The organism is Acinetobacter towneri DSM 14962 = CIP 107472 (assembly GCF_000368785.1).
In the GTDB taxonomy this organism is placed as follows: Bacteria; Pseudomonadota; Gammaproteobacteria; order Pseudomonadales; family Moraxellaceae; genus Acinetobacter; species Acinetobacter towneri.
In genome coordinates this window covers 489,452-547,122 of the sequence record NZ_KB849690.1, presented here as the reverse complement: position 1 = coordinate 547,122, position 57,671 = coordinate 489,452, and the positions used below count along the sequence as shown (strand labels likewise).

The following is a 57,671-nucleotide window of genomic DNA, read 5'->3' as shown; positions in this document are numbered from 1 at the left end:
AAAACATGGGCGTGCATTTATCGACAGAAGATGTCGCCCAGGTGGTGTATCAACAAGCGACGGTTAAAGATTCGATTCTGACCAATACGCATCGTGCGGTCGGTTTAAAAGCCAAAACCCTAATGCAACTTTCGAGTATTAGCCCACAATGGTTAAATCGTCTGTCGAATAGCTTGTTGGCGAAGCGTCATTAATTCTACATCTATCTATATTTAAATTAAGTTGCTCAAAAAAAATCCCGAATTCACATTCGGGATTTTTTAATCAAACGCGTCAAAATTTAAGCCTTAGCCTCGCTTAAACTTCTTCTCGGCTTTCTTAAACTTCTGCACATAACGACGACGACGTGCCGCAGTACGCTCATCCACTTGTGACTTACGCCCTTCAAATGGGTTTTCAGAGGTTTTAAATTCAATTTTTACAGGTGTACCTTCTAGCTTATAGACTTTACGGAACACGTTTTCTAAATAACGACGGTAATCTGCAGGAGTTTTATCGACCTTATTACCATGAATCACGATGGTTGGCGGGTTCTGTCCACCCATGTGTGCATAACGCATTTTAATAGCGCGACCTTGCACTTTAGGTGGATGGTGTGCATCTGTTGCGTCATTCAAAATTTGCGTCAATTTGGCAGGTGACACTTTTAAGTGCGATGACTCATACGCACGGTGGATAGATGGATATAAGTCACCCACGCCTGTACCATGCAAGGCAGAAATCAGGTGGATTTTTGCCCATGGAATAAAGTCAAAACGACGCTCAACATCTAACTTACATTGTTTGCGATCATATTCGGACATATTGTCCCATTTGTTAATCGCAATCACCATGGCACGCCCTGCTTCAAGTGCGTAACCAATTAAGTGCAAATCTTGCTCGACAATACCATCACGTGCATCAACCACAATCACCACCACGTGTGCATCTTTCATGGCTTGCAAGGTTTTCACAATCGAGAATTTCTCGATCATTTCATCGACCTTACCTTTACGACGCACACCTGCAGTATCAATCAAGGTGTATTTACGTTCGTTGCGCTCAAACGGAATATAGACTGAGTCACGTGTCGTACCTGGCTGATCGTATGCCACTACACGTTCTTCACCCAATAAACGGTTAACCAGTGTCGATTTACCCACGTTTGGACGTCCAATAATGGCTAAACGCAAACCTGTGTCTTGATCATGTGCATCTGGGTTTTCATCTTCAGGAACATCTGCCAAAACGTCTTCCAGCATTTGCTGAACGCCTCGACCATGGCTAGCAGCCACTTGCAATGGCTCGCCCATACCCAGTTTAAAGAACTCAACCAAAGCGGCTTCGGCATGTACGCCATCTACTTTGTTCGCCACCAAGAATACTTTTTTGCCCAAAGTACGCAATTCACGCGCAATTTGCTCATCCGATGCCAACAAGCCTGCACGTGCATCGACCACAAAAATGATCATATCGGCTTCATGGATGGCTGTTTTAGATTGTTCAGCCATGTAAGAGTCGATGCCACCTTCACTTTCGCCAATACCGCCAGTATCGACCACAATGAAAGATTTATTTTGATAGGTTGCATCACCATATTTGCGGTCACGTGTCAGACCTGCAAAGTCAGCAACAAGTGCATCACGGCTCTTGGTAATCTGGTTAAACAGCGTTGATTTTCCGACGTTCGGACGACCAATGAGCGCAATTACGGGTTTCATAGATTAACCTTTATTCAAGATCAGTCAGTTTCAATGGTCTGTACATCCGAAACTGTGGAAGAAAGAACAGAGTATGGATGTTGGGTTCAGCGTTGCGACCACGCAAACGACAGAGAGAACATCGACCACTCTATTAAATAAAAACACGGGGCATTGATGATTCAATTACCCCGCGTAAAAATACGGACAACTATTTTAGCATAAAAGTCAGAACAAAATTAGCGGTTCTGCCAAACGCTTAATGCGCCCTTTTGCGTTGCGACATAGAGTTGATTGTCAATTACACGCAATGAACGGACTTCGCCATTGGTTTTTGAACGTCCAACCAGTTGCCCTGAGCTTGGATCAATGAGGTGTAAAACACCATCTAAATCACCAACCACTAAATATTGTCCAAACAACACAGGATTAGATAAACGACGGTTGAGCAAACTGTCATTTTCCCAAAGTGCTTGTCCTGATGTGATTTCGTAAGCTGCAATTTTACCATCTGCAGTGCTGACAAATACACCATTCCCCGCAACTTCTGGACGTTTGGTACTGCTTGCATCTTCACTCCAAATCACTTGTTGTGAAGCCAAGTCCAATACGGTGACCTGACCTTGGTAGCTTGTGGTCACCAAGAATTGACCAGCAACCACTGGGTCGCCATCAATGTCATTTAAGCGTTGAATGTCTGAACGGCCTTCACTAATGGCAACGCGGCGCTGCATACGTGGTACGCCTGTAACAATATCCAGTGCATAGACATAGGCATTTGCAGAAGCAATCAGTACAGTACGTGAATCGAGCGCCACAGGTGCAGCCATACCACGCAAACTAAATTGCACGTTTGGCAAGTTGTAAGTCCACACCAACTGACCTGTTTCGGCATTGTGTGCATATACCGTGCCGTCATTACTTACAGTCACCACACGACCCGCCTGAATTAACGATGGCGCAAGAATTGCACCTGTTAACTGTGCAACCCACTTTTGCTCACCTGTTTGCTGATCTAAAGCAAACAATTGACCTTTGGCATTTCCTGCAACCACAATGCCTTCAGCAGCATTGACACCTGCCGTTAAGCCTTGCTTAGACACTTGTTTTTGCCAAAGACGTTGTTTGCCTTGATAGGCAGCCATCTCACCTTTAGGATCAACAGTATAAATTACCCCGTTTTCGGCATCTAATTGCAGGCGCAATGGATCGGCTGCTGTAGTCGATGCAACGCTTTGTGAAAATACAGGAACTAGACTTTGAGCTTGCTCAAGTTTTGGCAGTGGATTTGGCTTAACTTCTGCAACTTTAATTTTATTGGTGGAACACCCCGCCAAAGCAAGGGTTAAAACGGTCAGTGCAAACGGTATTTTATACTTTCTATTCATTAGCTCTCATCCACTTGTGTGTCTAATACTGGGCGTTCAATTTCAGGATCATCCACCAAAACACCAACACTTTCGAGTTTTATTTGTAAAATTTGACGTTCTTGTTTACGTTCCACCAAAGTATCCCATGCACTTTGATACGCTTTTTGGGCATTTTCACGGTCATTTTTCGCGACATAAACATCGCCACGCGCTTCATCTGCAGTCGCTTTAAATGCAGGATCAGTCACCGCGGCCAAACTTTGAATAGCTTCATCGTATTTCTTTTGCGCCAACTGTGCATAAGCCAAACGCAACTTAACCAATTGCACTAAGCCTTGGTCTTTTACTTTAGAGTTTTCAACTTTCTTTAAGGCTTTTTCTGCGGCAGCAAAATCTTGCTGATCGTAAGCGAGTTTAGCCATTAAGAATTGAGTTTGAATAGCTTGCGCAGAATCAGGGGCTTCTTTCACAATTTTATCGGCAGTTGCAGACAATTGACTGAAGGCATCTGGATTGCCTTCTGCTGTACGTGCATCATCCATCAGTTGTTGCACTTTAGCAGTATTCATTTGCTGCTCTGCCAAGGTTTTTTTCTGCCAATATTGCCATCCGAAAAAGGCAATCAACGCAATTAAAATCCCGCTAATCATGGCTGAACCATATTTTTTCGCAAACGATTTTAAACTATCAAGTTGTTCGTCATCACTCAATGCGCTCATTGGATTACCCTTTTCCTTATGTTATTTGGCTTATTGTGAAGAAAATTTTTCAATGATGAAAGGCACAATTTTGGTCACTGCAACAGTCGTTTGCTCAGCAGTTGCCAAGGTTTTCACTGCCAATTGCTGTGCTTCCGCTTCGCGCTCACCAAAAATCAAGGCATAGATTGCACCTGATTGATCGGCTTTTTTCATTTGGCTTTTCATTGAGCCTTGTGAACCAACTTTTAAGCGAATCTGGCTGCCCGCTTGTTCGAATTGGTCACGAATTTGCTCAGCTAAAACCAACGCCTTGCCTTGAGTTGTTGGATCTGCCAACAAGAATACTTCACAATCACGTACAGGCGTATTGTCTTCGACTTGCTCAAGCAACAACAATAAACGCTCAATGCCCATGGCGAAGCCCACGGCAGGTACGGACTGATCTGCCTTACCCTTCAACTGCCCAACCAAACCATCATAGCGCCCGCCTGCACAAACTGTGCCTTGCGAACCTAAATGCGTGGTTGTCCATTCAAAAACGGTTTTATTGTAATAATCTAAACCGCGTACCAGTTTTTGATTAATCACAAACTCAATGCCTGCATCGGTTAAATACTGCTGTAATTGGGCAAAGTGATTCAGCGTATCTTCACCCATAAAATCATGCAATTTTGGAGCATTTTCTAGGATGCTTTGCGTTTTAGCATCTTTCGAGTCCAAAATACGCAGTGGGTTAGTACTTAAACGACGCTGTGAATCTTCATCTAAATCGGCTTTGTGCGCTTCCAAAAACTCAACCAAAGCGGCACGATACGCTGCGCGCTCATCCGACTCACCCAGCGTATTCAACTCTAAGCGAACTTTATCGGCAACGCCCATACGTTTCCATAAACGCGCAGTCATTAAAATAAGTTCGGCATCCATATCTGGTGTTGCAACGCCAAAAGTTTCTACACCAAATTGGTGGAATTGACGATAACGACCTTTTTGCGGTTTTTCATAACGAAACATTGGGCCGATATACCACACGCGCGGTGTCGCACCACGTAGCAAATTGTGCTCTAACATGGCACGTACACAACCCGCAGTTCCTTCAGGACGCAAAGTCAAAGACTCAGGCGGATTACCCTTGTCTAAGAATGTGTACATTTCTTTTTCAACAATATCGGTCGCATCACCAATTGAACGCTTAAACAAATTGGTTTGCTCAACCATTGGCAAACGAATTTGTTGATAACCATAAGCATCCATTAAAGATGCTAAATGTTGCTCTAGACGTCTCCACGCAGGTGTTTGCGTTGGAAGAATGTCATTAAAACCTTTAATTGCAACAATTGAACTCATGACTTACTCAGAAAAATTTGTACGAATAATCTCTTTAGATTTAGCTTGTTCAAGCTCTGTAACACGCTGACGAACCATGCTTTCGATTTCATCAACGAGTTGATTGGTATCAATTAAATGGCTCTTTTCACCATTACGATAAACCAATGAACGCGGACTTGCGCCCACCACACCAATATCAGCTTCTTTAGCTTCGCCCGGGCCATTCACTTTACAACCAATGACCGATACATCCATTGGAGTACGAATATCTTCTAAACGCTCCTCCAATGCCTGCATTACAGAAATGACGTTAAATTCCTGACGTGAACAGCTTGGGCAGGCAATAAAGTTAATCCCGTTAGAGCGTAAACCTAAAGATTTTAGAATATCAAAACCGATTTTGACTTCATCTTCAGGTTCTGCCGCAAGCGAAATACGCATAGTATCGCCAATACCTTCCATGAGCAGACCGCCCAAGGCAATTGCAGATTTTACGGTGCCTGTACGGTAAATACCTGCTTCAGTTACGCCTAAATGTAATGGATTATCAATTTGTTGTGATAACAAACGATAAGCATCCATGGTTAAAAACACATTCGATGCTTTGACTGAAACTTTAAATTCCTGAAAATCTAAACGGTCTAAAATATCAATATGACGCATAGCAGATTCCAGCAATGCTGCACCTGTCGGCTCGCCATATTTTTTCTGAATATCTTTTTCCAGCGATCCCGCATTCACACCAATCCGCATAGAAATATCATGATGTTTGGCAGCAGCTACGACTTCACGAATTTTAGCTTCCGAACCAATATTACCCGGGTTAATCCGCAAACAGTCTGCACCCGCATCAGCAACTGCCAACGCAATTTTATAGTCAAAGTGAATGTCTGCCACCAACGGCACAGATACTTGCTTTCGAATTTCACCAAATGCAGCTGCGGCTTCCATGGTCGGTACAGAAACACGCATGATGTCTACGCCCGCATCTACACAACGCTGAATTTGCGCCACGGTTGCAGCAACATCGCAGGTTTCCGTATTGGTCATACTTTGGATGCTAATGGGCGCATCACCACCCACATAGACAGAACCCACACGAATTTTACGGGTCGGACGGCGTTGAATTGGATTTACAATCATGATATCGCTCTACCTTGCTGCATTATCGAGATAAACGGAATTCTGCTTTTCCGTTCACAGTATATGGCGATAATGAAATCGACTCATTGTTCAAACTTAATGACACAGCAGTCGCATCATCTAAGCGAATTTGAAATGGGGCTTCGCCTTGTAAATTTAAAGTAGAGGCTTGACGTCCTGTCGCTAAAACATTGCCAGCAGAGTCAACAATATGCACTGAAGTTGGACGAGCAAATTGCAAATTCAGCTGATCGCCCGAAGCAAGTGCAGGCGTGCTGCCTGTCGCATTGTCAGAAATGATTTGCACATCGGATTGCAGTACTGCAATTTCAGGTTCTGCACCCTCTTGACCAGACGACATCCAGTTTTGAATTAGCGCGACCAATGCCCACAACAACAGCAATACCGCCACAATCACAGCGATACGTGTGAGCCACTTTTTATTGCGATCGCGGTTAGAGCCTGGCAGTTTTCCCATAATTTTGATGGGTGAATTGTTCAAGGCGTGATTTGGCAACAACCCTGTATCGTTGGCATAAATTTCATCAAAACGCTGAATAATGGCTGAAGCATCGACCTGTAAATATTTGGCATAGGTACGATAATAACCTTTAATAAAGGTCGCTTCAGGCAAAGCGGTATATTCGTCTTGCTCTAGCGCCATCAGCGTTTTTAATGGAATTTTCAAATCTTTTGAAACATCATCCAGTTCGCGTTTTTGATTGACGCGAATTTGACGAAGGTACTCACCTGGACGTTGAACATTTCCTAATGCATGGGGTACAGGCGTTGTCCCCTGTGTGGGTTGCGGTGAATTAGGATTTACTTCCATACGGCCTCAGTACTGTACTGTAATTGCAAATAACGTTGGTATTCTTGGCTATTGGGAAATAATGCACGCAGCTGGTTCACTAAAACCTGAGTTCCCAATTGATCGCCATTGGCACGTGCTAAACGAATCCCAATCCATAAGGCACGCGCACCCTGATTTTTTTGCCCCACAGCACGTACAAATTGTTCATACAATTGTCGCGCGGGTGCAAATTGTTGTCTTAAATATAAAATTTCCGACAACTCTAACATTGAAACATAAGAATCGCGATTGGCTTGCAAGGCTTGTTTGAATGACTTTTCGGCATTCTCTATATCGCCTAATTTCAAGTAAATACGACCTACATTTTCCAATGCTCTAAAGCGTTGATCATAACCCAGTGTTGCACCTGCAATACTGAGCTGCTCAATCGCATCATTATAGCGTTCTACTTGATATAAATACGTACCATAGTTGTTACGCGCTTGTGCATTTTTTGGGTCAGCGGCAATGGCACGCTTAAAATACGCATCGGCTTTTTCTAAATTCAGCTTGCTGCCTTCTTGTTGCAGCAACACGCCCATCATCATATTAGCGGTGGAATCACGTGAATCGCTTTCCAAAGCTTGATCAAGTGCGCGTTTGGCTGAGTCTAAATCGCCATTTTTTAAGTATTCTGCTGCCAACTGCGTACGTACTTGCACCGCTTTTTCAGGGTCTTTTTGCCCTAAGGTTGGAGCTGTGGTTTGACAAGCTGCAGCAAAAATTGCCGAAATACAAACAGTTGTAATTTGTGCGATTTTAAATACAGGCTTATTCAATGGACATCCCCTTTGCGTCTTCGTTCGATGCAAGTTAGTTATCTATACAAGTCATTATCCTTGCGAGCGTATGATTTCATTTTGCGCTGCAACTTTCTTTTTCCACTGTTCGGCACGGCGGGTGCGGTCTGCCACTTGTCCAACCAATTGCCCACACGCAGCATCAATATCATCACCACGTGTCTGACGAATCGTACACACAAAACCTGCATCAGACAAAGTTTTTTGGAAAGAAATAATTCGATTTCGGCTTGAACGTCCATACGGCGCGTGCGGAAATGGGTTAAATGGAATCAAATTAATCTTGCTTGGCAGGTTCTTGAGTAGCTTAATCATTTGCTGCGCATGTTCAGGATGGTCATTTACACCATCTAACATGACATATTCAATGGTCACGTGTTTACGCGCACTTTCGTTGCCATCTTTGCCAATATAACGCTGACAAGCTGCGATTAATTGTTCCAATGGATATTTTTTATTGATTGGAACAAGTTCATCACGCAGTTCGTTATTGGTGGCGTGCAAAGAAATTGCCAAAGCCACATCAATATCTTGTGCCAATTGGTCAATTTTAGGTACAACACCCGAAGTCGATAAAGTCACACGACGCTTAGACATGCCATAAGCAAAGTCATCTAGCATAATGCGCATGGCGTTCAAGACGGCATCGTAATTCAACAACGGTTCGCCCATACCCATCATCACCACGTTGGTCACAGAACGCTCACGTTCAATCACAGGCACATCTTCCATATAGGAATAGTTTGCCATCCACAACTGACCAATAATTTCGGCTTGGGTTAGGTCACGCTGAAAACCTTGTTTACCCGTAGAACAAAATGAACAGTCCAGTGCACAACCTACTTGCGATGAAATACACAGGGTTTTACGTGAGCCAGTTTTGTCTTCGGCAGGAATCAGAACGGTTTCGACCAATGAGCCTTCACCATCACCAACACGGAATACCCACTTACGAGTACCGTCTTTAGAATAATTTTTATGCACCACTTCAGGCGCTTTAATTTCACAAATCTTTTCCAGTTTTTCACGTAACTTGCCTGAAATATTGGTCATTTCAGCAAAATCTGTAACAAAAAACTGGTGAATCCATTTCATCACCTGCCCTGCACGGAATTTCTTCTCGCCTAAATCTTCAAAGAATTTTTCCATTTGTGGACGTGACATGCCAAGGAGATTCACTTTCTCTGCAGTCGCAGACTGTGCAGGAGCGGACGCAGATGCTTGCTGAACATCTGTCGCAGATGCAGCGAGGACTTCTGTACTCATGTGTGTATACCTAAACCATGTCTAAAGATGAAAGGAGAAGCTCAAGAGGTGAGCAAAGGTTTATTCAGAAAATAAAAATCGGAGAATAAAAAACCAGATAAGCATAATAACACTTATCTGGTTTGAATACTGCGTATTAACGAGTACGTGGGCAAACTTCAGTTTGAGCAAAGAAGTAGTTTACTTCACGCTCTGCAGATGCAACTGAGTCTGAACCGTGAGCAGCGTTTTCATCGATGCTTACAGCGAAATCTGCACGGATTGTACCAGGTGCAGCTTCTTTAGGGTTTGTTGCACCTAAAATTTCACGGTGAGCAAGAACTGCGTTTTCACCTTCAAGAACTGAAACAACGACTGGACCAGAAGTCATGAACGCAACTAGGTCACCAAAGAAACCACGTTCTTTGTGCTCAGCGTAGAAGCCTTCAGCTTCAGCTTGAGAAAGGTGTTTCATTTTAGTCGCAACGATTTTAAGACCAGCTTTTTCGAAACGAGCAAAGATGTCACCGATGTGGTTTTTAGCAACTGCATCTGGTTTTACGATAGATAAAGTACGTTCAATAGCCATGATTGGCTCCTTAAGTCAATGTTGACGCGAAAATTTTGCCGCATTATACCGAATAATGGGCTATTTTCTGCTTTTGATGTGTAAAAAAATTGCTTTTTTCGATATGAAGCGCATTGTGCAGGACCTTGATCGGCAAATCAATCTTGCTTCACACCGCTAGATTAACGTGCTTCGTCAATCCACGCCATTTGAATGGCTTCTAAGATGCCTTCAGTCGATTTTTCGGGATCATCTTGAAACTCTGGCAAAGCACAGACCCAAGCGTGCAAATCGGTAAAACGAATCCATTGCGGATCGACATCGGGATGCGCCTCATATAACTCAATGGCAATGTCGATGCTGTCCGTCCAACGTAAACCCATGTGTATTCCCTATTCTAGTCAAGACAGCGACTACTTTAACAAATTTCGCATGGGCTGCCTGCCATTACTGCACTGAATTTTCGATTTGGTTTTATCCAAGCTTATAAAACAATATTTACATAAGGTGCAGCCAAAATAATCGCACTCGCCACTGAACCGCCAATCATCGCCCCGACTGCCACATCACTCGGATAGTGCAAGCCTAAAATCATACGGGAAACGGCCACCAAAATCGTAAAGGGCAACATCAACATCAACAATACTGGCTGGATATAACCCAAAACCGTTGTGGTCATGACTGCATGCAAAGTGTGACCTGATGGGAAGCTAAAATGATCTAAGGGACGTTCACCCAAACGGATCACTTGGTGTACCTGATACGGACGTGGACGGACGGTTTTTTGTTTTAAATATTTATAAATACCTGTGCCGACAGATCCGCCTAACAACAGATAAATAATTTGTAAACTATAACCAATGCCCTGCATCATCCATGCACTTGCGAGCATGACATACCAGAACACACCATCGCCCAAACGGCTAATAACTTTAAAAAATTGTGCCACCCGCTGAGAGTGGGAAAAATGGTTAAGATACAAACAGCCTTTTAAGTCGAGATCCAGCATTCTTATTTTTGCATTTTTAAACTTCATCAGTTCTCTCCTCTTTGGCGTATAGCTAAGATGGCATGTGTAGCTCCTTCGCCACCAGATATAACGCCTGCTCAAATTGTTGGACTGGATACTGCCAGCCAATATTTAAAGTCGCTTTGCGGGCGTGTTCGCCCATCTGTCTAAGGGTTGTAAGATCGGGAAGTCGGTGGATATGACCGACCAAATCTTCTGGCTGACCGAGTGGACTCAACCAGCCTGTTTCATTCGGTTTTAGATGTAAACGTGCGCAAGCATAGTCATAAGCAATGACAGGCAAGCCACTGGCCATAGCTTCTAACACGACATTGCCAAAGGTTTCGACCTGACTGGCAAAAGCAAACACATCGGCACTGGCATAGGCTTGTGCAAGTGCTGTGCCACTTAAACTACCTGTAAAAATGATATCTCCCTGAGCGTTCATGGCTTCTAAACGTTCACGGTCTGGCCCATCTCCAACAATCACCAATTTCACAGGCTGTTCGGTATTTTTTGGCATACGCTGATAGGCATTAATAATAAGATTGACTTCTTTTTCAGGTGATAAACGCCCTACATACAACATCACCCGCGTATTTTCACTCGCACCCCAGCTTGCTCGCAGTTGGGTAGAATGAAAATCTGGTGAAAAATATTCAACATTGACACCACGCCCAACCACCACCAAAGGCCCTTGCACACCAAACTGACGCAATGATTTTTCAGTATGGCTACTTGGCACACACGTCAGCGAGGTATTGTTATGAAACCATTTTAGATAGTGCTGAATTGGCTTGAGTAAAAATGCCAAATCGAAAAAACGGCTAAAATCTTGAAATGCGGAGTGAAAACCACTTGATACTGGAATATTTTTTGATTTTGCAATATGTAAACTGGCAAGCCCTAAAGGGCCTTCAGTGACGATATGCACCACATCAGGTTGAAACTCATCTAAAGCCTGCGAAAGTTTAGACCACTGCGGCCAGCCAAATTGTAAATTATGATATTTAGGAATGGCTTGTGCTTTTACCAGACATTCTTGATACGGTTGGAATTGAGTGCAGGCTTGTTTTTGTTCAGGGCGAATCAATAAAATTTTGTGTCCAAGTTCCTGCAATCCTTTGCAAAGCTGCAACAGTGAACGTGCCACACCATTAATTTCAGGTGGCCAAGTTTCTGTTACAAGGGCAATTTTTAAACGTGGGCGGACAAGGTCTGAGAGTTCAGAGGTAGGCTGGCTGCTTTTTTGTTTTTGATCTTGTTTGAAATGAAATTTAAATGCATCGCTGTAACGCTCTAATTTACTGCTCTGCTTTGCCAATACATTGCTCATCGCCTTTTTGCTCAATTCTTATTTTATGCTTGCTAGCATAGAGCAGCTGCATTGCAGTAATATGATGCTTTGGTGACACATTTGTCATTTTTTTAACAACTCGATGATCGCCTATACCTAGTTTTGCACACATAGTTTTATGTATAAATTTAATGTAAATCGTTTGCTGTCATTCACCCTAAATAGATAAAAAAAGCAGATATTGGATACCTGCCTGCTGAATATCTTGTTTGCTGAATACCTGATCTGCTGCACATCGAAGCCCTCTAAAAAAGTAAATTAATATACAACTCATCGGTATAACGACCTGCTGGCGTTGTCAAACTCGGTTGTTCATCCAAGCGTACCGCGACACTGTATTTATGTCCTGTCGTAGAAACATGCCCTGCGATGGGCGTGTTCCACAGATTTGTTTTTGCTCCCATAATACTCATACTGGTGCGTAAACGGTGTGTGCCATTATTCACAAAACTGCTGCCATGTTTGTCACGTAAATTACGACTACTGAACTGAATGCTATAACCTCGATCACAGCGCACATTAAAACTGGTTGCAGTCTGGCTACGGTATTGTGAGCTCATTTGCAATAAAGATTCACTGACCGAACCAATGGTGCAAGCCTGTGCAGGAAAACAAATCCAGCATCCACACAGCACTAGACTTAATTTTTTTACCATCCCTAATTTTTTCATGTTCTCATCCTCAATCATCCTGCTGATATACTTACTGACAAATCAAATCTAACTGTCTGGTTTGTGGAACAGTGCCTGCTTTAATTTGAGGGACTTCAAGTGAACTATGGCAAACTTTTCCACCTTTGGTTTTAACCTTCAGCGTATAACTGCCTGCTTTCACACCATATAAATGTACTTTTCCATCGCTGCCCACAGGTACAAATTCGGTTGCATCATCACTTAAATACACTTCACTGCCCTGCACAAAGGTCTGCTGATCGGGCGTGAGTAAACGCAATATGATCAATCCTGTACGCTGAACAGGGAAATTCACTTTATAGCCGCGTTGATTCATACCAATCACTTTTTGGCTTGAATATTCAAAGCTGTCATACAAATCTAACTGGTCTTGATCAAAAGACACGTCGTAATTGACGTAAGGCACAATGTCGTGCACAAACACATAACCGTGTTGATTGGTTTTACCAACAGGTGTTAAGGCACGTTGTACTTCCACATTTGGAATATCACCAACATTCACCAAAGCAAAAGCATTGTCTACATATTTGGTCATGGCCCATTTACGGTCTAACCACACTACTGCACCCTGATAATTGGCTTGACTGTAGCTAAAGCGTTCACTTTCATCGTGGCTTAAATATAAATTACCCATCGGCATTTTCAGGGCGGTATAGGCATTTACCCCAATATCCCCTTCTGTTTGTTGGTGACGCACAGCAAGAGTGTAATCCACACCATTTTGCGTCAGGCTGCTCTGTGCATAACGCAACTGGGTTTGCTCATCAAAATTATGCGAAAGCTGCGCACTGCGGCGTTGGTCAAATTGATAATTCAGTGTTAAATATGCCCCGTCACTATCCTGCACTTTCAAATCTTTATAATAAGAAAACGACAGTGAAGTTTGACGCCCAAACATACGAGAAAAACCAACTGTAAGCATTTGGCTATCTGCAAAGCTATTATTTGCATTGGGATGATAACGGCGCTCTAGATAGTTCACATTTAAGGTATTAATGAAAGGAATATTGAAAATACTGACATAAGCTAAGTTGTCGTATTCCACTGTTTGTGTCATATCGCTATAACCCAAACCACGATATTCAGGACTGTAGTATTTATGACTTGCACCAAGTGCAACCCGACTTCCATTACGGCTTAACGAAGCGCCAAAGGTATAACCATCGCCCCAATCACTGTGGCTAGACGCAGCATGCGTATCTAACAAGGCATATTTGCTGAGAGATTGCGTCCATAGCAACCCGACATTCTGCACATCTTTGCTATAACTTAAATTGGTTCCTAAAGTCGTGCTGTCTGTAATTCCACGTCTGAAATAAAGGTTGCCAAAAAACTCCCGATAATCATCCGACACGTAGTCGTAGTCATAACGCAGCTTTCCTGCAGAAAAGTTGTATTCGTTCAGTCCTGGTTTGAGTAGTTGCGTGGTGACATAAACTGGAAAAGATTGCACGGTACGATTTCCCAATACATCTTCCACCACCACTTGCGCCTCGCCCGACTGCTGAATATTTGCACCCGTATTTAAGGTATAGTGCCCAGGCGTCACTTGTTGCTGATATAGATTGATGCCATTAATGTATAAATCGACGGTGGATGGCAGTACAGCACTGCCTCTTAAGGTGGGTACATTCCAATAAATAAAGTCTGGATAACTACTAAAATTTGAACCAAAAGACACACCACCAAATCTGAATGTATCTAATAAAGGATTGTAAACGCTGGTGTTATCACCCAAAGTTAAACGCTGATAACGTGATGGAAATTCAATTTCAAAACTGGTATTCAAACGCAGTAGCTTATCTTGATCCTGTTCTGCCTCTTTGCGATACATCATGCCATTTTTAAAAATCCAGTAATCTTTAAAAATACCAAGCTCCGCCAAACCATTTAATTCATTGTAATTATCATAACGTGCATACAGCACATTATAATTTAAAAAACCGCCCAACTCTGCTTTAGACGGAATCGCATGGGTTTGGCTCAGTTGTGCATCTATAAAATAGCTGGCAGGTACGGTCAATTTAATCGCTTGCAGCGCAAAGTCTTGTTCAGACTGAATTTCATTGGTGGTTACAGAACAGAACTGAGTTTGTGCACTGTGTTTTTGTAAACGGTCTTGCTGTAAACCAAGTTGCTGCAAGACCTCGCATTCCATATAGCGTTGCCCATCCTGCTGCAACACCAAACTTTCAATGACACGATCTACGCCATTCAGCCAAACACTATTCAACGCCATTTCAGCATTGGCAGCATTGGCAGGTAATGGTATCCCCCACAGGACACATTGCAGCGCAAAAAACAGTCGAGTTCTATGCATGATTTAGCCCTTCATTTTTAACTCAATGGCTTGCTCACTTTTATCTGTTTCAAGTTTGAGTATGTAATTTTTCAAATCACTAAGTTTGATTTGCCCCATATCAAAGCTGTGTTTTTGTTGATTTAACAAATATTTCATTTCACGTGTGGTTGCAATGGGTTGTTTTTGTTGATTTAAAATGCTGATTGAAGAAATTTGCACATGCGATGCAGCATGATTTTCTATCTCTAAAAATAAGTGGTCGTTCTGGTAACGCGGGGTTGCAGTCACCTGAATGGCATCTTGCTTACCAACAAACAACGGTACAGAAATCGTAAATAAAAATTGTAAGGCGTCTTCTTCCACCACAGGGGCAATTTCTTTAAAAACAATACGCCAAGTTTTTTCTTGCGCCATTTCTTCCTTAGAAAGTGGTCGGCTAAAACCTACGCGTATCACTTGTTGTGCATTCGGTTGTAAAACAAAGTTTTTAGGATTAATTAAGATGTCTTGTTCTGGTTCTAGCACATCTTCACCCTGTGCATTTTGCGACCATTTATAGGCAGACATTTCAAAGCTTTTCGGTTCAGTAAGATCGGTGGCTTCCATGACTACTGTTGCACTGCGTTGTCGTGCTTTATCGCCCAAATACATTTGCGTAGGTGAAATGACCAAGTTTGCATAAACAGCTTCTACACATAAGCAACCTGCAACCAGCATATATTTCAATAATCGTTTCATACTTCCCCCAGCAATGTCTTATTTTGTATTTCTTTAGACTAAAAAGTTGACTCCACCCTGTCGGTAAAGCCAACTGATTTAGATTGAGTTCAAGCGAATTAGAATGACACTCGAATGTTGTATTTATCGGTGTAAGTACCCGCTGGTTTAGAAATACCTACGCCCTCACTTTTAACCAAGACATTGTAAGAATTCCAGCCATTGCTACCTGGCGCAATGTTGGTTTGCTGATCATTTAACTGAATCACAGACGATGAACCCGTAAGCTTGGTTTCAACTGTTAAGCCCACTGCATGGCTACCTGATTTGGCTGCAGATTTGGTTGTTTTGCCTCCACCAACACGGTTGTCGGTATCGACCAATAAGTTGTACTTTGCATTCGCCCCAACCATAAATTGACCAGAAGCTTCTGCACCATCTTTTAATGAGATACTTGGTGTTTTCACTTTCAGCTCACAGCGCTTAGGCACAATCACTTGAATTGGAATACTTCCTGTACATGGCCCTTCGTTACATACTGGGGTTGGCTTAGGGTCTGGTTTAGGATGATGATTACCACCCGCCATTGTTACCGTTGAAAAAGCTCCGAAAACCATCAAAGCAGCAGCAGTTTTAATAAATTTAGACATGTCACTTCTCCATAACTCTTATAAAAAACCATTTTTTAATCATTCACTCACTTGAGATATCGTTAGAATTATTGAAACTCAATCCTTAGCGAGCTTCTTCATTTTAGGTATTTCTCACAAAAAGCCATCTATACGCCCTAATTCACACAATATTAAATAAACCTTGGAATTCAGCTAATTAGGAGATTAAAGTACTGTTTTAAATGACATCGCAAAAAACTAGGGAGCAGCCCACTCCCTAAAACTTGTGATACCAATTCTAGGGATACCCAAAAAATATATTTATTTACATTTAAACCAACACATTGTTTTTATTTAACTTTAACAACATTTTTATTTTAACTTTTGTTACATTTTAAGTAGGTTTATTTTTGAAAGAATGGTCAAAATTCAGTTTTCAGCCTAATTTTTACTACACTTTTCACGTATTTAATTCACTATCTCCTATCACATTCAACAGACTGAGCGTTTTTTAACATCAAATCTCACCAATTACAGGGATTGCCTCTCGCTATAAAAAAGCCATGTTTTGGGCGGCTGAATCTATCCAAAAGATCAAATTTGCACACCACCAACTCAACGAAGAAACAGTTGATCATTCATCTATATCTGTAACGTGAGAGATAAACCTCGCAAGATGTTTAGCTAACTCATAACGCAATAGCAGACAAAATAAAACCCCATTCAAACTATTGCCTGAACGGGGTCATCACACCTGAGTCAATCATGTTGACTCAGGTACACACGCGTGACTTATTTAACGTAAGTCAACCAATGTGCATATTTGTCATTCTTGCCTTGAACTGCGTCAAAGAAAGTTTTTTGAATTTCAGTGGTAATTGGGCCACGTGAACCACAGCCAATTACACGGTCATCGTATTCACGAATTGGGGTAACTTCTGCTGCTGTACCTGTAAAGAAGGCTTCATCGGCAATGTAGAATTCATCACGCGTAATACGGCGTTCAACTACCTCATAACCCAAGTCTTTAGCAATGGTGATCACCGTTTGACGCGTAATACCATCTAAAGCACCGCCTGCGATGTCTGGTGTATGTAAAACGCCATCTTTAATTAAGAATACGTTTTCGCCAGAACCTTGGCATACATAACCTTGTGGATCCATCAACATCGCTTCGTCATAGCCTGCTTGCGCTACTTCTTGGTGTGCAAGAATAGACAAAGTGTAGTTACCAGAAGCTTTAGCTTTACACATGGTCACGTTTGGATGATGATGCGTAAACGATGAAGTTTTAACGCGAATACCTTTAGCCATCGCTTCTTCACCCAAGTATGCACCCCAACCCCAAGCCGCAACAGCAGCATGAATGGTGTTATTGGTTGCAGCAATACCCAGTTTTTCAGAACCAATCCAAATTAATGGACGTAAATAGCACGATGAAAGTTTGTTTTCACGTACCACATCAATTTGCGCCTGTTCTAAAGCTGCTTGATCAAATGGTACTTTCATTTGATAGATTTTTGCAGAGTTTAACAAACGCTTAGTATGGTCCTGAAGACGGAAAATCGCAGTTCCGTTTGGCGTTTCATAAGCGCGGACACCCTCAAACACACCCATACTGTAGTGTAAGGTATGCGTTAAGACGTGAATTTTTGCATCACGCCAGTCAACCAATTGTCCATCTTGCCAAATAAAACCATCACGATCAGCCAAATTCATGGCACACACTCCAAATGTTTATACAATAGTCATTTTAATCCAACGCAGACATTGCAGTCGGATCAATTAATCTTTGCCATAACTTGCAAACGACCTCACGGGTATCGTACCAGTCCGCAGCATTGACTTGCATGGATTGATTTGCAAGGGCTAAGCGGTGGCTTTCGGCTCGTTCACGGAGATAAGCTTGAATCAATGCTGTCGCATCGTCGCTGGATAAGCAACCTGTTCTTGCGGCATCTTCAAGGATTCTTACGTTGTCGGAATAATGGGCGAGATCAGGATTCGACCCACTCCAGGCTAATACCGCATACTGTGCCATAAATTCGATATCAACGATACCACCTGCATCCTGTTTTAAATGAAAAATTCCATCTTTTTTTTGCTCTTTAGATGAACCCAAATGATCTTTCATTTTTTGACGCATTTTCAGCACTTCGCTGCGGACATAAGCTTCGTCACGCGGCTGGGTTAGAATCTGACAACGCAACACTTCAAACTTGTCACGTAAACATTGTTCGCCTGCAATACTGCGTGCACGAACCAAAGCCTGATGCTCCCACAGCCACGCACTTTTCAGTTGATATTGCTCGAAAGCGCGTAAACTGGTCACCAGTAAACCCGCATCTCCCGAAGGACGTAAACGGGTATCGACATCATAAACGCGACCATCTAAAGTTTGCGTGGTCATTAAAGATACAAATTTGCGTGCCACCCGCATGGCAAACTCAAAGCCACTGATCGGTTTAATGCCATCGGTATCGGCTTGTTCATCCATGTTGTGAATAAAAACCACGTCTAAATCTGAGCCGTAACCCAGTTCGATGCCACCCACTTTGCCATAACCAATAATGGCAAAAGCGTTATGCTCCAAACCACAGCGCTGTCCTTCACTGTCTAGCGGATAACCATGTTTTTTGACAATCATTTGATAGGCCAGTTGCAGGGCTGCATTTGCAGTCACTTCGGCAATATCAGTTAACGCATCTGACACTTTCATTAAGTGGCTTTCTGCCAGTACATCGCTGGCCGCAACTGTCAATACGTTGGATTTTTTGAATAAACGCAGCACCCGCATGAGGTCTTCAACTTCATCCAGTTCAATGCGCAGCAATTGTTGGCGTAAAGAATCTTCCAAATCACTGCGTTTTGGCAATTCAAAATCCATAGATAAAAATTCATCTAACAACACAGGATATTGCGTTAATTCTTCACAAATCCACGGGCTGACTGTGGCCATTTTTACCAAGCGTTGCAGTGCCCCCTTGCTTTCAATCAGCATGACCAAATACACGGTACGACGCAGAACAGATTCGACCAGTGGCATTAAACGCATCAATGCCATTTGTGGATTTTCTGACTGCAACACTGCTTCAATCAAGTGTGGCCAAAAGGTTTTTAAACGCTGTAAAGCTTTGGCGGTGAGTTTTTTAATGGCATGTCCATACCAGAACTCATGCACTAAATTTTTCGCTTGATCGTCTAGTACCGCATCGAGCTGTTTTTCTAGCTGACTGTAATTTTCCAGCAAAGAATCGGGTTCATTTTCTTTAATTAAATGCTCAAACTGATAAATGACTTTGACACGCTTTTCATTTAGGGTCTGCATAAAGCTGTCCCAATCGGCAAAGCCCAAAGTATCGCTAATGCGTGCGCGTAACTCAGGTTCAGTCGGTAAAGCTTGGCTTTGCTGATCATTCAAGGCTTGAATGGCATGTTCTACTCGACGCAGGAATAAATAGGCATCTTCCAAATCCAGTACGGCTTGTGGCTCTAGCAATTCAGCTTCGCCCAAATGGCGCAAACTCACCAAACACTGGCGGTCTTGTAATTCTAGTTTTGAACCACCGTAAATCAGCTGAAAAACCTGCACAATAAATTCAACTTCACGAATACCGCCCGCGCCCAATTTAATATTGTCTTCAATATTACGACGCTGCACTTCGCGCTCAATCATGGCTTTCATTTCGCGCATGGCTTCAAAGGCGGTGTAATCGACATATTTGCGGAATACGAAAGGTCGGGTCATTTCCAGCAGTTCATAACCTTCTTGCCCACCTGTGATAATACGTGCCTTAATCCAAGCATAGCGTTCCCATTCGCGTCCATGCTGGCTTAAATATTTTTCCAGTGCGACATGGCTAATCGCCAAAGCAGAACCATCGCCCCACGGGCGTAAACGCATATCGACGCGGAAAACAAAACCATCGGCGGTGATATGATCTAATAGATAGATCAGTTTTTGTCCCCATAAAATGCAGAATTGCTGCACTTCAATACACTTGCGTCCATTGGTTTCGCCTTGTTCATCAAAGGCAAAAATCAGGTCGATGTCGCTGGATAAATTCAGTTCCTGCGCACCATGTTTACCCATGGCGACCACAATCAGGTCTTGGACTTTGCCGTTATATCCCATCGGTTCGCCATGCTTGGCAACCAACGGAATCCGCGCAAAATCTTTGGCAACTTGCACACAAATATCGGCAAAGTCTGAAAGTTCCTGTGTCAACGTCACCACATCGGTGAGTTGGTTGGCATCTTGCCAAATCCAGCGGAACATTAAACGCGCGCGTAAAATTCGCAGGGTTTTCATCCACAAGGTTTCATCTTGAATGTCTTGTAAAGTCGAAATCACCAGTTGATGAATGTAGTCTGCGCTCAGCGGTTTTAGGAATTGGTCAATTGCATAATCCTGCTGTAACAGGCTTTCGTGATTTGCCAAGACTTGTTCTGCATATTGACTGGCATGTAACGTTTTTTGCAATTGTTCCGCATTCATTTTTAAGACCTAAAACCCAGTTTTATTTTGAAATATTGTCAACTCATCTATTTATAGCAGCAGATGCGCCAAAGAAGAAAATAAAATTACAGCAATCTGCAAAATACCTCTTGCTTAAAATGCAGCGATAAAAAAACCGAAGCCTAAACTTCGGTTTTATCTGCTTGATGCAATGCTTATTCAGCATCTAGCATTAATTCTGCGCTCATACCAACCGTGTTAAAACCTGCATCGACATACAGAATTTCACCAGTAATACCATTCGCCCATGGTGAGCAAAGGAATAATGCCGCATTACCAACATCTTCAATGGTCACGTTGCGTTTTAAAGGTGCAACTTTTTCATTCAGGTCTAACATTTTACGGAATGATTTAATGCCTGATGCGGCAAGCGTACGAATTGGGCCTGCAGAAATTGCATTCACGCGAATACCGTCAGCACCCAAGCTTGAAGCCAAGTAGCGTACACCTGCTTCTAAAGATGCTTTCGCCATACCCATGACGTTGTAGTTTGGCATCACACGCTCAGAACCTTGATAAGTCAAAGTCAATAAGCAACCTTGGCGTGCTTGTAATAATGGTTTTGCAGCACGTGCCATCGCAATAAAGCTATAAGCACTAATGTCATGCGCAACTTTAAAACCATCACGATCTGTAACATCGGTAAAGTCACCATCTAAAGTATGCGCAGGCGCAAAACCAATCGAGTGAACCAAACCATCCAAACCATCCCAGTGCTTTGCCAAGTCAGCAAAAGCTTGCTCAATTTCTGCATCTACGCCTACATCGCAAGGCAATACAATGCTTGAGCCAAATTGTGCAGCGAAGTCATCAACACGTTTTTTGAGTTTTTCATTCGGATAAGTAAATGCTAATTCTGCACCTTCACGATGCAATGCTTCTGCAATACCAAATGCGATAGATAATTTACTTGCAATACCAGCAATTAAAAAACGCTTACCCGCCAAAAGACCTTGTGCCATGTGAAACTCACCTTGATATATTTCGCAATATCATGCCAATTCTGAACGCATAGTGAAATTGCATAATGCGCCTTTTTTTGCCGTTTATGTAAAAACTCAATGGCGATTCAAGTGAGTGATAGATGACGTCACATGATAATCTGCAAGTGGTGACGTACAATCTTGGTTAAAAACTTGCCCTACCACTTGGCATAATGCTGTTCAAGCAAGCCGTATTCGTTTAACAAAATAATTTCGGTATCGTCTTGTTGAATAGTACCACTAATTTTAGCTTGCCATTGGCTGAACTGACTGCCGACTAGACGCAAATTCAGGTTTTCATAACGGCGCCAACCTGTGCTGACAGTTAAATTCAAACGATGATCCAGTGAGCGAATGCTCCACGAGCCATCATCCTCAGGTTGGAACAACACATCTGTTAAGGGATACAGCACGCCATTAATCCACAAACAGTTTTCGTTGCCAAAACTTTCATTCACACCAGAAGCCAGATTCAAGCCTACACGACGGTCTTCGGTATCCCAAAAGTTGCACGACAACCAAAACCATGCTGTTTCAGGGCGTAAAAAACCGCAGGTATCATCTAAAGAAGCAAAGGTGCGTTCATGGAATTGAATGGTTTGTCCTGTTTTATTAACAAAATAGCCTTCACAGCCGAGTGTGGTCAGTTTTTGGGTGTAAGTCCAACCATTAATACCTGTTGGGCTACACATACTTAGCGGGTCTGTGCCTGCACAAAATATCCGCGCACTGAGTTTAATTTCACCATATTTGGTCACGCGGATATAACGCACACCATTGGCATGTTGAATTTCAATTTGAAATGGCGATTTTTCAAAAAAACTTTGATTAAATAACGGTTGCTCATCTAAAACCGTATTACGCGATAAAAAATTAATCGCATTCCATTCCTGCACTTCGCCCGTCATGTGATTATAAATATAGACAAAACCGTGCCCTGCCCAAGCAATATCGGCAATCGCAAGCCCAATGGTATAGTGTTCGTGCTGAATACTACAAAATTTAAACTTTTTATATTTTAAGCGTTTACGCCAACCCGACAATACTTCACCATACGGTGATTTATATTGATAAGCCTGATAATCAATTTTTTTGGGAAGTTCACTAAAACGTCCATAATGCGGTTGTCCATTCGCCTGAATTAAATCCATTGAAGACATTCCCTATTGTCTAAAAACAATTCATCTTTGGTCGTATTATGCCTACAAATGCATGTACAAAAAACCCGCAGCTTATGATTTTGTTCAAAAAACTATAAAAGCATAGATTGTTTTACTATTTTAAGGCTTGAGCGTTCACTAAATATACAAAATATAAATTAATAGATATCTTCCCCTCAATATTCTGAAGGTATTTAAGCATCAGCATTCAAAGTCAGATAGGTATTTTCCCAACGATTGCCTGAAAATGAGCCTTCAACCAATTGCACATAGCGACCATGCACCTGATCTATCGCAATACAATCATCTACCTCTAAGACCCGATCGGTATGTTGTTTTTGCCAGTGCTGGGCAAAATAGGCTTTACCACGCTGTTTTGCCACCATTGGATTTTGCGCCACCACCAGTACATAACGATGTAACTCGCCAAACTCACGCGGGTCATATCCACCCAAATTAATTAAATACAGTCGGTTTTCTGCCTGATTCGGCTGTGCATCGGTAAATTTTAAAAAGTAGGATTTACCTTCAAACTCAACACCATTAATTTGCGCCCATGCGTCAATATGTAAACCTTTCGGCTCTGCAAACCAAGCCTGCTTGAGTTGCGGATAGGTCTGTTCTAAAGAATCACCTACCGCAAGTACCACATCATGCACTTCAGTATTGGCTCGCGCATGACGCCCGCCTAACATCACGATAAATAAACTGGGCATATCCGACTCCTACGCAAATTTCCTAAGCATGATGGCTTTTAAGGTTGATGCTTTTTAAGCATGATTGTTTAAAGTAGCGAGAATTTTTCAATCCTCCAAATAAAAAATCGTGCCGAATTGCTTCAGCACGATTGAATTGAAATGTAGCATGCTTTATTTCAAGCAGCTTGCGATTTACATATCGACCATTTCCACGCCATCAATGCGGGCAACAGTCATTAAGTCTTTATCACCACGACCTGAAACAGTCGCAATAATGATTTGGTCTTTATCCATCGTTGGTGCAAGCTTGCTCACATAAGCCATAGCATGCGAGCTTTCTAAAGCAGGAATAATCCCTTCGATACGGGTTAAATCACGGAAACCTTGCAAGGCTTCTTGGTCATTGATTGGCACGTAATCGACACGGTGCATATCTTTCAGGAAGCTGTGCTCTGGCCCTACACCTGGATAATCCAGACCTGCAGAAATAGAGTGGGTTTCAATGATCTGACCTTGTGCATCCGACATTAAATAAGTACGGTTACCGTGTAATACGCCCACGTGTCCTGCATTCAATGGTGCAGAGTGTTTGCCTGTTTCAATGCCTAAACCTGCAGCTTCGACACCGTACATTTTCACTTCGGCATCGTTCAAGAATGGATAGAACAAGCCCATGGCATTAGAACCACCGCCTACACAAGCTACTAATGCATCAGGTAAACGACCTGCCTGCTCTTGAATTTGGCGACGCGCTTCACGACCAATAATCGACTGGAAATCACGTACCAATTGTGGATATGGGTGTGGGCCAGCGACCGTACCAATCACGTAATATGTAGAATCAACATTGGTGACCCAGTCACGCATGGCTTCGTTCATGGCATCTTTTAAGGTTTTTGAGCCACTTTCTACAGGTACAACAGTTGCACCAAGCAAACGCATACGGTAAACATTCATAGCCTGACGTTTCACGTCTTCTGCACCCATGAACACCACACATTCTAAGCCTAAACGAGCGGCAATGGTCGCGGTTGCTACACCGTGCTGACCCGCACCTGTTTCGGCAATAATGCGTTTTTTGCCAGACAGTTTTGCCAACAGTGCCTGACCAATGGTGTTATTCACTTTATGTGAGCCAGTATGGTTCAAATCTTCACGTTTTAAGTAAATTTGCGCCCCCCCCAACTCTTTTGACCATCGCTCAGCATAATACAAAGGACTAGGACGACCTACATAGTAGGCGAGATCGCGGTCGAATTCTGCCAAAAACTGCGGATCATCTTTCATGCGGAAATACAATTTCTCTAAATCTTGTAAAGCCGCCATCAGCGTTTCTGACACAAAACGTCCGCCATGGATACCAAAATGCCCTTTTGCATCTGGGAATTGGGTATAGTCAATCACTGAGTTATTGTGATTTGTACTTTGCTGATCCACGTTGGACTCCTTGCATGAAGTTTTCTATGAGTTGTTGGTCTTTAATACCTTTTGCAGACTCAACTCCGCCACTGACATCAACGGCATAGGCTTGAGTCGTCTGAATTGCATCTTCAATATTTTCAGGGTTTAAACCACCCGCCAAAATTAAAGGAATATCGAGTTTGGGGAATTTTGACCAGTCAAAACTGTGTCCTGTTCCACCTTTGAGTTCAGGATGCCACGCGTCTAATAATACTGCGCTTGCACCTGCTTGTTGATAGCTTTTTATCGCATCTAACACATTTAAATCAGGTTTGACCTGAATGGCTTTGTACCATCGACGTCCAACTTGCTGTGCTATTTGCTGACATTGCAAGGGTGTTTCATCACCATGAAATTGCAGAATATCTAAAGGTACTTGTTTCAATACAGCGGCAATTTCTTCTGCCGTTGCATTGACAAATAAACCGACCACTTGCACATAAGCGGGAATGTGTTGCAGCAAGCCTTGTGCTTGTTCAATGCTCACATTGCGTGGGCTAGGTGGATAAAACACCAAGCCAATTGCATCTGCACCCGCATGCACAACACTGTTTATATCTTGAATTCGCGTGATTCCGCAAATTTTGGCACGGGTACGCATCGTTTTGGACTCTAATCCTGATTTTCAATCTTCATTTTGCTGATCTTGCTGTGCGCGACTTTTAAATTGTCTGTTCACACTCACAGAATCAGATATTGGGGCGAATCATTGTAATGCAATTTTAAGGGGTTGAGGGAAGTTCAGGCGGATTATTCTGCATTTCCGTTGTTTAAATGCCGAACAGACTTTATACTTCGCGCAAATGCAACGAGTCCTAGCTTTGAGCTTTAGGGAAGTTGGTGAAAGTCCAACACTGCCCCCGCAACGGTAACCATGAAACGTATATCTGTTTAAATGAGATGATTTACACCACTGTATGAACAATATGGGAAGGTGGATATACAGCGAAGCAATCATTGATTAAAAGATGCTTGGCACATTGAAGTCCGGAGACCTGCTTGTTGTGCCCTTAACTCAATCATTCACGTGGGGTGAATGTATGGAGCAAAGTCATGTCTACTCTTTTTCAGCCTACTGCTTTAGTGGGCGCAATTGCGCTTGCAATGGGTTTTTCAACTTCAGTTTTTGCTGCAGAATCGCAAGATCAGCGTGTGGTGAATGCTGCTTTAGATACGCTTGTTGTTACTGCTTCACGTAGTGAACAAAATATTAAAGATGTGCCTGCACGGATTAATGTAATTGATCAAAATAGTATTGAGCGTAATCCTATTCTAAATTTGTCAGATGAAGTACAAAAAGACCCTAGTGTTTTTATGAAACAATATGGTGGCATGGGACAAACTACAGAAATTTCAATTCGTGGTACAAAATCCAACCATACCCTTGTTCTTAAAGATGGTGCCCGTTTAAATAGCCAAAACCACTTTAGTGCTCTTTTCCCGACATTTATCGATACCTCTGACCTAAAACAAATTGAAATTCTAAAGGGTCCAGCATCAGTACAATATGGTACTGATGCCATTGGTGGTGTTGTACAAATGATAACAACAACTCCAACCCAAAATTCTGGATTTATTACTGGTATTTATGCAGAAAATAAAACATATAAAACTATTATTGGTAGTGATCTTGTACAGGATAATTTTTATGCACAGATTAGAGGCCAACGTCTAGAAACGGATGGAACAAAAATTCTCGACTATCAAAATAAAAGCCAAAAAGCGAGTTATGATCAAAAAGGATACAGTGCAAAGGTCGGATACGATAATAAAGATAATATAAAAGCGAATATTGCTATTAGCCAAAATGAAGGAACGAACCAGTTCTATGATTGGGCAACTAGTCAAAATAAAGCTAAACGTTTTTTTGAAAATCGTTTAATCAACGTAAATACTGAATTTGATCTTCAAGATAACCTAACACTTTCTGCAAGACTTTCTAACTTTATAGATAATCAATATGTCTTAGACAGCGAACCTGGTCATTTTGACACAGAAAACAAAGAAGGGGATTTAAATCTTCGATGGTCATTAACACCGCAGCAAAGTATTTTATTAGGTAGCACTTATCTAAAGTCCAACTTTGAAAGCAAATCTATAAAAAATGAAAAACAGGATATAGATTCAGTTGGTTATTATTTACAACATCAACATAAATCTGAAAAATTAAATACACAAGTAGGCATTCGCACCGAAGATAATGAATTGTTTGGAACACATACTGTTGGACAAGGCGCTATTCGCTATCAAATTTTACCAACCACAAGCATTTATGCAAATATTGGCTCTGCATTTAAAACGCCATCTTTGACAGAGTTATATTATTTTGTAGAGGGTTCTTATCCAACTTATGGTAATCCCAATTTAAAACCAGAAAAAAGTATGGCCTATGAAATTGGTGTAGATCAAAAAATAAATAACCAATTAACAGCATATTTTTCTACCTATCACACTCGCATTAAAAATCTTATTGTTACCAACTATCTTGGGCAAAACAAATCAAGCTTTGCCAATATAGAAAAATCTGAAGTCAATGGTGGTGAAATTGGCTTTAAATGGAAAGAGCAAGATATCTTCTTAACCACTGAATATGCCTATGCAGATTCAAAAAATAAGAAAACCAACAATAATATTGCATACCGACCAAAACAGACCTTTACTCTATCCACCGGTCTAGAAAATGCCTCTTATGGAGTGAGTGCTTCTGTAATTGCACGTTCAGACATTTATGCCGATCATGCAAACAAAGTTAAAGTACCTGGTTATGCTACAGTTGATTTAAATATGTACTGGAATATTAACCCGAATATTAAGGTTTTTAGCAATATTCAAAATATCGGAGATGTTGAATACAAAATTGCAGATAACTTTAGTGATGGTTGGTACATCAACGGCGGTCGCCTCGCTTCAGCAGGTGTAACTTTCCGCTACTAAAACCCGCATAACAACAAAAACTTTAAAACAGCGCAGTTTATGGATAATGTAATGACCGACATTATCCTTTTTTATTGCGCCAGCTTTTATTTCTTACAACCAAGTAAACGCAACTTTCACTTTCAAACAAGGAACGATCATGGGCCACCGTTTAAGCAAAATCTACACCCGCACAGGCGATTCAGGCACAACAGGACTGGGCGATGGCTCACGTGTCGCCAAAGACGACTTACGCATTCATGCACTGGGCGATGTCGATGAACTCAATGCCTGCATAGGCGTATTGCGCTCACAAATTACACATAGCAACATTCAAGACAAAAACACTTGGGACAAATCGCTTAGCCTGATTCAGCACTGGCTATTCGATTTAGGCGGTGAAGTCTGTATCCCCAATTACCATCTCGTACAACCACTTGCGATTGAGTTCCTAGAACAAGACATTGACCGCATGAATGAAAGCCTGCCAATGCTCAAAGAATTTATTCTGCCTGCAGGTACATTGGCATGCAGTTATGCACATCAAGCCCGTGCCGTATGTCGTCGTGCAGAACGTAGTTTAATGACCGTACACAACCGTGATCAAAATATTCAGGCACCATCTTTGCAATTACTGAACCGACTGTCTGACTGGCTATTTGTGGCATCTCGCAGCTTGCAACGTGCCGAAAGAGGCAGCGAAGTGTTATGGCAAAAGAACATCAACGACAGTATTGGTAACTGACATCACACTCTAGAATCGGAAACTAAAATAAAGCCCTGATTTTGCATCTAAAAAATCACGTCGGATGCTGCTTGAAATTTCACACCATCCGACCAAAATAAGAAATGTCATCTCTTTGTCACGTCGTACTTGCAAAATGAAAGCAAACTTTCAATTCATGGGCACATTATGCGCATAATTGGTCATCGCGGTGCGCGTGGCGAAGCACCTGAAAACACGCTTGGTGGTTTTGAATATATTCAAAATATTGGTATTCGTGCCGTCGAATTTGATGTGCGTCAACTCAAAGACAATGCCTTAGTGGTTATGCATGATGATCAATTCATTCGCACCACAGGACAAGACAAAGCACTGTATGAATGTAGTCTGGAAGATTTAAACCATTACAATCATGCGGTGATGTGGTCGGACTGGAATAAAGTCGAAACCACGCCCCTACTCAATCAAACCATGACCATTATTCAAAATTTTGATCATATTGAAGTAGAAGTCAAAGCGGTCAACTCGCATGCCGCTGCCGAAAAAATTACCCAAAGTTTAGAGCAACATTTGAAGGGTTTTGAACACAACGCCATCATCACCAGTTTTGATCCGAAAATTCACTGGGCTTTGCAACAACAAAAATCACGCTTTAAACGCGGTTTATTGGTTGAAGATGATCTGCAATATCAAGCCATTGATCAGGCTTTAGAATTAGGTTGTTGCCAAATTGGTTGGATGAACGAACTCGCAACCGGTGCGCTCATTCAAGCCACACAACAGGCCAAACTGAATATCAGCGTTTGGACAGTCAACCAGATTGAACGCGCCAAACAGCTTAAAGATTTAGGGATTCAGGGTTTAATTACCGATTATCCTAAACTGATGATGCAACACTTGTAAGCGGTAACCTTAAGCATATTGATGAATAAATAAATGATTTATCGTGCTTGTTTGGCTACCGTATATCATATTTCCGTAAAATCTCGCAGATACCATTATATTCTGTTACCACCCAGTACAATACAACTGTACAATAATGCTGTGATCGTGAATACGCTCATGCTAATATGCGAAAAAATTAATCCCTAAAAAATTTAATACTATGATTTCAATCTATAGATCGGTCATAGCGTTATAACGGATTAAGCGTCCATTTATACCTCCCAAGGTTCTAGGAGTGCTGTTGGAGATGAATGCTCCCTTACCCAAAGCCCCAATCAACTGGATTGCCATCTTTGCACTGGTTTTCTTACCTATTGTTGCAGTGATCGCGATTCCTTGGTATGCCTATCACCATGATTTTAGCTTAGCCGCTTGGATCAGCATGTTTGTATTACTTGGCGTAAGTAGCTTGGGTATTACAGCAGGTTATCACCGTTTATGGGCACACCGTGCTTATGAAGCTACCCTTCCCTTGAAAATCATTTTAATGATTATGGGAACATTTGCCGTTCAGAACAGTATTTTGTTCTGGGGTTCAGGTCACCGCACCCATCACCGCCATGTTGATGATGTCGAAAAAGACCCATATTCAATTAATAATGGTTTTTGGTTTGCGCACATGGGCTGGATGCTACGTGACTACCCTGCCGCAGAGCCAAACTTTAAAAATGCGCCAGATTTGTTAAATGACAAGTTGGTGATGTTCCAACACAAATACTATATTCCGCTCGTAATTGCAGTTCACGTTGGCATTTTGGTGCCAATTGGTTGGGCTGTGGGCGATATGTGGGGCGTGTTGTTATTGGGCGGTTTAATGCGTCTGATTTTAAGCCACCATGTTACCTTCTTTATTAACTCGCTGTGCCACATGTGGGGTTCGCGTCCTTATACTGACGAAAATACCGCGCGTGATAACTTCTGGTTAGCAATTGCCACTTGGGGCGAGGGCTATCATAACTATCACCACATTTTCCAATATGATTATCGTAATGGCGTAAAATGGTGGCAATATGACCCAACCAAATGGTTAATTTGGACATGCTCGAAGTTAGGCCTAGCGAAAAACTTGCGTCGTATTCCAAGCTTTAATATTAAAAAAGCAGAATTGGCGATGCGTTTTAAATATGCAGAACAAGACTTAGCGGTCTATGGTCACAATGTGAACGATGACATTGGTCAAGTTAAAAGCCGTATTGCGCAAGAATATGATGCCTTTACTCAAACTCTGAACGATTGGGCAAAGTTAAAAGAGCAAGAAATTCAGGCGAAAAAAGCGTCTGTAGCTGAAAAAATTCACCAAATGGATGACAAATTAAAAGTTGAATTCCAGTTGGTTGAACAGCGTCTTTCACATCATCGTGAAACCTTGAACTTGCTGATGCGCAACCTAAAAAAGAATCCTGTATCTGAATAAACCTCTGTTCTGATGCACTGCGAAAGCCCTGACCTGTTCAGGGCTTTATGCATTGTTAGGCTACAGTTTTTAAAGTCTAAGTTTGCTATAGTGAAACTCACTTTGTGCCAAGCGCTTCATCATCATGCAATTTAATCCGCGTTATCCGACCCTGCCCGCCCGTCTTTATCACATGCAGCAGCCTCTACCTTTAAAAGGTGCAAAAGCAGGACACTTTAATGCTGCATTGGCAAAAGAACTACAATGGACAGCCGAAGAACAACAGCAATGGGTTGAAATTTGCAGCGGACAAACCACGTTTAAAGAATTTCCTGCTTTGGCAATGGTCTATGCAGGACATCAATTTGGACAGTGGGCAGGTCAATTGGGAGATGGACGCGGTTTACTCATTGCGCAAGTTTTGGACACACAACAACGTACCATTGACCTGCATTTAAAAGGTGCGGGGGCAACGCCTTATTCTCGTATGGGCGATGGACGTGCAGTATTACGTTCCGTGATTCGTGAATATTTGGCAGGTCATGCTTTAAATGCGCTGGGTGTGCCATCAAGCAATGCCGTTGGATTTACCTCATCTACTCAAGGTGTACAACGTGAAAAATTAGAACTTGGCGCAATGCTATTACGCACATCAGACTGTCATATTCGCTTGGGACATTTTGAATGGATCAATCAGTATCAACCTGAATTACTGCCTGAATTTGTGCAGAAGTGTATTGAATGGCACTACCCAGAATGCTTGGCAACCGAACAGCCGATACTCGCTTTTGCTACGAAAGTCATTCAACGTACCGCTGTCATGATTGCAAAGTGGCAACTGGTCGGTTTTGCGCATGGCGTGATGAACACCGACAATTTAAATATCACAGGTTCAACTCTCGATTTCGGTCCTTATGGCTTTATGGAGCGTTTTCGTCCTAACTGGATCAACAATCATTCGGACTATCAAGGACGTTATACCTACCAACAACAACCCAGCGTAGCACACTGGAATTTATGGGTCTGGTTAAATAATTTAATTCCGCTTGAGCAAAGCCCTGATCAAAAAGAACACTGGAAACAAGCACTGGCAGCATGCTTAGAACATTTTGAACCCACTTTTTTGGAGCATTATAAACTCGGTTTATGTGAAAAAATGGGACTGCCAAGCTTCCATAAAGACAGTTTTGACTGTGCAACCAATTTCTTACACATTTTGCAAAGTGAGCAACTGGATTACACCCAAAGTTTTATCCGCCTACAAAATAAACAATACACAGAAATATTGGATGATTGTTTAGATCGTCGTCAGTGGGAAAGCTTTTTGGCACAGTATTTACAGATTCGTGAACATCAAGATACTGATGCTTTAGATGCCGCCATGCAACAGGCCAACCCGCACTATATTTTACGCAATCACATGGCACAAAAGGCAATTGAGCAGGCAGAACGCGATGATTTTTCAGAAGTTGAGCGTTTATTTACCTTGCTCAGCCAACCGTATAGCAAACAGCCTGAGTTAGAACAGCCTGAAGATTTAGCACCCTTGCCAAGTGATGTACCCGAAGTGATGGTGAGCTGCTCATCTTAGTGCTATTTTTAAGCAATAGGACGTTTAAAACTCCAGCAAAGTTATACACATTTTCTGTGGATAAAGATGTGGTTATCCACAGGATAAACGTTTAAGGTGAAGATGAATGGCACAAACACAGAAATCACTGCATCAACTGGCTACCAATGCCGCAGAAAAATTACCAGAAGTGAGCTTAAGCGAGCCTTTTGGCGATGGCTGTTTAGTGCATAAGGTATTTGATAAAGTGTTTATGCTGAGTCTGTATTTAAATGGTCATGCCATCATCAATCTAAAAGTTCAGCCTGAACATGGTGCCATGCTACGCGATTTCTATCCGTATATCCGTGCAGGTTGGCACATGAACAAACAGCACTGGATTTCAATTTTTGCAGATGAGGACTTAGATGCACAACTGGTGCAAGATTTGGTCTTAAATTCTTATGAGCTGGTAGTCGCAAAATTAAAGAAAGTAGAAAGACAACGGATTGAGCTTTTGCGTAGTGCAACTTGAGTCAATAAAAATTTTTTAAAGCTATTTGCTCTGCACTTTTTCAACATAATATCTAACTAAGAAAACAAAAGCGAATCTTCCAAGATTCGCTTTTTCTATACCTGAGACTTACTCTTCTGGATACTCAAAGCGATAACCTACACCATACACCGCCTGAATCCACTCATGTCTATTACCTGTTTCGGCAGCTTCAGTAATTTTACGGCGCAAGTTTTTAATGTGGCTATCAATCACCCGATCTGCCACTTCAAAACTGTCAGGGTTAATATGATCTAACAATTGCGCACGTGAATACACCTGCCCAACATGCTCTAAAAACAATTCCAATAAACGGAATTCGGTTGGGGTCAAATTCAAGGTTTTTTGCTGATACCAAATACGCTGCTGTGCTTTATCCATACGGAATAAATCATTACTTTCTGGCTCATTTTTACGTTCCAGACGGCGCAATACTGCCTGCACACGAGCCACCAACTCTTTCGGGCTAAAAGGCTTACATACATAATCATCTGCGCCCATGTTCAAACCTAGCACCCGATCAATTTCCTCAGTACGTGCCGTGACCATAATAATAGGCACATCAGACTGTTCACGCACTTTGCGGCAAATGGTCAAACCATCCATACGAGGAATCATCAAGTCTAAAATCATCAGGCTTGGTTTACGCTGCAAAAAGCTGTCATAGGCCTCTTGTCCATCATGAAACATACTGACTTCAAATCCAGCAGCTTCTAAATAATCTCGCACCAATTGGGCAAGTTCAATTTCATCTTCAACCAGCAAGATATGTTTCATGCACGATTCCTTAAAGTCCTTCAAGATTTGATTTTTGGAAAACTTAATTTGCAGCGTAAACCACCCAACGGTGAATGTGCAAAACTTAACTCTCCGCCCAATGCTTTGGCAATTTTGACCGATAAAGCCAGACCTAAACCTGTCCCACCTGTGGCGCGTGTACGTGAATCATCGGCACGATAAAAACGCTCACCCAAACGTGCCAATTGTTCATCACTTAAACCAAACGGACTGTCATCTACATACACTGTCCATTCTGTTGCACTTTGACTGGTGTGAATATGCACCTGCCCACCCGCTTCGGTATAACGAATACTATTACTGAGCAAGTTGAGCATAATTTGTTTAAAACGGTCTATATCCAATTGTAATTGCGTGCCTTCACCCGACACGATCAAGTCCAACTGCGCCTGTTCAAATTTCGGCTTAAAGCTTTCGATTTCCTGCTCAATCACTTGCCATGGATCAATGCTCGAGAAATAGCATTTCAGCTGCATGGCTTCGGCTTGCGCCAAGTCCGATAAATCCTGTGTGAGTTTTTTCAGATTATTGACCTGATGCATCATCGCAGCCAAATGCTCTGGTGTGGCTTTGCGGATACCATCTTGCATGGCTTCAATTTGCGCCTGCAACACCGCCAATGGCGTTTTTAATTCATGCGAAGTATCTGCCACCCACTGACGACGTGAAGTTTCATGTTGATCTAAAATCACCGCCAAATGATTCAATTCGGTAGATAAATCACCCAACTCATCATTACGATTGACCTTGACCTGATGCTGATAATGGCCTTTGGTTAATTCACGTGTGCCATTTAATAAGCGCTGAATTGGCTTTTTAAAATAGGTCGCCAACAATAAGGCAGCAATCAAGCTCGCCAAAATACTTAAAGCATAAGCCAATAATAAATAACGAGTTTGTTTACTAAAAAAATTAATACTTAAAGCATCTTCCTGATCTAACACAGGTTTTAAGCCCAGATAACCCACGATTTTTTCACCGACCATAATTGGACGAAAGGAAATTTGAGTTTCAGCAGGCTCTCCCACTACAAATTGCCGCTGGGCATCATATAAAGATAAGCGTGAACTCAAGCCTAAACGGTCAGGCATCGAAATAAATTGTTTTTTTCCAGATGATTCTGTCGTGTTTTGGTGTCCTTCATTTTTACGATCAGGACGGAAAGCATTCTGATTGGCACTCAAAGGAAACACTAAACCTTCAAATGGCTGAAATTGTGAAGGTAAATTCAGCTCTAACCAGCGAAGTTCTTCCGCATTGGCTTGTCGTTTGCCTGGCTCAGGCTCGACTACACTTGAGTTTACATTGGCGAGGGTGTGTTCCTGAAAATAACGCTGCTGCAAAGCAATGTCATACTGACGACGTAACCACCACCGCGATAAACGGTCATAATCATCGGGCGCAGCTTCACCTTCAATTTGGAGAATTTGCGCCTGAATGGCGTTGCCCCAATCGTGATATACCGCATAGACTTCTGCCAAGTTTTGAATGACTAAGTCCAGCTTTTGCATTTCGACATCAGCCACGTATTTACTGAAATTACGCTGCATATTGACATGCAATACCCCCAAACTGACCGTGGTGATCAGTAAGGTCGTCAGCAGCACTGTGAGAAACAGGCGTAATGCGATGGGAATACGGCGAATTTTCAAAAGCGCAATCTCAGCTTTTCTTATTGATTTTGAGCATTGTAACCAACAGTGCTAGAAAAAACTCTCCATTGTTTCTTCATCTTTATTATTTAATCTTAACTGAGTGAAGTTAAAAGCAGGTTGGGGAGTTTGAAGATGAAACAGATGACGAAAATCGCATTACTTGGGGCAAGTGTTTTGGGCATGGGGATTTTAACTGCATGCCAAACCAGTAATGATCTGACCGAACGACAACAAACACGTATGTTTAAACAACATTATGCTCAAGATGGACAACGCTTCAGTCCTGAACAACGCGAGCAATATCGTGCCATGCGTGCAGAACACCGCGCATTTCGTGGGCAGATGCAACAGGCTTGTGACAACAAAGCAGTAGGTACAAATCTACAATTAAAAGTAGGTGATCAAACACTCGCAGGTACCTGTACGATGCGTTTCCAGCCTGATCGCCAGTCATTTAAACAACATCGCCAATATGCGATGCAACAACACCAAGCCATGCGTGCAAAAATGCCGCGTATGCAACAACGTGGTGAAGTGCTGACCGATGCGCAACGTGCTGAAATGACCAAACGGTACGATCAACGATTAGCACAACATCAAGCGCATCAAAAGGCCATGCGTGCTGCCTGTGAAGGAAAAATGCATGGACAACACGTTCAAGTGAAACTGGGCGAACTACAACTCAAGGGACAATGCTTGGTTCGTTTTCAGCCGAATCAACCTATGCAACAAATGAGAATATCACCTACTTCGCGCTAATGCATTCAGGTGAGCACACACTTACACGACTCTAAGGCACTCGATTGAGTGCCTTTTTATTTACCTTTTTATCCACTTCACTTAGACATATCTCTTTACGCTTTTTGACTATTTGTATCATTTCAAATTCAGCAAAACTGTTTACACTCAAGTAACTTAGCCATTTCAAGATAAAAATCTTTGACTTTGCAGTCACCAAGAAATGCTATGCAGATGCTTGTACCGAATTAGAAGATGTTGCACGATTACAACCATTCCAACATGGCATGTCTGAGAAGGCATGCGCTGAAATCCATTTAAAATATAACGCTGGTCAAACCAGTATTGAGGAAACCGATATGCCACAATACAAAGCGCCTTTACGTGATATGCAATTCGTTTTGCATGAATTATTAAATGCCGAAGATCACTATGCAAAATTACCTGCATTCCAAGAAAACGTAAGCCGTGAATTGGTTGACCAATATTTGGAAGCTGCAGCAGATTTCTGTGAAAACGAATTATCTCCGTTAAACCAAGTGGGTGACCGTGAAGGTTGTACTTGGAATGATGGCGTGGTGACTACACCAACGGGCTTTAAAGAAGCGTATCAAAAATATATCGAACTTGGCTTCCCGTCTCTTTCTGCTGAAGAACAATACGGCGGTCAAGGTCTACCTGTTTCTCTAGGAAACGTGATTTCAGAAATGGTAGGTACAGCAAACTGGGCATGGGGCATGTACCCAGGTCTTTCTCATGGTGCTGTACGTACTTTAGAACACCACGGTTCAGATGAACAAAAAGCAACCTATCTGCCAAAGCTTGTTTCAGGTGAGTGGACAGGTACCATGTGTTTAACCGAATCTCATGCAGGTTCTGACTTGGGTATTATCCGTACTAAAGCTGAACCTCAGGCCGACGGAAGCTATGCAATCTCGGGCGAGAAAATCTTTATCTCTGCTGGTGAACATGACATGGCAGAGAATATCGTGCACATCGTATTGGCACGTTTACCTGGTGCACCTAAAGGAACTAAAGGTATTTCTCTGTTCATCGTTCCTAAGTTCAACCTGAATGCAGATGGTTCTTTAGGGGAGCGTAATGGTGTACGTTGTGGTTCAATCGAACACAAAATGGGTATTCATGGCAATGCAACTTGCGTCATCAACTTTGATAATGCGAAAGGTTTCTTGATTGGCCCTGAAAACCGTGGTCTAAACTGCATGTTCACGTTCATGAACACTGCACGTATCGGTACAGCGGTACAAGGTCTTGCAGCATCTGAAGGTTCTTTCCAAGGTGCGTTGACTTATGCCAAAGACCGTTTAGCAATGCGCTCACTTTCTGGTCCGAAAGCTCCTGAAAAAGAAGCAGATCCAATTATTGTGCATCCTGCTGTACGCAATATGCTATTGACTCAAAAAGCGTTTGCTGAAGGTGGTCGCGCACTAGTGTATCTGTTGTCTCTACACGCAGATATCGTTGAACAAGGTGCAACTGAAGAAGAACGTAAGTTCTCTGACAACATCTTGTCTTTATTGACGCCTATTGCAAAAGCATTCTTAACTGAAACAGGTTCTGAATCTGCAAAACATGGTGTGCAAGTCTTCGGCGGTCATGGCTTCATTTCTGAGCATGGCATGGAACAAATTGTGCGTGATACACGTATTTCATGCTTGTACGAAGGTACAACTGAAATTCAAGCAATCGATTTGTTAGGTCGTAAAGTTTTGGGTACACAAGGTGCAATGTTGAAAGACTTCACCAAAATCATCCATAAATTTGCAGAAGCCAACAAAGACAACGCAGCAATGCAAGAATTTGTTGAACCGCTCGCAGCGCTCAATAAAGAATGGGGCGATTTGACCATGCAAATTGGTATGCGTGCAATGCAAAACCCTGAGGAAGTAGGTGCTGCAGCAGTAGACTACATGTACTTCTCTGGTTATGTAACACTAGCTTACCTATGGGCACGTATGGCATTGGTCGCTCAAGAAGCACTTGCAGCAGGCACAACCGATGTAGACTTCTACAATGCTAAAGTGACGACTGCACGTTTCTACTTCAAGAAAATCTTGCCACGTGTTCGCTCACACGTAGACGTGATTGCAACAGGTGTAGAGCCACTATTTGCATTAGATGCTGAACACTTTGCTTTCTAAGCGAAAATTGAAACTCGCTAAATATTGAACATATTTAGCGGGATATTCAAAATGTTGTACTCTTGAGTACAGAAATTGAGAAAGGACGGTCATAGCATTGACAGTCCTTTTTCTTTATAAATAAAGCATTCTTTCGCTTTAGTCGCCTACAACATTCACAATTGTAGATTACACTGAACTCAACGAATCAAGATTCAAACAATAAACAGGTGAACTCACATGCCAATTTATAATGCCCCACTTGCCGATATGAAATTCATCTTAAATGATGTATTCAATGCAGAACAATTCTGGCAAAACAATGAAAACCTCGCTCACCTTGATGCTGCAACGGCTGAAGCAATTTTGGAAGAAATGGCAAAATTTGCCCAAAATGTGACGTTGCCTATTAACCGTAGCGGTGATGAAGAAGGCGCGACCTATAACAATGGCGAAGTCACCACACCTGCTGGATTTAAAGAAGCATTTAAACAATATGCCGAAGGCGGCTGGATTGGTTTAGGCGCAGATGAAGAATGGGGTGGTCAAGGCATGCCAAAAATGCTGACAGTATTGTCAGATGAAATGCTGTTTGCCACCAACCCATCCTTCATGTTGTATCCACTGCTATCTGTCGGTGCAGGCATGGCATTAAGCAGCTATGCATCACAAGAACAGAAAGAAACCTATTTACCTAAAATTTACTCAGGTGAATGGTCAGGTACCATGTGTTTGACTGAACCACATGCAGGAACAGACCTCGGGATTATTAAAACCAAAGCAGAGCCAAATGCAGATGGTACGTACAACATCACAGGGACTAAAATCTTTATTACAGGTGGTGATCACGACCTCGCAGAAAACATCATTCACTTAGTTTTAGCGAAAACACCAGACGCTCCTGCAGGTTCACGCGGTATTTCTTTATTCATCGTGCCAAAATTCTTGGTGAATGAAGATGGTTCGTTGGGTGAGCGCAACCCAGTAGGTCCAGGCTCAATCGAACACAAAATGGGCATTAAAGCCTCTGCAACTTGTGTGATGAACTTTGATGGCGCCAAAGGTTACTTGGTCGGCAAAGAAAATGAAGGTTTGGCAGCCATGTTCATCATGATGAACTACGAACGCCTGTCTATGGGAATTCAAGGTTTAGGTGCATCAGAATTTGCCTATCAAAATGCTGCACAATATGCGACTGACCGTATCCAAGGTCGTAGTGCATCGGGTGTAAAATCACCAAACAAAGCTGCAGACAGCATTTTGGTACATGGCGATGTACGTCGTATGTTACTTAATGCGCGTGCCAATAATGAAGCTTCGCGTGCATTTGCGGTATATGTGGGTCAACAATTGGATATCACTAAATTCTCTACCGATGCAGAAGCTGTGAAAAAAGCCAATGACCGTGTTGCATTGTTAACTCCAATTGCCAAAGCCTACTTAACCGATACTGCTTTCAATGCGACACTTGATGCGCAAATGTGCTTCGGTGGTCATGGTTATATCCGTGAATGGGGTATGGAGCAATGTGTTCGTGATTTACGTATCGCCCAAATTTATGAAGGCACCAACGGCGTACAATCGCAAGACTTGATTGGTCGTAAAACCATTAAATGTAATGGCGAATTTATTGCAGAATACATTGCAGAAATCCGTGATTTCACCAATGGTTTAGATGCAGACCTCAACTTCATTAAAGATGCAACTTTAGATGCAGCGACTGAAGTTGAATCCGTGACTCAATACGTTTTAAATGCAGCCAAAGAAAATGTAGATTTCCCGAACGCAGCAGCGGTTGATTATTTACATGCGGTAGGTTTGCTCAGCTTCTCATATATGTTTGCGCGCATTGCCAATGCAGCCAAGCAAAAAGAGGGTGAGTTCTATCAAAACAAATTGTCATTGGCACTGTACTTTGTACAACGTATTTTGCCAGAACTGACTTTACGCATTACCAAAGTGAAAGCGGGTGCAGAAGTGGTGATGAACTTCAGCGAAGATTACTTCACTAACCAGTCTTAATTAATACATTATCGCAAAAACGCCTGAATCATCAGGCGTTTTTTTGTACTAAATTTTATATCCCTATTCTAATTTGTGCATGAAATTTGCATCACCTTTGTTGAAGTCTGAATATCCATACTCAAACAGGAGGTGAAAATGGCAGTACGTCGTTCAAAAATAGATAAAAATATTCAAGCAGTTGAAAGCCTATTAGACAAATATGGCAATTGGGCTGTAGAAAGTTTTCATTATCTTGCGCTCTTTATCATTGGCTGTATGGTCATTTGGTCTGCTGGACATACGGTAATTGATATTTTCACCATCAAACAATATGCCACTATTGATGACATCTTATTGCTTTTTATCTATTTAGAACTAGGTGCAATGGTGGGTATTTATTTTAAAACCAATCACATGCCTGTGCGTTTTTTAATTTATATTGCCATTACCGCACTAACCCGTTTGCTAATTTCAGATATTCAACACGACCATAAAGCTGATCTCGACTTAGTGATTATTACTGGTTCAATTTTAATTTTAGCCGCTGCAATTTTAGTGGTGCGTTTTGCATCTTGGCATTACCCTTCCGTTATTCGAGACAAGCACAGTGAAAAGCCTTTAGCACAAGGCAAAACCCCTCGCCCAGAAGATGATGAATTGGCGTAAAAATCTAAAATAGGTCAAAAAAATGCTTCTAGATACTCAATATCTAGAAGCATTGATGTCTATGATTTCACTTTTTTCTCAACGATTTGCCACCAACACATAACGCCCATGTTCAAAAATCCAGTACATACCTCGTGGCGGAGCGGGTAAACCCAAGTGCTGCCAGTCGGTCACCACACGATAGGTCGAACTTTCAATATGTGCGCTACTTGGCTCACCATTTACCCAACTGTAACTTTGGTGGTTATATTGCACAGTACTTGGCGCATTGTATTGAATATTGATGCCACTACGAATCGTGGGCTGCCCCCACTGCGGCACAGGTCGTTGATGGTATGGATAATGTGGTGGATAGGAATAGGGTTGCTGTGAATGATAAGGTCGATGCTGCGGATAAGCAGGACGATGTTGTGGCGAATAAGGACGATGCTGATCACGCTGTGTATTGACGCCTGTATATCCTGCCCAACGATTGGTTTCGGCCAAGCTCTGCATCGACACACCTAAAAATAGCATGCCACTCAATGCAGTTAAAATCGCCACTTTCATATCTAGCACTCCTATTTTCATATTTTTATTCTAAGCTCAAATTAAGGATAAACAATGAATAAAAAATCAGCAATTTTAAACTTTCGTCTCCGCAGATTTCACCGACACGGCTCGCCATTTATGAAATATCTCCAACCCCTATGCTAAGATACATTTTTTTTGAAATTGGATGAAACCTCGTGCCTGAATTAAATTTTGACCGCCTTCATCAGTTTTTCTGCAAAGTTCCGAGTGTACAGCAAGCCCGTGTAGACGCTTATGGTTCAGACGGTCAGCATGCATGGTGGTTCAAATTTCAAATTGATGTAGAACATCCGTTAGCATGGCAAACTGTGCAGGAATTGGGACATGTGCTGAATTATATTTCCAGAGATGAGCGCTTGCCGACTCAATTCTTACCTGTTTCACCGCCACCGTATATGAATGGTGAAGCCAAAGATTTTTTATCGTGGGTAATTCAATGCAACCATCCAGAATTTAGCCCAGATGTGGTTTGTGATTGGTTAGAAGCGCGTTTACCGAATCCTGTGGATGATGAAGCACAATGGAAAATCAAAACCGATATTGCCGAGTTAGATCAAATGAGTGATAAAGATTTGGATGAAATGGTGCCGCCAAATCCTGTAAAGTAATATTCGGGTCTAAAAAATCCCTCTTTAAACAAGAGGGATTTTTCTAGGAATATTACATCTGACTGAAAAAGTTTAAAGTCAGAATGTCGATAAACCACTCCACTCCATAAAGCGATACAGCGCATATTTCCACTTCGACTCATCGGCATAAACCGCATAATCCACACTCATATTTTTACCCTCAAGGTTTGACCATGCGGTATTAAAATAGTGTTGAGCATCCTGAAATACAGGGTCTTGCACCTGTCCGACCACACGCAAGTTGCTTTCTAAATTATAGTTTTTTAAATTACGTGCGGTGAAATTAGCAGAACCTAAAATCAACTCAGCCTGTGTGGCATTCGATTTCATCAGCATTTTATTGTGGCATTGCTCACCTTGGGTATTACACCAACGTACCTTCACCCCTGCAGCATGTAATTCTGCCGCCACCTGTCGGTTTGGAATGCCATTTTTTTCACGTCCAAAAGCATCTTTATTCGGGTCGAGTAATACCCGCACCTGTACGCCACGTTGCTGTGCAGCAATCAGTGCTTTGATGATTTGTCGCTCCGATAAATAGAACATTGCCAAATCCAGATGTTCTTGCGCTTTGGTCTGCCGAATCAGTGTCAAACTGGCCTCTAAAATGGCTTGTTCAGTGAGGACTTGCACTTGAGGATAGGACGAATCTGCCTCAAACTCTCCCACAATCACCCCAGACACATTGCCTTGCGACATACGTGCTACGGCTTGTTCAGTCTGCAAAATATCAACCGCTGTATTGCCTGTGACCACTAAGGCAATATTAGAATGACGCGAACTACCATCATGCGGATTCAATGAGGTCACCAACGCTTTCCAACCTTCGGTGGTATCAACCACCATGGTTTTACGATGATTGGCTTTAAAATTGAACAGACTAAAATAACTGCGCAAGGTAATTTTATCTTGCCCGAAAGGACTTGGTAGCCAACCTTTTTCTGCATTATTTGGAATACCCTGACAGCAGAGATACCAAAAACCTGACCACAATGGATTCGATGCCCGTAAAGGCGTTAAATCGGTTTCAATCACATCAATGCCTGCTTGACGCAATTGACGATAATGCTCAGGTGCAATACCGCCATATACTGAGTTAATTGGGTCTGTAATGACCTTAATTTCAATATTTGGCTGCAGCTGACGTTTATGAATTAAAGCATCGGTGAGTTGCTGTGTCAGTGGCTGATGCTGCTGTTTAGATGTTCCCACTTCAGGATTAAACAAGAACATATCCAATACAATCGTGCTTTGTGCTGCATCAATCAGCTCTAAAATTTCATTAAAAATTTGATGCTGTTGTTGCTGAACACCTTGCGCGTCGATATAGGTCTGATCGGCAATAAATTTAATAGGCGCATGACGTAATTTTCCAGTGTAATTCAGCCCTTCGGGTAATGGTTTTAAGCTGTGGTAGGTCGCAGACGCCAAATAACCTAAAGCCAGAAAACTTATAATAAGTCCCACATACGCCCGAGGCGACCAATTCAATTTTTGATGAATTCGCTGAAAGATACGCATAACAAAAAACCTAGTCCGATGCGCTCAGACTAGGTTTAATTGTTTGGATTTTCAAGAGGATTTCTGTGTTTTCACGCAGACATCCTGCTCAAGGCAAATTGAATTTTAGAAGCCAAATTCCACGCCGACTGTAAAGTTACGACCCACTTGTGGAATATTCGACAAGAACGATGTATGTGAATACACTTCATCATCGAGCAAGTTGTTGGCTTTAAAATACACACGGTAATCTTGTTTGTTGGCATAGTTGCCCGCATAAGCCACACCAACATTGACCATATTATAGCCTGCTGTTTCTTGCTCTAAATAAGCAACCTTGTCTTGTTTGAAGACACGATAATATTCCGCCATACCCGACCAACCATCGGCAAAGTTGGCATCCACTTTAGTCCCCAAACGCCCTGCAGGTACACGTGGTGCATTTTGATTGTCAATTTCACCACGCACATAATCACCAAACACACTGAGTTTATAATCAGGGCTAATCTGATACCCTAGCTTAGCTTCTGTACCATAAAACTTGGCTTTGTCTTGTTGATAATCAATTAAACGGAAAGTTTCTATATGGTCGGTGGTTGCACCATAAATATAGTTATCAAACCAGTTATGATAGACATGCAACGAATAATCCAGTTTGTCAGCTTCATAGTGCAAACCAAGTTCTAAATTATTCGATTTTTCCACATCTAAATTTGCATTGCCACGCTCATAAGTGTTTGTTGCAAAGTGGATGCCATTTGCATAAAGCTCTTGTGCCAACGGTAAACGCTGTTGGTGTGAGCCTGTAAAGGATAGTTTATAGTTCGGTGCAAACTGCCAGTTGGCTGCTGCAGAAGCAGATACGCCCGTATCTGAATAATCTTTTTGCTTCGCATCGACATCAATTTTTTGATGTTCAACCCGTGCGCCGAGTTCAACATGCACATCGCCAAATTGTTTATGCTCTAAACCGAACAAACTATATTTTTGCGTTTTGGTATCTGGCATAGGTACGCTTTCATGAAAATGATCGCCATGTTTTTCTTTCTGTCCGGTCAAATCAATTTTTTGCTGGCTATACTGGGTACCAAACACACCTTCCCAACCCGCAATAGGTTGATGCACCAACTCTAAACGCGCATCATAGCCTTTGCTTTTAAAGTTACTAATGACTTTGTTTTCTTCTAATTCATCATGTTCATAATCGGTAAAGCTGGCATGCGCACGCAGTTTCTCAAAGCCAGCAAAGGGCTGATCAAGCTCAGTACGCAAATCATAACGGTGTGATTCCAAATCAATCCACGGGCCGCCATGTGCATGTTCGTGTTCGTCATGTGGATCTGGTTGTGGTGCAGGGTCGTGGCTTCCGCAATGCAATTTATTCCCATGTGGATGGCAATCATGATATTCATGACTATGCCCTGGCAAACCATATTTGTCCTGACGGTTACTGTACGACAACCCCACAAAACCACGGTCATGAATCCATGATCCACCAATATTCACCGTTTGCCCTTCAGCAAAGGTATTGTCTACACGACGTGCTTTATCAAAATGCGTGCCTTTATCATCATGATCATGCGCAGGGTTATTATGTCCATGATCATGATCGTCATGCCCTGCTTCATCATTATGATGCTCTACCCAATAATTGGGAGTGATGTAATCATTGGCTTTACGTTTAGAACCTTCAATACGCAGCGCAAACTGATCACTCAATGCGGCAGTTACACCCGCACTCGCCAGCTTTTCATCGCTACCCGTGTTGTAACGTAAACCTACCTGCCCTTCTAAACCATTATTTGGCATTTGAGTTGGAATTTTTTGATCAGTCACATTGACTAAGCCACCAACCGTTCCTGCACCATAAAGTAATGTTGATGGGCCACGAATAATTTCAACCTGTTTGGCCAAAATTGGATCGACAGTGATAGCATGGTCTGGTGAAAGCATAGACACATCGGCAGTTTCTGAAGCATGTTGCAGCACTTTAACACGTGGGCCATCTTGCCCACGAATGACAGGTCGGCTAGAGCCTGAACCATATTGGTTAGAATAGACCCCTAGCTCATCTGCCATTGCATCACCTATAGTGGTGCTGCGCTCTGCCAACGTTTTCTGATCAATCACATGATCTGCTACAGCGAAATCTGCCGCAGTTTGTACCAAAGGATGTGCTTGTAGCTGAATCGTTTCCAGTTGTGTATTGGTAACATCCGTATTTGCAAATGCTGCTGGATTAAGTACTGCAAAAATTGAAACTGTTATTAAATTCTTATGGAACGCCATGACCCATGCTCAAATTAGTAAAAATAATTGATGTTATAATATAACATTTCATTAACATTGCAATAAAAAACATTGTTCCTCTGTATTCTCAATTAAGCTATTCATCACAATTTATTCTGATTTTTTATATTATTTACTTTGAATTGGTATGCCCTTTACGCTCTCACATGCGGTACTTGCCCCACCACTCGCCAAGCTTTCAGGACAACGTCTGCCTATCGCTGCACTCGCTATAGGTACGATGTTGCCAGATTTACACCGTCTGTTTACTTTGCGTCATGATCCCACTCCACATTTATGGTCAGCATTGCTGTATCCAAATTTATTATTGGGTCTTGTCTTTTGTGCGCTGTGGTATTTGCTCTATCGCCCTGCATTGTATCGCTTTGTGGGAATCCATCACCCGTTAAATCTAAACACAATAAAATCTGTACTTGGGTTTGTATGTGGCTTGATTCTCGCCTTACTGATTGGCAATGCCACCCATTTAATTTGGGATGGTTTAACCCATCACGACTTTCGTAGTTTTGCCTTTCAGGATTTTTTAGCGCAATCGGTACAATTAGGCACAGGTATTTATCCGATGCATCGCGTACTACAAATTGGCAGTTCTATTTTGGCGCTGCCTTTTTTGTTATGGATGAGCCTGCATTATTATCGCAAGCATCGGCAGGTCAGTTCTGTAAGCACTAAAATTCGCGTTTATGCCATTGCTCTCATTCTCTTGTCGATTGTATTTGGTGGTTTTTCCCTTTGGGATTATGCGCGTTATATCCCCGATGCGACTTGGCAAGCCGAACTGTATTATTTTACGGGACGTGCCATCAATGAGTTTAGCCAAGGGGCATTACTCATGTTCAGTTTAGGTTGTCTGTTATTTTTGTTTTTGGATCGGTAAGGGTAGATAAAATAAAGTCAAAGCTCATCACTTTATCCTGAATCTTGCTGCATTATCCTATTTCAGACACATTCCATGTAAAAACCCACTGTTTTTGCAGCAGGTTCTTGTAGCCACATGCCCAAAGAGGCATAATCCTACCTTTGCTAAAGGCGGTGCGCTGTTTACGTATTCGCTTCCTTAACCCATATAGTTGGATTTTTAACGCTATGATGCGAACTCATTATTGCGGTTCTTTAACCGAAGCTCAAATTGATCAAACCGTGACCCTGTGTGGTTGGGTACACCGTCGTCGTGACCACGGTGGTGTAATTTTCCTAGACATGCGTGACCGTGATGGTCTTGTGCAAGTCGTAATTGACCCAGATACCCCAGAAGCATTTGCAACTGCAGATAAAGCACGTTCAGAATTTGTATTAAAAATCACAGGTCGTGTACGTCGTCGCTATGCAGGCACAGAAAATGCCAATATGGTCAGTGGACAAATTGAAGTTTTAGGCAAGGAAATTGAAGTTCTTGCAGCATCTGAAACGCCTCCGTTCCCATTGAACGATGAAAATACCAACATTTCAGAAGAAATTCGTTTGAAATACCGTTTCTTGGACATCCGTCGTCCAGAAATGTTAGATCGCTTACGTTTCCGTTCTAAAGTCACCAACCTAATTCGTAACTATTTAGACGATCATGGTTTCTTGGATGTTGAAACACCAATTTTAACACGTGCAACGCCTGAAGGTGCGCGTGACTATTTAGTACCAAGCCGTGTATCTAACGGTAGCTTCTATGCTCTGCCACAATCTCCACAATTATTTAAACAATTGTTGATGGTGGGTGGTATTGACCGTTATTACCAAATCGCTAAATGTTTCCGTGATGAAGATTTACGCGCAGACCGTCAGCCAGAATTTACTCAAATCGACATTGAAACATCGTTCATGAGTGACGATGACATTATGGATTTGATGGAAGGCATGACCGTGAAGATGTTCGATGAACTTCTAGGCGTGAAATTCGACAAATTCCAACGTATGCCGTATTCAGAAGCGATGCGTGATTATGCGTCTGATAAGCCAGACTTGCGTATCCCACTGAAATTGGTAGACGTTGCTGACTTGATGCAAGACGTTGAGTTCAAAGTATTTGCTGGCCCAGCGAAAGATCCGAAAGGTCGTATTGTTGCCCTTCGCGTTCCTGGCGCGGGTTCATTGCCACGTAGTGCGATTGATGAATACACTAAATTTGTAGGCATCTATGGTGCGAAAGGTTTGGCGTATATTAAAGTCAATGAACTTGAAAAAGGCATTGAAGGTTTACAATCTCCAATTGTGAAATTTATTGAGCCAATCGTGCTTGATTTATTAAAACGTGTAGGCGCTGAAAATGGCGACATCGTATTCTTTGGTGCAGATAAAGCCAAAGTGGTAAACGATGCAATGGGCGCACTCCGTGTCAAAATCGGTCACGATTTGAACCTTGCAACCTGCGAATGGGCACCGCTTTGGGTGGTTGATTTCCCAATGTTTGAAGAAACTGATGATGGTAAATGGACCTCTGTGCATCACCCATTCACTTTACCAAAATCAAGCGTTGAAGATGTGAAAAGCAACCCTGGTGAAGCTTTATCTGTCGCGTATGACATGGTATTGAACGGTACTGAAATTGGTGGTGGTTCACTGCGTATTTATACTTTAGAAATGCAAAAAGCGATTTTTGAAGCTTTAGGTATTGAAGAAGAAGAAGCCGAAGAGAAATTCAGCTTCTTACTGAATGCATTGAAATACGGTGCGCCTCCGCACGGTGGTTTGGCATTTGGTTTAGACCGTTTGGTGATGTTGATGACAGGTGCTTCGTCTATTCGTGATGTGATTGCCTTCCCGAAAACCAAGACAGCTGAATGTCCATTGACTCAAGCACCTGCACCAGTTGAGGCGACTCAATTGCGTGATTTAGGTATTCGTTTACGTGAAAAACCAAAAGCAGAATCTCAAGAATAAGTTTTGAACGTTTCAGAAAAACCCTGCAAATTTGCAGGGTTTTTTATTAACTTCAATTTGGATAAATTCCAAGTTGAACAATAAAAATAATAATTACTTTATTTGGCTAATAGCAAAACGATTACACTGCACTATGCTAAACTGCCTAATTATGAATAACATTGAATAATTCAATTTCATACCTCATTTTATTTTGTTTTAAGGCTTCTGATCATTTTTCTTGTGGAACAAGCACGTTCGCGTTCACTGCAAAATTTATGCTTCATTTGTACCTTATATTTTGAGATCGGCTGTCTGATGTACTTAATTTTAAAAATAATATCTGTCTTTCCGTTACGCCTGCTGCAAGCAATTGCAATGATGGCTGCTGGTCTTATTTATTATTTTAATTTATCTATCAAACGCATCACTGCAATTAATATTAAACTGGCTTATCCAAAGCTTTCATCTGCCGAACAAGAACAGCTCATAAAAAAGAGTGTACAAAGTCAATGTCTCAGTTATCTAGAGTTTATTAAATGCTGGGGAATGCCACCAAATTACAGTTTGAATCTGCTAAAAAATGTTTATGGTGAAACGGTTTTAACTGACGCTCTTGCAAATAAAAAAGGAGTTATCGTGGTAGTTCCTCATTTTGGTTGCTGGGAGTTACTCAATGCATGGCTCAGTGTATATACAGCCCCCATGATTATGTATAAGCCCAATAAAAACAAAGGGATAAACCGATATTTACTAGAAGCTAGAGAAAAATTTAATGCCACTTTAGTACCCACCAATGAAACTGGTATTCGTTCTATTTTTAAACATTTGAAACACGGCGGTTTAACAGTCATTTTACCAGATCATTTACCCAAGCCATCTGGTGGTATATATTCTGCTTTTTTTGGGAAAAAGACTTTATCCATCACACTAGTTTCCAAGCTTGCAGCAAAAACACAGTGCAATATTATTGCTTTAAGCTGTATTCGAAGTCCAGATTTAAGATATTTCAATATTCACTGTCAAAAATTGCCAGATGCTATTCTGTCTCAAGATTTACAACACTCTGTAGACTGTCTAAACCTTTCAATGCAAAAAATGATTAAACAAGCACCTGAGCAATATATTTGGTCATACAAGCGCTTTAGAAATTGCTTGGGCAATGTCAATATGTACCGTAAAGAGTAGATTTTTTTAAATACGTTTGCTCTTTTTGCACGTATAAAACCAAGATTTAGGTTATTCAATTGAGATCAATTTTCAACAATGGCATAATAGCGCTTCGTTTTGAATTTTGAGTTGAGCGTTACTATGGCTATGCGTCCTGCAGTTCGTAATCGTGGCATTATGCTAATTGTATTTGCTGTCGCTCAATGGTTATTCATGCGTTATATTCTGGCCAATAACCTGTTTGCCTTAGACACCAATGACCGTATTTTATACTTTAGCTTAAGTAGTATTGGTGGTGCATTTGTGATTTTTGTGGGGCTGATTTATATGGTGTTGGCAGGGAATGCGGATAAAAACCGATAAGCCATTTTTCGATTCTATATTTTATACTAATACTTTAATATTTTGAGCTTCTGATGATTCCAAAAATTATTCATTACTGTTGGTTTGGTCCAAACAATATTCCTAATGAACTTATTAACCACATGAAGTCTTGGGAGTTATTTTGTCCTGACTATGAGATTAAATTATGGAATGAAGACTCTTTCGATATTAATAGCCACCCATTCACTAAATCAGCATACAATGAGGGGAAGTATGCATACGTATCAGACTATGTTCGAGCTTATGCATTAAATGTTTATGGTGGAATTTATTTAGACACAGATGTTGAATTAAAACAAAACTTAGATATTTTTTTAAATCACGAAGCTTTTACTGGATTTGAATGCATTGGAGCACCATTCACAGCAGTATGGGGTTCTATTGAGAATCACAGTTTAACTAAACGAATTTTAGACTACTATAAAAATAAAGTTTATACTATACATGAACCAACAAATACAGCCTCTGTTTCAGAGATTCTTATCAAAGATTACCATATCAATCCTTTATCAAATGAAAAACAAAAAGGTGATGATAACAATAATTCAATTATTGTTTATCCATCAACTACTTTTTGTTTGGATCTTGCAACCAATTATGCCACTCATCACTTTCATGGCTCATGGTTAGAAAATAAAAAGAAGAGTTTTAAAATCAATATCCATGAGAAATACTTATTAGAGTCCCTAATTAAATACAATTCAATTTATAAAGAAAATAACTTCATTAAAGAAATTGCAAAAAATTTAACGTTTAAAGACTTTTTAAAACTATTAAGATACTTTATTAAATATAGAGTATTTTAATAAATATACTTTAAAATAATTCAAATTTTTTAAATTTAATTTTAGCAATTTGCTTTGATATCCCATATCCATAGTGACTACGGAGTATATCACTACTTTTTACTCTTTCAGGGCTTTGTTGCACAAAGATTTGAAATGCAAAGCGCCCCTAATTGAGCCAAATTTAAGGCGTAACTTGGGTAACTGGTCGACCTAATTCCGTAAATCTGTTGAGGACTGCTACACGTGCATGAATCTCATTCACCTGACTAGGAAAGCTTCTTGCCATTAATTTATCGCCTAATAATTTGATGCAATGCATCTTGGTTTCCACCAAACTGCGGCGATGATAGCCTGACCATTTTTTCCATAGTGTCCTGCCTAAACGTTTAACTGTTCGAAGTAATTCATTTCGCGCTAGCGAGCTACTCTTTGTATCTTTCCATGGTTTCGCATTTTTTCTAGGTGGAATCACCGCATGTGCTTGCCGATCTGCAATGACCTGACGGCATTGCTTGGTGTCATAAGCTCCATCGGTATAAACAGAGTCAATCTGCTCATCTTGAGGAATCTGATCGAGTAAATCACCAAGTACTTGTGAATCACTCACATTATTTGTAGTGAGTTGAATAGCGCGTATTTGAAGGGTTTTGGCATCTATACCAATATGAAGTTTACGCCATTGGCGACGATATTCAGGTCCATGTTTCTTGCGTTTCCATTCGCCCTCACCTAGAAACTTCATGCCTGTAGAGTCTATGAGTAGATGCAGCCCATCGCTACTTTTTTGGTAGCTGATTGCAATATCAATATGCTTTTGTCTTCTACAAAGCGTACTGTAATCTGGTGCGGTCCAATTTAATCCACAAAGTTTAATCAGACTTTGCACAAAGCCAGTGACCATACGTAAAGATAGACGGAATAAGGATTTAATCATTAAGCAGCATTGGATAGCTGCGTCGGAGTAGGTTTGATTTCGCCCTTGTTTGCCTTTTGATGGAGCATACCATTGCGTAGCAGGATCAAACCAAATGGCAATATTTCCGCGACTCATGAGTGCTCGGTTATATGCGGGCCAATTGGTTGTACGGTAGATTTTGTGTGTAGGCTTCTTCATTTGAAAATTATATCGCTGAAAAAGCCTTTACAGATAGGTTTGTGCAACAAAGCCCTCTTTCAGACTCAATATAACTATTATCAATATTTTGCTCAACAGGATGGTCTATTAAATTAGTCATATAAATTTTTGCTTTAGGATTAAAATCATACAAATAACTCCAATCATCTGCTCTCCGTAGTTTACGATGATAAGCCAATAGGACTTCAGCCATTTTTCGATCAATTACGTATGCAAATGTGAAGCAGACTCTATTATAAAAATGGGGGTTTATTTTTATAATAGTTTTTGAAAGTATTTTACTTTTTTGAAACTCACCTCTTACATTACGACACACTTTCATTTGCACACCACCTAAACTTAATAAAAAGCAGTCTTCCAATTCAATCTTTTTTATTTGATTAAGTAGCTCATACGAGGTTAATGTAGAAGGGAAAATTGCATCATCTTCAAAAATTAATGCAAAATCATCCCCTGTTTGTAGGAACTTCTTATATATTTCAAGATGTGATAAAGTACAACCCAATTCTCCAGGTGTCAAAGGCTTCACCCTTCCATGAACAGCTAAATTAAAATATTCTTTAGCTGTTATCTCTCCTCCTTTAACACCCTCAATATGAATATCTCTTTCAGGAATATCCTTAAAAAAATTTTGTTTAAAGAAAGAATTCAACCTTTGACTCTCTCTTTCCTCGATACTGACTACATATAAACTAAACATATAAAACCTTATCTAATTAACTATAATTGCTCTTCAATATAGTTACTATTTTTTTAGCCGAACAACCATCACCATATGGATTACTAGCTTCAGACATTTTTCGGTACAATACATTATCATCTAATAAAGCCTGAACATTAGAAATAATACTCTCCTGGTTCGTACCAACCAATTTTACGGTTCCTGCTGAAATGGCTTCTGGGCGTTCTGTCGTTTCTCTCATTACCAACACAGGAATACCCAAACTTGGTGCCTCTTCTTGAATACCACCTGAATCCGTCAAAATAATATAGCTATGCTTCATTAAGTTAATAAATTCCAGATAAGATTGTGGAGGAATTAACGCTATATTATTAATATCAGACAAATAGCTATTAACTACATTTTTAACATTAGGATTTAAATGGACTGGATAAATAAACTTTACATTTGGATTATTTTTTGCCAGGTACTTTAAAGCTAAACAAATATTTTTAAAACCTTCCCCAAAGTTTTCGCGTCGATGGCCTGTAATTAGTACTATCTTATCTTTCGGATCTAATTTAAAAAATAATTCATCAGAAAGCTTTGGCAATGGCAAATTATCATAACTTACTACACTTAATAAAGCATCTATTACTGTATTGCCTGTAATGTATATATTTTCTTTCTTCAGTCCTTCATTGACTAAACTTTGATATGAAATTTGAGTAGGAGCAAAATGTAACCTTGCTATTCTAGAAATTAATTGTCTATTTCCTTCTTCAGGCCAAGGAGATGTTAGATCATAAGTTCTTAATCCTGCCTCTACATGCCCAATATCAATCTGATTATAAAAAGCAGCCTGAGCTACAACAAAAGCAGTTAGAGTATCACCATGTACTAAGACTATATCTGGTCGAAACTCATTAAATACATCATCCATCCTTCCTAAAATATTTGAAGAAATCTGTGTTAATGTTTGATTAGGCTTCATAATATCTAAATCAAAATCTGGTTTTATATCAAACACAGCTAAGACTTGATCTAACATTTCACGATGTTGTGCTGTTACTAAAACCTTAGTATCAAATGAAGCGTCTGCTTGTAAGGCGTTAACAACAGGCGCCATTTTAATTGCTTCAGGACGCGTACCGAAAGCGACTAGTACATTAATTTTACGCATATCAATTCTACATAATCTGTTTATAGTAATTTTCTGTTTGCTTCGCAATAACAGTCCAGTCAAATTTAAACTTTGCTCTTTCTGAACTCGCCAAACTTAACTGAATATATTTTTGGTTATCAAAAGACAAAACTCGATCCATTTTTTCAGCTAAGGCATTAGCATCATGGGCTGGTACTAAAAAACCCGTCACCCCCTCATCAATAAGATATGGAATACCACCTACGTTTGTCCCAATAAGTGGTAATCCTGAAGCCATTGATTCAAGCCCTGTAATACTTGTAGCCTCATAAAATGATGGTAAAACAGAATAATCTGCTTGTTTATATAAAGCTGGCATATCCGAGTTATTAACAGCCCCAATAAATTTAACTTTATTTTCTATACCAGCTTTTTTTAATATTTCTTGCATAGCTTGTTGTTCAGCACCCACGCCAGCAACTAATACCTTAAAATTTGGATTTTTGATTTTAGTTAGTGCTTCAGCAAACACTACAACACCATTTTTTTCGACCAAACGCCTCGCGAGAATAAAAGTTTTCTCTTCGTTAATACTCTCTAATTCCTTTGCGGAAAACTTATTTGTATCCACTCCATTAGAAACAAAATATACAGGCCCAGTGTAGCCAGTTTTGACTGTAGCATCACATAACTCATAACTTGGTGCCAATACTAAAGAGACATGTCGTAAACGTGATTTTAAGCGACCTTGTAAAATTGAAGGCTTTTCTAATCTTTTTAAAAAACCCGAAGTATGATTTGTAAATACCACAGGAATTTTTAAGCCTTTGGTTGCTTCCAAAGGCCGCATTCCATGTACATGAACTAAATTTATTGAATTATCATTTATTATTTTTTTTATATACTTAGCCATCCCCCAAGTATAAAAGGGCTTTTGCCAAAGAACTTTTACACGATGTACAAAAACGCCATCCATCATCTCTACGGGTTCACTCCCATGAACTAAGGAAGTCAAAACATGAACTTCGTGCCCAAGTTTTACCATTGCTTTTGCTAACTCATGTGCATGAGAGGCAACGCCACCTAATGTTGGTGGAAAATCTGTAGAAATAAAGCAAATTTTCAACTTTATGTACTCAATATTTAGAATCATGCTTATTGTAGCTTCTTTTTTCAAATAATTTAGCTTCTTTTAGAAAAGCATAAAACGCATTAATCATACTACTAACAAAACCACGCCATCCATTCATAAAATTTCTTCTAAAAAAGTACGATTTCATAAACATTAAGGGCATGATACATATCAATTTTAAAATACTTGGATGTTTCCCTTTTTGGTATTTTTCTTGTGCTTTTAATTCAGAATATTGATTATTCTTTTCAACTTTAACAAAAATACTTGATTCACCATAATGGTAAATATCACCTTCTGCACGAACACTCTGACCATCTACAATCACATTTTCATGCACTTTATTTTCTAAGTCATATCGCCCTTTAGACTTACGAAAAAAACGTACCTTGGCATGCTTTTTTGTATGTTTACTATTAGGAACACCTAAAAACACATCGTTAATTGGTGTAATTAAAGCATCGAGTTGATTACTCTGAATCGTTTGCTCAATTTCAGCTTTTAATTCAGAAGATAAAACTTCATCACCATCTAAATTTAAAACCCAATCATTTTTACATTGCGCCAAAGCTAAGCTTTTTTGACCCGCATAGCCCTGCCAATCTTGATGAGAAATTCGCGTATTGGGAAATGATTCTGCAATAGCATAAGTATGATCTGTACTGCCTGAGTCTAAAATAATGACCTCTGAAAAGTCTTTTACACTTTCCAGTGTACTCTCAAGCCATTCGGCACAATTTAAAGTTACGATATAAACACTACAAGGAATCATAATTTATAACGTCCTTTGGCTAAAGCAATACGCATTTGTAAAGCATTCATTGCGCCATGCGTACTGACACGTGGAATATTAAATTGATTAGTTTCTGTATAAGCTTCTACTTTTTTACGTGTAGATACAGCATTTTTAAAACCAATTTTTTTTGCCATTTGTTGATGTTTCTCATTAAAACGCCCAAATGGATAAGCAAAGCTTAGACATTTCCCGACTAAAACTTCTACATCTTTTTTTGATGCCTGCATTTCAGCAAATGCTTCCTCATCAGACAATTTCAGCAAATTTACATGATGCTGAGTATGTGCACCAAACTCAATTAAGCCAGAAGCTGACATTTCTTGAATTTGTGCTGTATTTAACTTTTCAATACCTTCAATTTGTGTTGCTAAATAAATTGTTGCCTTCACATTATATTTTTTGAGTAAAGGAAATGCATACTGGTAGTTATCCTGAAAGCCATCATCAAATGATAAGGCAAAAACATTACTCTGCCTCTCATACTGGTCAAGTTCGGAAACGAAACAAAAAACAGCCTGTTTTTTTACCAAATACTGCAACAACTGTTCAAATTTAGCCGGTGGCATATTCATACCAGAAGCTTCTACATGGGGAGTTACTTGATGCAACATCACAATACGTGGCAATTTTGCACTGCGTAATGGTAACCAAAAGGTATAATTACCCAATAAGTAAAGTATTGCAGCAAAAAAAATTAAACCAAGTACCACATAAACAAACCACATTAGATATACACCTCATGTGCCCACTCATATGCTTCAGATAAAGGCTGATCAAAAATAACCTCTAACATATATTTTGCCACCCTAGCACTATTAAATGATTGATGCGATTTTTTCCAACCATTTTCCGCAATCACCTTTGCTTGTTCTGTATTCATTTTATAGTATTCAAATTTTTCTATAAGATCTTTCAAGTCATCAAAATAAACTACTTCTTTATCAGTATATAATTTCTCAAAACCAGGTATACGTGGGGTAAATGTTAATAAACCATTGCCTGTTAATTGCACGATACGATCAGATGAATATAATTCAATATCATTACGTCTTGATAAGTTTAACCCACATCTAGCTGAAGACAAAATATCAATGTACTTAACCCGAATTACGGATAAGAAAAGCCCTTGAAAAAAAGGTAGTTAGAGCCATTTAGAAAGTTACGACACAACCCAAAGGCTCTAACTACCATGTACGATTTTACAGAAATTTTTTGTATTGTTGATGATTTTTTCAAAAAATTTGAACCCATCTATTGGCAATTTCTCAAGCAAGAAAACAAACGTCAACGTATCAGACAAGCAACGCTATCTTTATCAGAAATTGT

At 41.0% G+C, this 57,671-nt stretch carries 51 protein-coding genes, 2 pseudogenes and 1 riboswitch (1 of these 54 cut by a window edge); of the genes and pseudogenes, 18 read left to right on the top strand and 35 right to left on the bottom strand.

What is annotated here, in order from left to right:
• Positions 1-194 carry the final stretch of an SDR family oxidoreductase gene (locus tag F947_RS09855; protein ID WP_004975109.1) on the top strand. 580 nt of this gene lie to the left of the window's left edge, so 194 of the gene's 774 nt are visible here — the last part of the coding sequence; its start codon lies off the left edge, out of view; it ends in the stop codon at positions 192-194.
• Between the two features lie 93 nt (positions 195-287).
• Here the strand turns inward: F947_RS09855 and der are convergent, their stop codons facing one another.
• From der to F947_RS09740, 23 genes are all read right to left on the bottom strand, one after another.
• On the bottom strand, positions 288-1,700 hold the full coding sequence (gene der / locus F947_RS09850) for a ribosome biogenesis GTPase Der (RefSeq protein ID WP_004975107.1): 1,413 nt from the start codon (positions 1,698-1,700) through the stop codon (positions 288-290).
• A gap of 218 nt (positions 1,701-1,918) precedes the next feature.
• Positions 1,919-3,067, bottom strand: coding sequence for an outer membrane protein assembly factor BamB (bamB, locus tag F947_RS09845; protein WP_004975105.1), 1,149 nt, complete (start codon positions 3,065-3,067; stop codon positions 1,919-1,921).
• On the bottom strand, positions 3,067-3,768 hold the full coding sequence (locus F947_RS09840; RefSeq protein ID WP_004975103.1) for a YfgM family protein: 702 nt from the start codon (positions 3,766-3,768) through the stop codon (positions 3,067-3,069). Before F947_RS09840 ends, bamB begins: the two co-directional genes overlap by 1 nt.
• A gap of 30 nt (positions 3,769-3,798) precedes the next feature.
• Complete coding sequence (hisS, locus tag F947_RS09835; protein WP_004975101.1) at positions 3,799-5,094, bottom strand: histidine--tRNA ligase; 1,296 nt, start codon at positions 5,092-5,094, stop codon at positions 3,799-3,801.
• Positions 5,095-5,097: 3 nt separating this feature from the next.
• The gene (gene ispG / locus F947_RS09830) at positions 5,098-6,219 is read right to left on the bottom strand and encodes a flavodoxin-dependent (E)-4-hydroxy-3-methylbut-2-enyl-diphosphate synthase (RefSeq protein WP_004975100.1); all 1,122 of its coding nucleotides are present in this window, start codon (positions 6,217-6,219) and stop codon (positions 5,098-5,100) included.
• Between the two features lie 22 nt (positions 6,220-6,241).
• On the bottom strand, positions 6,242-7,051 hold the full coding sequence (locus F947_RS09825; RefSeq protein ID WP_004975098.1) for a helix-turn-helix domain-containing protein: 810 nt from the start codon (positions 7,049-7,051) through the stop codon (positions 6,242-6,244).
• Positions 7,042-7,830, bottom strand: coding sequence for a type IV pilus biogenesis/stability protein PilW (pilW, locus tag F947_RS09820; protein WP_371971077.1), 789 nt, complete (start codon positions 7,828-7,830; stop codon positions 7,042-7,044). Before pilW ends, F947_RS09825 begins: the two co-directional genes overlap by 10 nt.
• A 75-nt stretch (positions 7,831-7,905) precedes the next feature.
• The gene (rlmN, locus tag F947_RS09815; protein ID WP_004975094.1) at positions 7,906-9,138 is read right to left on the bottom strand and encodes a dual-specificity RNA methyltransferase RlmN; all 1,233 of its coding nucleotides are present in this window, start codon (positions 9,136-9,138) and stop codon (positions 7,906-7,908) included.
• 136 nt (positions 9,139-9,274) lie between these two features.
• Positions 9,275-9,706, bottom strand: a complete 432-nt coding sequence (ndk, locus tag F947_RS09810) for a nucleoside-diphosphate kinase (RefSeq protein WP_004975092.1) — start codon at positions 9,704-9,706, stop codon at positions 9,275-9,277.
• A gap of 161 nt (positions 9,707-9,867) precedes the next feature.
• A complete protein-coding gene (gene iscX, locus F947_RS09805; RefSeq protein ID WP_004975089.1) occupies positions 9,868-10,068 on the bottom strand; it encodes a Fe-S cluster assembly protein IscX in 201 nt (66 codons plus the stop codon).
• A 101-nt stretch (positions 10,069-10,169) separates the two neighbouring features.
• Positions 10,170-10,721, bottom strand: a complete 552-nt coding sequence (locus F947_RS09800; RefSeq protein ID WP_004975087.1) for a phosphatase PAP2 family protein — start codon at positions 10,719-10,721, stop codon at positions 10,170-10,172.
• A gap of 25 nt (positions 10,722-10,746) precedes the next feature.
• Positions 10,747-12,030: a glycosyltransferase family 4 protein gene (locus F947_RS09795; RefSeq protein ID WP_004975085.1), complete on the bottom strand. Its 1,284-nt coding sequence runs from the start codon at positions 12,028-12,030 to the stop codon at positions 10,747-10,749.
• Positions 12,031-12,296: 266 nt separating this feature from the next.
• Positions 12,297-12,722 (bottom strand): hypothetical protein, encoded by a 426-nt coding sequence (locus F947_RS09790; protein WP_004975083.1) that lies wholly within the window; start codon positions 12,720-12,722, stop codon positions 12,297-12,299.
• A gap of 31 nt (positions 12,723-12,753) precedes the next feature.
• Positions 12,754-15,063, bottom strand: coding sequence for a fimbria/pilus outer membrane usher protein (locus tag F947_RS09785; protein WP_004975081.1), 2,310 nt, complete (start codon positions 15,061-15,063; stop codon positions 12,754-12,756).
• Positions 15,064-15,066: 3 nt separating this feature from the next.
• The gene (locus F947_RS09780) at positions 15,067-15,783 is read right to left on the bottom strand and encodes a fimbrial biogenesis chaperone (protein ID WP_004975079.1); all 717 of its coding nucleotides are present in this window, start codon (positions 15,781-15,783) and stop codon (positions 15,067-15,069) included.
• A 98-nt stretch (positions 15,784-15,881) separates the two neighbouring features.
• Positions 15,882-16,412, bottom strand: coding sequence for a hypothetical protein (locus F947_RS09775; protein ID WP_004975075.1), 531 nt, complete (start codon positions 16,410-16,412; stop codon positions 15,882-15,884).
• A gap of 753 nt (positions 16,413-17,165) precedes the next feature.
• Positions 17,166-18,092, bottom strand: coding sequence for a branched-chain amino acid transaminase (locus F947_RS09770; RefSeq protein ID WP_004975074.1), 927 nt, complete (start codon positions 18,090-18,092; stop codon positions 17,166-17,168).
• A 34-nt stretch (positions 18,093-18,126) separates the two neighbouring features.
• On the bottom strand, positions 18,127-20,871 hold the full coding sequence (gene glnE / locus F947_RS09765) for a bifunctional [glutamate--ammonia ligase]-adenylyl-L-tyrosine phosphorylase/[glutamate--ammonia-ligase] adenylyltransferase (RefSeq protein WP_004975073.1): 2,745 nt from the start codon (positions 20,869-20,871) through the stop codon (positions 18,127-18,129).
• Between the two features lie 176 nt (positions 20,872-21,047).
• Positions 21,048-21,854 (bottom strand): enoyl-ACP reductase FabI, encoded by an 807-nt coding sequence (locus F947_RS09760; protein ID WP_004975071.1) that lies wholly within the window; start codon positions 21,852-21,854, stop codon positions 21,048-21,050.
• A 179-nt stretch (positions 21,855-22,033) separates the two neighbouring features.
• Positions 22,034-23,026, bottom strand: coding sequence for a DUF2804 domain-containing protein (locus F947_RS09755; RefSeq protein ID WP_004975070.1), 993 nt, complete (start codon positions 23,024-23,026; stop codon positions 22,034-22,036).
• Positions 23,027-23,229: 203 nt separating this feature from the next.
• Complete coding sequence (locus F947_RS09750) at positions 23,230-23,751, bottom strand: DUF1543 domain-containing protein (protein WP_004975068.1); 522 nt, start codon at positions 23,749-23,751, stop codon at positions 23,230-23,232.
• A gap of 174 nt (positions 23,752-23,925) precedes the next feature.
• Positions 23,926-25,170: a tryptophan synthase subunit beta gene (gene trpB, locus F947_RS09745; protein ID WP_004975067.1), complete on the bottom strand. Its 1,245-nt coding sequence runs from the start codon at positions 25,168-25,170 to the stop codon at positions 23,926-23,928.
• Positions 25,142-25,795 carry a phosphoribosylanthranilate isomerase gene (locus tag F947_RS09740; protein WP_004975062.1) on the bottom strand — a complete coding sequence of 218 codons (654 nt, stop codon included), beginning with the start codon at positions 25,793-25,795 and terminating at the stop codon, positions 25,142-25,144. Before F947_RS09740 ends, trpB begins: the two co-directional genes overlap by 29 nt.
• A 192-nt stretch (positions 25,796-25,987) precedes the next feature.
• Positions 25,988-26,211: riboswitch (cobalamin riboswitch) on the top strand.
• A 36-nt stretch (positions 26,212-26,247) separates the two neighbouring features.
• Between F947_RS09740 and F947_RS09735 the strand changes: the two genes are divergently transcribed.
• From F947_RS09735 to F947_RS09710, 6 genes are all read left to right on the top strand, one after another.
• Positions 26,248-28,128, top strand: coding sequence for a TonB-dependent receptor plug domain-containing protein (locus F947_RS09735; protein WP_004975058.1), 1,881 nt, complete (start codon positions 26,248-26,250; stop codon positions 28,126-28,128).
• 139 nt (positions 28,129-28,267) lie between these two features.
• Positions 28,268-28,852, top strand: coding sequence for a cob(I)yrinic acid a,c-diamide adenosyltransferase (locus F947_RS09730; protein WP_004975056.1), 585 nt, complete (start codon positions 28,268-28,270; stop codon positions 28,850-28,852).
• A 168-nt stretch (positions 28,853-29,020) separates the two neighbouring features.
• On the top strand, positions 29,021-29,734 hold the full coding sequence (locus tag F947_RS09725) for a glycerophosphodiester phosphodiesterase (protein WP_004975054.1): 714 nt from the start codon (positions 29,021-29,023) through the stop codon (positions 29,732-29,734).
• Between the two features lie 289 nt (positions 29,735-30,023).
• Complete coding sequence (locus tag F947_RS09720; RefSeq protein ID WP_004975053.1) at positions 30,024-31,190, top strand: acyl-CoA desaturase; 1,167 nt, start codon at positions 30,024-30,026, stop codon at positions 31,188-31,190.
• A 124-nt stretch (positions 31,191-31,314) separates the two neighbouring features.
• Positions 31,315-32,760, top strand: a complete 1,446-nt coding sequence (locus F947_RS09715; protein WP_004975052.1) for a protein adenylyltransferase SelO — start codon at positions 31,315-31,317, stop codon at positions 32,758-32,760.
• Positions 32,761-32,866: 106 nt separating this feature from the next.
• Positions 32,867-33,253 carry an MmcQ/YjbR family DNA-binding protein gene (locus F947_RS09710; RefSeq protein ID WP_004975051.1) on the top strand — a complete coding sequence of 129 codons (387 nt, stop codon included), beginning with the start codon at positions 32,867-32,869 and terminating at the stop codon, positions 33,251-33,253.
• Positions 33,254-33,361: 108 nt separating this feature from the next.
• On the opposite strand, the gene F947_RS09705 is transcribed toward F947_RS09710, so the two are convergent.
• Entirely contained in the window at positions 33,362-34,048 is a 687-nt protein-coding gene (locus tag F947_RS09705) for a response regulator (protein WP_004975050.1), read from the bottom strand.
• 20 nt (positions 34,049-34,068) lie between these two features.
• Positions 34,069-35,721, bottom strand: coding sequence for a sensor histidine kinase efflux regulator BaeS (gene baeS / locus F947_RS09700; protein ID WP_004975048.1), 1,653 nt, complete (start codon positions 35,719-35,721; stop codon positions 34,069-34,071).
• Between the two features lie 135 nt (positions 35,722-35,856).
• Here baeS and F947_RS09695 point away from each other — a divergent pair, with 135 nt between their 5' ends.
• From F947_RS09695 to F947_RS09680, 4 genes are all read left to right on the top strand, one after another.
• Entirely contained in the window at positions 35,857-36,483 is a 627-nt protein-coding gene (locus tag F947_RS09695) for a hypothetical protein (RefSeq protein WP_004975043.1), read from the top strand.
• Between the two features lie 338 nt (positions 36,484-36,821).
• Entirely contained in the window at positions 36,822-38,624 is a 1,803-nt protein-coding gene (locus F947_RS09690) for an acyl-CoA dehydrogenase C-terminal domain-containing protein (protein WP_026438352.1), read from the top strand.
• A 219-nt stretch (positions 38,625-38,843) separates the two neighbouring features.
• Positions 38,844-40,625: an acyl-CoA dehydrogenase C-terminal domain-containing protein gene (locus F947_RS09685; RefSeq protein ID WP_004975041.1), complete on the top strand. Its 1,782-nt coding sequence runs from the start codon at positions 38,844-38,846 to the stop codon at positions 40,623-40,625.
• 138 nt (positions 40,626-40,763) lie between these two features.
• The gene (locus F947_RS09680; RefSeq protein ID WP_004975036.1) at positions 40,764-41,273 is read left to right on the top strand and encodes a phosphate-starvation-inducible protein PsiE; all 510 of its coding nucleotides are present in this window, start codon (positions 40,764-40,766) and stop codon (positions 41,271-41,273) included.
• Positions 41,274-41,351: 78 nt separating this feature from the next.
• On the opposite strand, the gene F947_RS09675 is transcribed toward F947_RS09680, so the two are convergent.
• A complete protein-coding gene (locus F947_RS09675) occupies positions 41,352-41,822 on the bottom strand; it encodes an RcnB family protein (protein ID WP_004975035.1) in 471 nt (156 codons plus the stop codon).
• A gap of 179 nt (positions 41,823-42,001) precedes the next feature.
• Here F947_RS09675 and F947_RS09670 point away from each other — a divergent pair, with 179 nt between their 5' ends.
• On the top strand, positions 42,002-42,454 hold the full coding sequence (locus tag F947_RS09670; protein ID WP_004975032.1) for a hypothetical protein: 453 nt from the start codon (positions 42,002-42,004) through the stop codon (positions 42,452-42,454).
• 78 nt (positions 42,455-42,532) lie between these two features.
• Here F947_RS09670 and F947_RS09665 read toward each other — a convergent pair whose 3' ends face one another.
• Positions 42,533-43,996, bottom strand: a complete 1,464-nt coding sequence (locus F947_RS09665; RefSeq protein WP_004975029.1) for a phospholipase D family protein — start codon at positions 43,994-43,996, stop codon at positions 42,533-42,535.
• Between the two features lie 105 nt (positions 43,997-44,101).
• Positions 44,102-46,264 carry a zinc piracy TonB-dependent receptor ZnuD gene (znuD, locus tag F947_RS09660; protein ID WP_004975026.1) on the bottom strand — a complete coding sequence of 721 codons (2,163 nt, stop codon included), beginning with the start codon at positions 46,262-46,264 and terminating at the stop codon, positions 44,102-44,104.
• 148 nt (positions 46,265-46,412) lie between these two features.
• Here znuD and F947_RS09655 point away from each other — a divergent pair, with 148 nt between their 5' ends.
• The 5 genes from F947_RS09655 (at position 46,413) to F947_RS09635 (ending at position 51,495) form a co-directional block, all read left to right on the top strand.
• On the top strand, positions 46,413-47,162 hold the full coding sequence (locus F947_RS09655) for a DUF4184 family protein (protein ID WP_004975020.1): 750 nt from the start codon (positions 46,413-46,415) through the stop codon (positions 47,160-47,162).
• A 209-nt stretch (positions 47,163-47,371) separates the two neighbouring features.
• The gene (gene aspS / locus F947_RS09650; RefSeq protein ID WP_004975017.1) at positions 47,372-49,156 is read left to right on the top strand and encodes an aspartate--tRNA ligase; all 1,785 of its coding nucleotides are present in this window, start codon (positions 47,372-47,374) and stop codon (positions 49,154-49,156) included.
• 297 nt (positions 49,157-49,453) lie between these two features.
• A complete protein-coding gene (locus F947_RS09645) occupies positions 49,454-50,323 on the top strand; it encodes a lysophospholipid acyltransferase family protein (RefSeq protein ID WP_004975015.1) in 870 nt (289 codons plus the stop codon).
• Between the two features lie 123 nt (positions 50,324-50,446).
• Positions 50,447-50,668: a hypothetical protein gene (locus F947_RS09640; RefSeq protein WP_004975012.1), complete on the top strand. Its 222-nt coding sequence runs from the start codon at positions 50,447-50,449 to the stop codon at positions 50,666-50,668.
• A gap of 53 nt (positions 50,669-50,721) precedes the next feature.
• Positions 50,722-51,495: a glycosyltransferase family 32 protein gene (locus tag F947_RS09635; protein WP_004975011.1), complete on the top strand. Its 774-nt coding sequence runs from the start codon at positions 50,722-50,724 to the stop codon at positions 51,493-51,495.
• A 163-nt stretch (positions 51,496-51,658) separates the two neighbouring features.
• On the opposite strand, the gene F947_RS09630 is transcribed toward F947_RS09635, so the two are convergent.
• The 7 genes and pseudogenes from F947_RS09630 to F947_RS09600 form a co-directional block, all read right to left on the bottom strand.
• Complete coding sequence (locus F947_RS09630) at positions 51,659-52,591, bottom strand: IS5-like element IS17 family transposase (protein ID WP_082188693.1); 933 nt, start codon at positions 52,589-52,591, stop codon at positions 51,659-51,661.
• A 7-nt stretch (positions 52,592-52,598) separates the two neighbouring features.
• Positions 52,599-53,312, bottom strand: coding sequence for a glycosyltransferase family 25 protein (locus F947_RS09625; protein ID WP_004975008.1), 714 nt, complete (start codon positions 53,310-53,312; stop codon positions 52,599-52,601).
• 16 nt (positions 53,313-53,328) lie between these two features.
• A complete protein-coding gene (gene wecB / locus F947_RS09620; RefSeq protein ID WP_004975006.1) occupies positions 53,329-54,456 on the bottom strand; it encodes a non-hydrolyzing UDP-N-acetylglucosamine 2-epimerase in 1,128 nt (375 codons plus the stop codon).
• Positions 54,457-54,463: 7 nt separating this feature from the next.
• Positions 54,464-55,594, bottom strand: coding sequence for a glycosyltransferase family 4 protein (locus F947_RS09615; protein WP_154648283.1), 1,131 nt, complete (start codon positions 55,592-55,594; stop codon positions 54,464-54,466).
• A complete protein-coding gene (locus F947_RS09610) occupies positions 55,554-56,321 on the bottom strand; it encodes a glycosyltransferase family 2 protein (protein ID WP_004974996.1) in 768 nt (255 codons plus the stop codon). The genes F947_RS09615 and F947_RS09610 overlap by 41 nt, the downstream gene beginning before the upstream one ends.
• Positions 56,318-57,070 carry a polysaccharide deacetylase family protein gene (locus F947_RS09605; RefSeq protein WP_004974995.1) on the bottom strand — a complete coding sequence of 251 codons (753 nt, stop codon included), beginning with the start codon at positions 57,068-57,070 and terminating at the stop codon, positions 56,318-56,320. Before F947_RS09605 ends, F947_RS09610 begins: the two co-directional genes overlap by 4 nt.
• Positions 57,070-57,441, bottom strand: a pseudogene (locus F947_RS09600) (glycosyltransferase); the annotation flags it as partial. The pseudogene F947_RS09600 and the gene F947_RS09605, both read right to left, overlap by 1 nt.
• 93 nt (positions 57,442-57,534) lie before the next feature.
• On the opposite strand from F947_RS09600, the pseudogene F947_RS14510 reads away from it, so the two are divergent.
• A pseudogene (locus F947_RS14510) lies at positions 57,535-57,671 on the top strand (IS982 family transposase); the annotation flags it as partial.

Bases quoted from the DNA above. Each gene is read 5' to 3' on its own strand.
- F947_RS09735 (WP_004975058.1), top strand. From the start codon at position 26,248: ATGTCTACTCTTTTTCAGCCTACTGCTTTAGTGGGCGCAATTGCGCTT.
- ispG (WP_004975100.1), bottom strand. From the start codon at position 6,219: ATGATTGTAAATCCAATTCAACGCCGTCCGACCCGTAAAATTCGTGTG.
- F947_RS09645 (WP_004975015.1), top strand. From the start codon at position 49,454: ATGTACTTAATTTTAAAAATAATATCTGTCTTTCCGTTACGCCTGCTG.
- F947_RS09770 (WP_004975074.1), bottom strand. From the start codon at position 18,092: ATGAATTTGGCTGATCGTGATGGTTTTATTTGGCAAGATGGACAATTG.
- F947_RS09635 (WP_004975011.1), top strand. From the start codon at position 50,722: ATGATTCCAAAAATTATTCATTACTGTTGGTTTGGTCCAAACAATATT.
- rlmN (WP_004975094.1), bottom strand. From the start codon at position 9,138: ATGAGTACAGAAGTCCTCGCTGCATCTGCGACAGATGTTCAGCAAGCA.
- F947_RS09800 (WP_004975087.1), bottom strand. From the start codon at position 10,721: ATGAAGTTTAAAAATGCAAAAATAAGAATGCTGGATCTCGACTTAAAA.
- F947_RS09640 (WP_004975012.1), top strand. From the start codon at position 50,447: ATGGCTATGCGTCCTGCAGTTCGTAATCGTGGCATTATGCTAATTGTA.
- F947_RS09705 (WP_004975050.1), bottom strand. From the start codon at position 34,048: ATGAAACATATCTTGCTGGTTGAAGATGAAATTGAACTTGCCCAATTG.
- F947_RS09720 (WP_004975053.1), top strand. From the start codon at position 30,024: ATGAATGCTCCCTTACCCAAAGCCCCAATCAACTGGATTGCCATCTTT.
- F947_RS09740 (WP_004975062.1), bottom strand. From the start codon at position 25,795: ATGCGTACCCGTGCCAAAATTTGCGGAATCACGCGAATTCAAGATATA.
- F947_RS09630 (WP_082188693.1), bottom strand. From the start codon at position 52,591: ATGAAGAAGCCTACACACAAAATCTACCGTACAACCAATTGGCCCGCA.
- F947_RS09730 (WP_004975056.1), top strand. From the start codon at position 28,268: ATGGGCCACCGTTTAAGCAAAATCTACACCCGCACAGGCGATTCAGGC.
- wecB (WP_004975006.1), bottom strand. From the start codon at position 54,456: ATGCGTAAAATTAATGTACTAGTCGCTTTCGGTACGCGTCCTGAAGCA.
- F947_RS09690 (WP_026438352.1), top strand. From the start codon at position 36,822: ATGCCACAATACAAAGCGCCTTTACGTGATATGCAATTCGTTTTGCAT.
- F947_RS09610 (WP_004974996.1), bottom strand. From the start codon at position 56,321: ATGATTCCTTGTAGTGTTTATATCGTAACTTTAAATTGTGCCGAATGG.
- bamB (WP_004975105.1), bottom strand. From the start codon at position 3,067: ATGAATAGAAAGTATAAAATACCGTTTGCACTGACCGTTTTAACCCTT.
- F947_RS09680 (WP_004975036.1), top strand. From the start codon at position 40,764: ATGGCAGTACGTCGTTCAAAAATAGATAAAAATATTCAAGCAGTTGAA.
- F947_RS09725 (WP_004975054.1), top strand. From the start codon at position 29,021: ATGCGCATAATTGGTCATCGCGGTGCGCGTGGCGAAGCACCTGAAAAC.
- iscX (WP_004975089.1), bottom strand. From the start codon at position 10,068: ATGGGTTTACGTTGGACGGACAGCATCGACATTGCCATTGAGTTATAT.
- F947_RS09825 (WP_004975098.1), bottom strand. From the start codon at position 7,051: ATGGAAGTAAATCCTAATTCACCGCAACCCACACAGGGGACAACGCCT.
- F947_RS09840 (WP_004975103.1), bottom strand. From the start codon at position 3,768: ATGAGCGCATTGAGTGATGACGAACAACTTGATAGTTTAAAATCGTTT.
- F947_RS09695 (WP_004975043.1), top strand. From the start codon at position 35,857: ATGAAACAGATGACGAAAATCGCATTACTTGGGGCAAGTGTTTTGGGC.
- F947_RS09795 (WP_004975085.1), bottom strand. From the start codon at position 12,030: ATGAGCAATGTATTGGCAAAGCAGAGCAGTAAATTAGAGCGTTACAGC.
- F947_RS09775 (WP_004975075.1), bottom strand. From the start codon at position 16,412: ATGTCTAAATTTATTAAAACTGCTGCTGCTTTGATGGTTTTCGGAGCT.
- F947_RS09755 (WP_004975070.1), bottom strand. From the start codon at position 23,026: ATGGATTTAATTCAGGCGAATGGACAACCGCATTATGGACGTTTTAGT.
- F947_RS09715 (WP_004975052.1), top strand. From the start codon at position 31,315: ATGCAATTTAATCCGCGTTATCCGACCCTGCCCGCCCGTCTTTATCAC.
- F947_RS09625 (WP_004975008.1), bottom strand. From the start codon at position 53,312: ATGTTTAGTTTATATGTAGTCAGTATCGAGGAAAGAGAGAGTCAAAGG.
- F947_RS09790 (WP_004975083.1), bottom strand. From the start codon at position 12,722: ATGAAAAAATTAGGGATGGTAAAAAAATTAAGTCTAGTGCTGTGTGGA.
- F947_RS09780 (WP_004975079.1), bottom strand. From the start codon at position 15,783: ATGAAACGATTATTGAAATATATGCTGGTTGCAGGTTGCTTATGTGTA.
- glnE (WP_004975073.1), bottom strand. From the start codon at position 20,871: ATGAATGCGGAACAATTGCAAAAAACGTTACATGCCAGTCAATATGCA.
- der (WP_004975107.1), bottom strand. From the start codon at position 1,700: ATGAAACCCGTAATTGCGCTCATTGGTCGTCCGAACGTCGGAAAATCA.
- F947_RS09710 (WP_004975051.1), top strand. From the start codon at position 32,867: ATGGCACAAACACAGAAATCACTGCATCAACTGGCTACCAATGCCGCA.
- F947_RS09605 (WP_004974995.1), bottom strand. From the start codon at position 57,070: ATGTGGTTTGTTTATGTGGTACTTGGTTTAATTTTTTTTGCTGCAATA.
- aspS (WP_004975017.1), top strand. From the start codon at position 47,372: ATGATGCGAACTCATTATTGCGGTTCTTTAACCGAAGCTCAAATTGAT.
- F947_RS09685 (WP_004975041.1), top strand. From the start codon at position 38,844: ATGCCAATTTATAATGCCCCACTTGCCGATATGAAATTCATCTTAAAT.
- znuD (WP_004975026.1), bottom strand. From the start codon at position 46,264: ATGGCGTTCCATAAGAATTTAATAACAGTTTCAATTTTTGCAGTACTT.
- F947_RS09750 (WP_004975068.1), bottom strand. From the start codon at position 23,751: ATGCCCAGTTTATTTATCGTGATGTTAGGCGGGCGTCATGCGCGAGCC.
- F947_RS09655 (WP_004975020.1), top strand. From the start codon at position 46,413: ATGCCCTTTACGCTCTCACATGCGGTACTTGCCCCACCACTCGCCAAG.
- F947_RS09760 (WP_004975071.1), bottom strand. From the start codon at position 21,854: ATGGCACAAGGTCTTTTGGCGGGTAAGCGTTTTTTAATTGCTGGTATT.
- F947_RS09675 (WP_004975035.1), bottom strand. From the start codon at position 41,822: ATGAAAGTGGCGATTTTAACTGCATTGAGTGGCATGCTATTTTTAGGT.
- F947_RS09785 (WP_004975081.1), bottom strand. From the start codon at position 15,063: ATGCATAGAACTCGACTGTTTTTTGCGCTGCAATGTGTCCTGTGGGGG.
- ndk (WP_004975092.1), bottom strand. From the start codon at position 9,706: ATGGCTATTGAACGTACTTTATCTATCGTAAAACCAGATGCAGTTGCT.
- hisS (WP_004975101.1), bottom strand. From the start codon at position 5,094: ATGAGTTCAATTGTTGCAATTAAAGGTTTTAATGACATTCTTCCAACG.
- F947_RS09665 (WP_004975029.1), bottom strand. From the start codon at position 43,996: ATGCGTATCTTTCAGCGAATTCATCAAAAATTGAATTGGTCGCCTCGG.